Here is a 42,089-nt window from a genome sequence, read left to right on the forward strand (position 1 = left end):
TTGGCAAGGGTCGACACGAAACCGATCGCCCAGATACCCTTGCGCGGGTACTGGATCAGGCAGGCCTTTTCAAAGGTGCGCTCGGACTGGGCAAACACGGTTTCCGCGATCTGCTTGATCCCGGAATAGATCGACCGCACCACCGGGGTGCGTTCCACAAGGCTTTCGGCAAAGCGGATCAGCGACCGCCCGATCAGCCCCTTGGCGATCCAGCCCACGACAATGGTGAACACCAGAAAGAAGATCACCCCGACGCCGCGCAGGTTGATGCCGATATACTGTTCCGGGTTGAACCGTGCCGGCACCAGCGGCAGCACGAACCCATCGACCCATCCGAACATCGTCCAGATCAGCCAGATTGTCAGGCCGACAGGCATGATCACGACCAGCCCGGTCAGAAAACTGGACCGAAGGCTGGAAAAGATACCGGGCTTGCGCGGTTCTTGGTCGAAAGGGGTGGTCATGTCGGTCCAGTCATAAGGGTTGCCCGAAATCTAGGGGTTGCGGGGCGGCACTACAATGGGTGCGCCTGCGCATTGCTTGGTTATCCCGGCAAACTGTTCATTTCCCGGGCAATCGCAGCAGCCAGCCGGGCATTGTTCAGGACCAGCGCAATATTCGCGGCAAGCGACCGGCCCTCGGTCAGTTCGAAGATGCGCTGCAACAGGAAAGGCGTGACTGCCTTGCCGGCAATGCCCTGTGCCTCGGCCTCTGCCGTGGCTTGCGCGATGACTGGGGCCAGGTCCTCTGCCGGGATCTCGTCGGCTTCGGGGATCGGGTTGGCCACCAGTTGCCCGCCGGGCAGGCCAAGCGCCGCACGCATCTTGTGAGCGCGGGCGATCTCGGCCGCGCTGTCCATCCGCAGCGGCGCGGGCAATCCGCTGGCGCGCGACCAGAAGGCGGGCAGGTCGTCCTGACCCACGGCGATCACTGGCACGCCGTTGGTTTCCAGCACCTCCAGCGTCTTCGGCAGATCAAGAATGGCCTTGGCCCCAGCGGCAACCACGGTCACCGGGGTCTGCGCCAGTTCCGCAAGATCGGCGGAGATGTCGAAACTGGATTCGGCGCCCTTGTGCACGCCGCCGATGCCGCCGGTGGCAAAGACCGCGATCCCGGCCAGGTGCGCGGCGATCATCGTTGCGGCCACTGTGGTGGCCCCGGTCTGGCCCTGCGCCATGCAAACCGCCATGTCGGCGCGGCTGAGCTTGGCCACGTTTTTTGCCTGGGCAAGCGCCTGCAACTGGGCGTCTGTCAGCCCGACACACAACCGCCCGTCAAGCACCGCGATGGTTGCGGGTTCGGCGCCGTTCGTACGGATTTCGGCCTCGACCGTACGGGCCATGTCAAGGTTCTGCGGCCAGGGCATCCCGTGCGTGATGATCGTCGATTCCAGCGCAACGACAGGGCGGTCCTCAGCCAGCGCGGCAGCAACGGCGGGGGACAGGTGAACAAGGCTCATGAGGTGATGTCTCCGGATACGTAGGCTGCGGCGGCCGCGAGGGCGCGGGTCAGGGCGGTGGCACGGTCGGCGCCCTCCAGCTCGGCGTTCATATGCGCGGCCATGAACGTGTCGCCCGCGCCGGTCACCCGGGTGACCAGCACCCTTGGCGGATCGGCAGAGACAAGACCGTCGGCGGTGGCGTCACAGGTGGTGCGACCGCCATCCGTGACCAGTGCCCGCGCCGCACCGCGCTGGATCAGCCGTTCGGCGGCCTCGGGCGCGGTGTCGAACCGGGTCTGGCACAAGATGCCCGCCTCTTCGAGATTGACGTAAAGCGTGCCGCGGCGGGAGGTCAGGAATGGCAGCAGCCGTTCGGCCTTGCCCGGGCTGGCCGGGGCCACGCGCAGATCGGCGGCGGTAAAGGCCGGGTGGCCTGCGATCACCGAAAGCAGGGATTCGGTCAGGTTGCCGTCGAGCGCGATGGTGCCGCCGAACGGTGCTGTGTCCGAGCCAAGCGCGCCATTGATCAGCGGGCGCAGAATCTTGTCGCCCGCCGCTTCCAGCGAATGGGCATCGGCAATCGCGGCGATCAGCCCGTTGGCCCCTTCGACCGCCATGTACTGGTCGGTCGGCAGATCGTCGGACCGGTAGAGGTGCTCGGTGATCAGACCCAGCCTGTCGCATTGGGTCACAAGGTCGATGCCTTGCGCATCGCGGCCCACAGCCGAGAGAAGCGCGGGCTTGCGGCCCATGCGCGCCAGGGTCATCGCGATGTTCAGCGCCACGCCGCCGGGCAGGCGGGTGATCCGGCCGGGCACGTCGCTGCCCTTGTCCATCACGCTGGCAGAGCGCCCGATCACGTCCCACAGGACCGATCCGATGCAAAGGATGTCTGGTGTCATGCGTGCGCTCCTGAATTGATCGTGGCGTAGCGCAAGCCGGGGCAGGGGGCCAGCCCCCTCTTGGCCTGCGGCCAATTCACCCCCGGAGTATTTGGCGAAAGATGAAAGCGGCTAGTTTTTCTTCTTGGAGGATTTCTTCTTTTTCTTGTCTTTCTTCGCACCGGAGTCGTCGGCCTTTTTTGACGACTTGGTGGATTTGCCGGATTTCTTTTTGTCGTCGGCCCCCTTGGCCTTGGATTTTTTCTTTTTCGAAGCGTCCGCCTTGGCGGCGGGGTCCTTGGTTTTTTTCTTTTTCTTTTTGAGGGGCGGTGTTTCGGCCATGGCCGCCGGGGCCTCGAGACCAGGAGCGGCCGGGGCGCTTTCGTCAACGGCTTGGGCTGGCGGGGCTGCCAAGGCCGGGTCAAACGTGGCGGCACGTTCGTGGGCGGCCTCGTCTGCGATCTTGGCCTGCACCATGGCCTTCGCCGCCTGGTGAATCGCCGGAACCCGTCGCGCGCCAAGACCGCGCAGCGCCAGCAGCGCCTCTGGCGGGGCGGCGGCGACCTCTTCAGCGCTGCGCATGCCGGCGTCTTCCAGAAGTTGCGCCAGTGCGGGGCCCACGCCCCTGACGGTCTTGATCGGGATCATCTTTTCGTGTCCTTTCCGCTTCGGTCATTGTGCACTATGGCAGGCAAGCGGCCGCTGTCCAACGCAGATTTCAGGGGGTTGCGCCGGTGCGGCAATACCGCTATACGCGCGCCACTCAATCCGCTGGCGGGGTTGGGGCAGGCAGGGGAGACATCCCTGCAGGTCCACCGGTTGGGGTCATCCGACCCCGAGCATCCCGCCGAGGCAAGAAACCGGAAAGGAAAAAGACATGGCTCTTCCCGAGTTCACCATGCGTCAGCTGCTGGAAGCTGGCGTTCACTTTGGCCACCAGACGCAGCGCTGGAACCCCCGCATGGGCGAGTTCATCTATGGTGCACGCAACGGCATTCACATCATGGACCTGACGCAGACCGTCCCGATGCTGGACGCGGCGCTGAACGCGATCCGCGACACCGTTGCCAAAGGCGGCCGCGTGCTGTTCGTCGGCACCAAGCGTCAGGCCGCAGCGCCGATCGCAGAAGCTGCCGAGAAATGCGCACAGTATTACATGAACCACCGCTGGCTGGGCGGCACGCTGACCAACTGGCAGACCGTTTCGCAGTCGATCAACCGTCTGAAGGCGATCGACGAACGCCTGGACGGCGGCGCCGAAGGCCTGACCAAGAAAGAGCGCCTGAACATGGAACGCGACCAGGGCAAGCTGCAGGCTTCGCTGGGCGGGATTCGTGAAATGGGCGGCGTTCCCGACCTGCTGTTCGTCATTGACGTCAAGAAAGAAGCGCTGGCCGTGGCCGAAGCCAACAAGCTGGGCATCCCGGTTGTGGCGGTTGTCGACACCAACTGCTCGCCCGATGGTGTGGACTACATCATCCCCGGCAACGACGACGCCGCCCGCGCGATCTCGCTCTATTGCGATCTGGCCTCGCGTGCAGCCCTGGACGGCATGACTGCCCAGATGGGGGCCGCAGGGGTTGACCTTGGTGCGCTGGAAGACGCGCCGGTGGAAGAACTGCTGGCGGACGCACAGGGCTGATCCGGCCCGCGTCACGCAACTGTCATCGAAACATGAAAGGGGGCGCGGCATATGCCGCCCCCTGACCCTATTTGAAAGATGAGGAGAGCCACCATGGCGATCACTGCTGCACAGGTGAAAGAACTGCGCGAAATGACCGGCGCAGGCATGATGGATGCCAAGAAGGCGCTGGTTGAAACCGATGGCGACATGGACGCCGCCATTGACTGGCTGCGCACCAAGGGCCTGGCCAAGGCCGCAAAGAAATCCGGCCGGACCGCGGCAGAGGGCCTGGTGGCCGTCAAGGTCGCAGACGGCAAGGGCGTCGCTGTCGAGGTGAACTCGGAAACCGACTTTGTCGCCAAGAACGCCGACTTCCAGAAAATGGTTGCCGGAATCGCGGAAGCCGCGCTGACGGCGACCGACGTTGAAGCCCTGAAAGCGGCTGACATGGACGGCAAGTCCGTGGCCGACGTCATCACCGACAAGATCGCCACCATCGGCGAGAACATGTCGCTGCGTCGCATGGAAACCGTCGAAGGCGACGTTGTGGCATCTTACGTCCACAATGCGGCCGCGGAGGGCATGGGCCAGATCGGTGTTATCGTCGCCATGAAAGGCGGCGATGAAGGCTTTGCCAAGCAGGTCGCCATGCACGTGGCAGCGGCCAACCCGCAGGCTTTGAACGAAGCTTCGCTTGATCCGGCTGTGATCGAGAAAGAGCGTCAGGTCCAGATCGACATCGCTCGGGAATCGGGCAAGCCCGAAGCCGTGATCGAAAAGATGATCGTTGGCCGGATGAACAAGTTCCTGGCCGAAGTCACCCTGACCGGTCAGCAGTTCGTCATGGACACCGACAAGACCGTTGCACAAGCCGCAGCGGACAACGGCGCCGAAATCGTCGGGTTCATCCGCATGCAGGTGGGCGAAGGCATCGAGAAGGTCCAAGAAGACTTTGCTGCCGAAGTGGCCAAGGCTGCCCAGGGCTGATCGCAAGACCGATCGCTGAAAAAAAGTGACGGCGCCGTTCTGGGATGAACGGCGCCGTTCCTTGTTCTGACGTCCCCGAACGTGTTGGGGATGATCTGGGTCCGTCATCAAGGTGTGCCGGCTCGGGGGACGTTGAATTCGCCCCCCGAAACCGACCCCGGCTATCACCGGCGAAACGTCAGAGCCCTGAAATAACAGGGTATTGGCGCTTCGATGTTCCAAGGCCAAAGCCACCACTCACGGAACAAGGACACAGTGCCAATTTACCCAGGGTTAAGAAAGTCAGGTTTTCCCGACCTTTGGGAAAACACATGTTCACACTGGAAAAAGTGCCAAAAACACCACGAAACACGAAATTTATACCCAAAAAGGCGCAAATTCTGACGCGATTCAGGATCAATCAGACTTCGATTCGGAACATTTGATTCTGGAACGCCGCTTTCAGCACCGCTTGTGCGGTGGTTTCGACATTCAGCGCCTCACGCGCGAGGCGCAGGTGCTTTTCGACCGTTGCCTGGGTCAACCCCATGATCGCGGCGATATCCTGCATTGTCTTTCCATCACCCACCCATTCCAGCGCCTCGCGCTGGCGCTTGGTCAGCGATTGGTGCGGCGGCGTATAGGGCAGGGTGAGGATCTTGAGATGCACGATATTGTTCATCAGAACGATCAACTCGCCTTGCTTTTCCCAGATAGCATCGGCATCCGATTGCGACATCCCGGGTTTCGCAGTCAGCGCGATGGCGCCCTTGGCGCGCGACGAGACGGAGCGGAAACTGATCGTGTAGCCCGCAATGACACCCATCGACAGATTGAATTCCAACACCCGGCGCTCCGCGGGTGTCAGCGTACCGGTTTCCATCATTTCCCCCAGAACCCGCCAGCTACACCAACCATCGTTGTCCAGCGACCAGCGCACCATCGGCGCATGGTGATACAGCGCATCTCCGACGAACTTGTCGGTATAGGCCCGGTCGTGGTTCGTGAGCAGCAGAAAGTCGTTCGGATCGCCCAGCGAATGTTGCGTCAGGAAGCGGGTAAACCCGTACATGATCCGGTCAAACCCGAAACTCGCCATGTTCTTGCAGTGTATGTCCCAAAGCTCTTCGATCGAAGCGGCGTTGGTCAGCTCGATCAGCTCTTTCTTTTGCACCGGTGTCATTCGGAACCTTCAAGACGTTTGGTTTTGCGTCGGCCAGACGGGACTGGGAACCCGAAAACGTGGAATTTCCGTTGGCGGACAAGGGATAACGTGGTTTTCTATGGCCTGTTACCGCGCCTTCGTCTACCACTCTAGTATTAACATAATCCTGATTATGGGACTTATTCGTGGCGCCTTTCCCAAGCGCCTTCTTTAAAACTTCGATAAATCAGCGACTTATAGGCGGATGCGAAACTTGCGCGCACTGCCACCCCAACACAATAAAATTTTACCAATTGGTCTTTTTAGGCAGGCCTCCTCGCAATCGCACGGCCTGTCTGCGACATTTTGTCGTTTTCCGAACAGATCCCGCCGAAATGGCGCGGCAGCCTGTCACGAAAGCAAGCAGAGCCTGGACTTACATGGCACCAAAAGACCGCACCACCGCAGAGACCGAGCGCATGGTCGGCGCCCGCAGAGGGCGCGCCGCGCGCGGTCAACCGACATCGGGCCTGACCCGCGTTGTCCAAGTCGTCCAATTCTGAAGGTGTTCCATGTCCACAGCTCCAGTGTCCCGCCGCAGCGGCGGCCGCGCCGCACGTCATCTTGCCCGCAGCAACCCCCTAGAAGACCACTTGCGCCCTATCCGTCCGGGGATGTCCGGCGGCCTTTATCGCCCGCTGTCGGACGATGCCATTCAACGCATCCACCGGGGCGCGCTTGACGCGCTGTGGGAAATCGGTCTGGCAGACCCGCCCGAAAGCGGGATCGCCGCAATGACACAGGCCGGTGCGGTTCTGGGCGCGGACGGACGCCTGCGCTTTCCCCCTTCCCTGGTGGAAGACGCACTGGCGGCGGCCAACCGTGACGTGATCCTGCATGGCCGCGATCCAATCCATGACCTCGACCTCAGCGGAAACCGAGTGCATTACGGCACCGCTGGCGCCGCCGTGCATTTGGTTGATATCGACAGCGGCGATTACCGCGAAAGCACGTTGCAGGATCTCTATGACGCGGCGCGGATTGCCGATACGCTGGACAACATCCATTTCCTGCAACGGCCAATGGTCGCCCGTGACATCGAAGACCCGAGGGAAATGGACCTCAACACGCTTTACGCTTGCATCTCAGGTACGAAAAAACACGTCGGAACAAGTATTTCCGAGGCAGACTTCGTGCAAGACGCGATCGAGATTCTGCACATGGCCGCCGGTGGCGAAGCGGCGTGGCGCGCCCGCCCCTTCGCCTCGCTGTCGTGCTGCTTCGTCGTCCCGCCGATGAAATTCGCCACCGAAAGCTGCCAGGTGATGGAGGCCTGCATTCGCGGCGGCATGCCCATCTTGCTGCTCTCGGCCGGTCAGGCCGGTGCCACGGCCCCCGCCTCGATTGCCGGGGCCATCCTGCAAGCGGTGGCCGAATGCCTGGCTGGGCTGGTGTATGTTCACAGCCTGGCCCCCGGTCACCCGGCGATTTTCGGCACCTGGCCCTTCGTATCCGACCTGCGCACAGGCGCGATGTCGGGCGGCTCTGGCGAACAGGCGCTGCTGACTTCAGGCTGCGCCCAGATGCATCAGTTCTACGGCCTGCCGGGCGGCGCAGCGGCCGGCATCGCCGATGCTAAACTGCCTGATATGCAGGCGGGCTGGGAACAGATGTGTTCCAACGTCATGGCCGGGCTTTCTGGGCTCAACATGGTTTACGAGGCCGCGGGCATGCACGCATCTCTGCTGGGCTTTTGCCACGAAAGCCTGATCCTTGGCGACGACATCATCGGCCAAGCGCTGCGTTGCGTCCGCGGAATCGAGGTTGGCGAAGACGATCTGAGTCTTGATGTGATGCGCGCCACCTGTCTGGGCGGTCCCGGCCATTATCTGGGCGCCGGGGACACTTTGGGACGGATGCAACGCGACTATGCCTACCCGGCGCTCGCCGACCGTTCCAGTCCCAAGGAATGGGCGGAAAAAGGCCGTCCGGACCTTTTGGCCAACGCCAAGGCCCGCAAAGAGGCAATCCTTGCCACGCCGGCCCGCGCCCGGCTGGATCCGATCACCGCTCAGGCGATCCGCGAAAGGTTCCCGATCCACCTGCCATAAGCCTCTTACGGTTCTTGTGCTTTTCAAATACCTCGGGGGTGAATTGCCCCTGCGGGGCAAGAAGGGGGCAGCGCCCCCTGCCCGGTTTTTCGCAACGAAACCGCCTCCCATCGGTGCGCGCCTGCACAGAGCGCGCCGGCACAGAAAGGACCGACATGCCCTGGCTCACCCTCACCTTCGCGATCCTGGCCGAAACCATCGGCACCACCGCGCTTCAGGCCAGCCAACAGTTCACCCGACCGCTCCCGTCTCTGATCGTCGTCATCTCCTACGCCATCGCCTTCTACCTGCTGGCACTTGCGCTCAAGTCCATCCCGGTGGGCATCGCCTATGCCATCTGGTCGGGACTCGGAATTGTCTTTATCGCGCTGATCGGGTTTGTGGCCTTCAACCAACGGCTGGATCTGCCCGCGCTTCTGGGAATGGGGCTGATCCTTGCCGGAATCGTTGTGATCAACCTCTTTTCCCAGGCCGCGACGCATTAGCACTGGCCATTTGCTCGTCTACAGGCTAACCCGCCCGCAACTTCCCCAATGTGCAGGCGCAAGACATGGACCTTCGCAATATCGCGATCATTGCTCACGTTGACCACGGCAAAACCACGCTGGTCGACGAGCTTCTCAAACAATCCGGCGCGTTCCGCGAAAACCAGGCCGTGGCCGAACGGGCGATGGACAGCAATGACCTCGAACGCGAACGCGGGATCACCATTTTCGCCAAGCCGACCTCGGTCGAATGGAAAGGCACGCGGATCAACATCGTTGATACCCCCGGCCACGCCGATTTCGGCGGCGAGGTGGAGCGGATCCTGAGCATGGTCGACGGCGTGGTCCTGCTGGTCGATGCCGCCGAAGGCCCGATGCCGCAGACCAAGTTCGTGACCTCAAAAGCGCTGAAGCTGGGGCTGCGCCCGATCGTGGTGCTGAACAAGGTCGACAAGCCCGACGCCGAACCCGACCGCGCGCTGGACGAATGTTTTGACCTGTTCGCCAGCCTCGACGCGAACGAGGACCAGCTGGATTTCCCGCACATGTACGCCTCGGGCCGGAACGGCTGGTGCGATGCCGATCTCGACGGTCCGCGCAAGAACCTTGATGCGCTGTTCAACCTGATCGTGAACCATGTGCCGAAACCGCGGCAGCTGGCCCACCAGGACGAGGATTTCTCGATGCTGGCCACCACGCTGGGCGCCGACCCCTTCGTCGGGCGCTTGCTGACCGGCCGTGTCGAGACCGGCAAGCTCAAGGTCGGGGCGACCGTGCAGGCGCTGTCCCGCGTCGGCCAGAAGATCGAACAGTTCCGCGTGACCCGCATTCAGGCCTTCCGCGGCCTGTCCCAGCAGGACATCGAAGAAGCGATCGCAGGGGACATCGTATCGATTGCCGGCATGTCCAAGGCCACCGTGGCGGACACAATCTGTGCGCTGGCCATCGATACGCCGCTGGACGCCCAGCCCATCGACCCGCCGACGATCACCGTCACCTTCGGCATCAACGACAGCCCGCTGGCAGGCCGTGATGGCAAGAAGGTGCAAAGCCGTGTCATTCGTGAACGCTTGATGAAAGAGGCGGAATCGAACGTTGCCATCAAGGTCAAGGACACCCCCGGCGGCGAAGCCTTCGAAGTGTCGGGCCGCGGCGAACTTCAGATGGGCGTGCTGATCGAAAACATGCGCCGGGAAGGGTTCGAACTGTCGATTTCGCGCCCGCAGGTGATCATGCGAGAAGACGAGGGTCAGTTGATGGAGCCGGTCGAAGAAGCCACGATTGACGTGGACGACGACTATTCCGGCGCGGTGATCGAAAAACTGACCGGTGCCCGCAAGGGCGAACTGGTCGAAATGCGCCCCGCCGGTGCCGGCAAGACCCGGATCATCGCCCATGTGCCGTCGCGCGGGTTGATCGGCTATCACGGCGAATTCCTGACCGACACCCGGGGCACCGGCGTTCTGAACCGCGTGTTCCACGGCTGGACCAAGCACAAAGGCCCGATCCCGGGCCGTCGTGCCGGGGTTCTGATCTCGATGGAAAACGGCGAAGCCGTGGCCTATGCGCTGTGGAACCTGGAAGAGCGCGGCAAGATGTTCGTCGAGCCGCAGGACAAGATCTATACCGGTATGATCATCGGCGAACACTCGCGCGAAAACGACCTGGAAGTGAACCCGCTGAAGGGCAAGAAGCTGACCAACGTCCGCGCCTCGGGCACCGACGAAGCGGTTCGTCTGACGCCGATCACCCGGATGACGCTGGAACAGGCCATCGCCTATATCAACGACGACGAACTGGTCGAGGTTACGCCAAACGTCGTGCGTCTGCGCAAGCGGTATCTTGATCCGCACGAACGCAAGCGGATGTCCCGACAGCCCTGAAGGACCGAGGCACCCTGCCCCGGATCCCCGAAAACCCAAAGCGCCGTCGTCGCTGACGGCGCTTTTTTAGTTAACAGCCTGCAGACAAAGCGAAGCCCGGCCCCGCAAGATGCAGCGCCGGGGCGATATCCCGATGCGGACGGCCTGGATCAGTTGCAGGGGATCTGTTGCATCAGCAGGTATTCATCGGCAACTTTTTCGCGGTCTTCGCGATAGATCGCCGGGTATTCCACCAGCTCGATCCGGCCGTTGCGCTTAAGATACTTGCGTTCCGCCGCCTTGATCAGAACCTTGCTGACCTTGTATTTCGCCGGAACCTTGACCTGCTTGTAGCAGGCGATCAGCCGCTCGTGCCGCTCAACCGTCTGGGCCATGCCGGGCCCGGCCAAAGCCAGCAACACCATGCCCGATACCAATACCTTCCGCATCTTCTTCTCCGATCCATGCGTTCAGGTCCTCAGGATCGTTGACAATTCCGGCACAATTGCGGTGAAGCTGTGATGATCGTCGGGATTTCGCCCTGCAAGGATCAGCGCGGTGCGCCCGGACACAAAAAAGGCGCGGGAACCCGTCCCGCACCTTTTCTTGGCAGCTTGGCGTTGGCCCTGCTTACTTGCAGGCAGCCTTGCGGGCGATGTAGTGGCCCGGCGAAACCTGGTGCTCGCTTTCTTTGTACACGGCCGGATACCAGACTTTCACCATCTGGCCGTCCTTCCACTCCCACTCGGTGTGGGACGCCATGATCAGTTCCTTGGATTTCTTGTATTGTGCCGGCACCCAGATCTTGTCGTAGCAGGCCACCACTTTGCCTTCCCAGGCAAAGGCAGGGGCGGCAAGCGCAGACATGGCCACAACGGCGCCGACGAGCAAAGTTTTCATGATATTTCTCCCAGTCAAATTGCAGGTGATAAAAGTTTAGCCAAGAAATTCAAATTTGGGCGACAGGGATTCCTGACTTGTGCAGGTAAAACGCCTGAAAAAACACGAATTTACACGTTCAGGGGGAAATCTGTGGTCTCAATGCCATAGTATGGCCATATTTAGTGGTGTGCCGAGTTCGGGCAACTGTTTCGCAAGTCTCAACAAAACCGATCGCTAGCGAATTTGTTCCAGAATTAGAAACAGCCATTAACCAAGCTGCACGAATCGCTTTGCAAACGAAATGAAAAAATGTCGTGGCAGCGAAAGCTTGCCACGACACCTGATTCTGTTCGGCGGGAAGCTGCCGTCAGTCGTTCAGCTCGACAATCACCAGATCGCGTTCGCTTGCGCCACGGGCGAAATCCAGTGCCGCCTGGTATTCTGCACTGTGATAGCAAGCTTCGGCGGCTTCGACACTGGGAAAGCGCGCGACGACATTGCGCGGACGATCATTGCCTTCAAGCTGCACATAGCGCCCGCCGCGGGCGATGAATTCACCGCCGTGCAGGGCAATCGCGGGCCCCGCAAGTTCGGCATATTTGCCATAGGCCTCGGCGTTGGTCACGTTCACATGGGCAATCCACAGGGCAGAGGGCATCTGTCAGGCTCCTTCGATCAAGGTTTTCACCGCGGCAATCGCCGCATCCGCATTGTCGGCCGACGCGGCACCACCTTGCGCCATGTCCGGGCGGCCACCGCCCCCCTTGCCGCCAAGTTCGGTCACTGCGGCCTTGACCAGATCCGGGGCCTTGACCTTGTCGGTCAGATCCGCGGTCACGCCGGCGGCCACCGCCGCCTTGCCGCCGGTATCGGCGATCAGCAGCACGATGCCCGAGCCAAGCCGCGACTTGTGTTCGTCGATCAGCGCCGGCAGGTCTTTGCCACTGACACCCGACAGCACCTGCGCGGTGAACTTGATGCCTGCCACCTCTTCGGCTGCCGGCGCGCCCTGCCCTGCACCACCAGCCATGGCCAGTTCGCGACGCAGCTGGGCCACTTCGTTCTCCAGCTTCTTTCGCTCGTCCAGCAGCGCCTGAACACGGGCCGGCACCTCTGCCGCCTGCGCCTTCAATGCAAGAGCCGCCTGGGCCAGCGTCTGATCCTGACGCGACAGATAGGCAAACGCCTCTGCTCCGGTCAGTGCTTCGATCCGGCGGACACCCGCGCTGCTTGCGCTGTCACCCAGTGTCACGAACACGCCGATGTCGCCGGTCTGGCGCACATGGGTGCCACCACACAGTTCGATCGAATAGGTATTGCCGTCATTGCCCTTGCCAGAGCCGGTCTGAACCCCCATCGAAACGACACGCACCTCATCGCCGTATTTTTCACCGAACAGGGCCTGCGCCCCGATCTCCCGGGCGTCGTCCGGTGTCATGATCCGGGTTTCGACTGACGCATTCTGACGGATATAGCCGTTCACCTCGGCCTCGACCTGCCGAAGTTCCTCGGCGCTCAGGGCCTTGGCATGGCTGAAGTCAAACCGCAGACGATCCTGAGCATTGAGCGAGCCTCGCTGCGCGACATGATCGCCAAGCGCGCGACGCAACGCTTCGTGCAGCAAATGCGTAGCCGAATGGTTTGCACGGATCGCCGAGCGGCGAACGTGATCGACCTCCAGGGCCAACGCCTCGCCCTTGGCAAAGCAGCCATTCTTGATCGTCACGTTGTGCGCGATGATCTTGCCGCCCGCCATGCGCTGTGTATCGGTCACCTCGGCGATATTATCTTCGTTTTCCAAGCGGCGCAGCCATCCGGTGTCTCCCACCTGGCCACCGGATTCGCCGTAAAACGGCGTCTGGTTCACCACGATCCAGCCGCTGTCACCTGCGTCCAGCGCCTCGACCGGGGCACCGTCCTTGACCAGCGCAACGATCTGGCCTTCGGCGACCTCTGTGTCATACCCTAGGAATTCGCTTGCGCCATGGGCCTCGGCCAGATCGAACCAGACGGTCGCATCCGCCGCTTCGCCCGAGCCGGCCCAGGCAGCACGCGCCTTGGCTTTCTGTTCGGCCATCGCCGCATCAAAGCCTTCGGTATCGACACTGCGCCCCTTTTCACGCAGAGCATCCTGCGTCAGGTCCAGCGGAAACCCATAGGTGTCATACAGCTTGAAAGCCGCCTCGCCCGGCAGCGGCGCGTCCTCGGCCAGGTCGGCCAGTTCGTCGTCCAGCAATTTCAGCCCCCGATCCAGGGTCTGTTTGAACCGGGTTTCTTCCAGTTTCAGTGTCTCTTGGATCAGCGCCTGTGCCCGGCCCAACTCGCCGTAATGGCCGCCCATCACCCGAACCAGCGCCGGCACCAGTTTGTGCATGACCGGGTCCTTGGCGCCCAGCAGATGCGCATGGCGCATGGCGCGGCGCATGATCCGGCGCAGCACATAGCCGCGGCCTTCGTTCGATGGCATCACCCCATCGGCAATCAGGAAAGAGGTCGAGCGCAGGTGGTCCGCGATCACCCGGTGATGCACATTGCCCGGACCGTCTGGCGCGCCATCGGTCACATCCGCCGAGGCTTCGATCAGCGCGCGCATCAGGTCGGTGTCATAGTTGTCGTGCTTGCCCTGCAGCAGCGCGCCGATCCGTTCCAACCCCATGCCGGTGTCGATCGACTGCATGTCGAGTGCCCGCATCGAGCCGTCTTCGAACTGCTCGTTCTGCATGAAAACCACGTTCCAGATCTCGATGAACCGGTCGCCGTCCTCCTCGGCCGAGCCCGGCGGGCCGCCCCAGATGTGGTCGCCGTGGTCATAGAAAACCTCGGTACATGGGCCGCAGGGGCCTGTCGGGCCCATCTGCCAGAAGTTGTCAGAAGTGGCGATACGGATGATCCGGTCTTCGGGCACACCGACCTTCTTCCAGATCTCGAACGCCTCGTCATCGGTGTGATAGACGGTGGTCAGCAGCCGCGATTTGTCGATGCCGAACCCGTCGGTCAGAAGTTCCCAAGCATAGGGGATTGCTTCGGTTTTGAAATAGTCACCAAAGCTGAAATTCCCCAGCATTTCAAAGAACGTGTGGTGGCGCGCGGTATAGCCCACATTGTCCAGATCGTTGTGCTTGCCACCGGCCCGCACGCATTTCTGCGATGTGGTCGCACGGCTGTAGTCCCGCTTTTCAACGCCGGTGAACAGGTTCTTGAACTGCACCATGCCAGAGTTGGTGAACATCAGCGTCGGGTCGTTGCGCGGCACCAGCGGCGACGACGCCACGACCTGGTGGCCCTGCTTTTCAAAGTAGCTCAGGAAGGTGGAGCGGATATCGTTTAGGCTGGCCATCTCTTGCGTCGCTTTCCCGGATCGAACTGGTTGCGCCCATGTAAAGCCGGGGGCGCGCGGTGTCCACTGTTCGCAAGCCAAACCGCGCCGGGAAAGCAACAAATCCTGACCCAGCCACTGGTTCCGGTGCGCGCTGCGCTGCCGCCATGTGCGACCGGTACCGAAGAAAAAGGCGCCGGAGTGCGGCGCCTTCCGGGTCCTTGTTTTTCTGGCCTCAGCCTTCCATCACGTCGTCATCGCTGCCCGTCATGTCGAATTCCAACCCGTGCGCGGCGCGGATCTTGTCTTCGATCTCCAGCGCGATGCCGGTGTTTTCCCGCAGGTAATTCTTGGCGTTTTCCCGGCCCTGCCCGATGCGTTCATCGCCGTAGGAATACCAGGCCCCCGATTTTTCGACCACGCCTGCCTTGACGCCCAGGTCCAGCAATTCGCCCGTCTTGGAAATACCTTCGCCATACATGATGTCGAATTCGACCTGTTTGAACGGCGGTGCCACCTTGTTCTTGACGACTTTGACGCGGGTCTGGTTACCCACCACCTCGTCGCGGTCCTTGATCGTGCCGATACGACGGATATCCAGGCGCACGGAGCTGTAGAATTTCAGCGCGTTGCCACCAGTGGTGGTTTCCGGGCTGCCGAACATCACGCCGATTTTCATCCGAATCTGGTTGATGAAAACCACCATACAGTTGCTGCGTGAAATCGACCCGGTCAGCTTGCGCATGGCCTGGCTCATCAGGCGGGCCTGCACGCCGACATTGCTGTCGCCCATGTCACCTTCGAGCTCCGATTTCGGCGTCAGCGCTGCGACCGAATCGACCACGACCATGCTGACCGCGCCCGAGCGTACAAGCGTGTCGACGATTTCCAGCGCCTGTTCGCCGGTATCGGGTTGGCTGATCAGTAGTTCGTTCAGGTCGACACCCAGTTTCCTGGCATAGATCGGGTCCAGCGCATGTTCGGCATCGACAAAGGCACAAACGCCGCCTTTTTTCTGCTCTTCCGCGACGCAATGCAGCGTCAGCGTCGTTTTGCCGGAACTCTCCGGGCCGTAGATTTCGATGATCCGCCCTTTCGGCAGGCCACCGATCCCCAACGCGATATCCAATCCAAGCGAACCGGTCGATGTCGCCTCGATATCCTTGATCGGGTTGTCCCCGCCAAGTTTCATGATCGAACCCTTGCCGAATTGCCGTTCGATCTGCGCGAGCGCCGAATCGAGTGCTTTCTGCTTGTCCGCGTTGCGCTTGCTGTCCATCGATAAAAGATCTGCCGCTGCCATTGTTTCGATCCTTATTCCACACCCTATGCCGGGCGGCAATCGCTGCTTTTGTTCACGTCCTGTTCCGCATCAATGCGCACAAAAGTGGAACATATCAAGTAAAATCTTCACATCCCCAGGATTCCCCGCCACGGTTAACGGCAGGTTACCAAGAGCAGGAATCTCGCGGACGATGTTGATTTTCTGGAAAGAACGGCTGGTGATCCTCGCGGTTCCCAAGACTGGAACCTCCGCCTATGCCCGTGCGCTTGGGCCACGTGCCGACATCGTGGTGCGCGAACCGCCGGAACTGAAGCACGCGCCGCTGCGCCGCTATAACCGGTTCTTTCATCCGATGTTGGACAAGATGGGCGCGGGCCCCGTGGATATCATGGCGGTGGTCCGTCATCCGGTCGACTGGCTGGGAAGCTGGTATCGCTATCGGCAGCGTCCGTTTCTGGCGGGGAAGGACACGTCGACCGCGGGGCTGAGCTTTGATGCCTTTGTCGCTGACTATTGCCGGGGCGATCAACCCGCACATGCGCATGTCGGCAGCCAGTCCAGGTTCCTGGCACCCAAGCCCGATGGCGTGACCGTGACGCATCTGTTCCAGTACGAAGACCAGCCGCGCATTCTGTCCTTTCTCGTGCAGCGCCTTGGCCATGCCATTGACCTTGAACAAGAAAATGTCTCTCCGGCGGCCAGCTTGACACTGTCACAAGAGCTTGAGGACCGGCTGCGCCGCAAGTACGCCGCGGATTTCGACCTGTGGGAGCAAGCGGGCGCTACGCCACCTGAGCGCTGACGGTATCGGTCAGTTCGCTCAATGAAAACGGCTTGGGCAGGAACACCGCCCCGGGCACCACGTCTTCGCCGCGTTCAAAGACATCCTCGGCATAGCCCGACATGAACACCACGCGCACATCGGGCCGTGCCTCAAGCGCCTTGCGCACCCAGGCTGGCCCGTTCAACCCCGGCATGATCACGTCGCTGACGATAACGTCCACAACAAGGCCAGGGTCTTCCAGCGCCGACAACGCCTGTTCGCCACTTGCCGCTTCGATCACGGTGAAACCGCGCAAGCGCAAGGCGCGCGAGGCAAAAGCCCGGACCGGTGCTTCGTCCTCTGCCAGCAACACGACCCCGCCGCCGGGCCGGATGACCCGGGGCCGTTGGGGTGTTTCGACGGGCGGCGGCAACGCGACTGTTTTCGCGGCGTGCTGGGCGCGGAACATCAAGGTGAAGGTGCTGCCGCTGCCCGGAACGCTGTCAACGAACAGGAAGCCACCGGTTTGCTTGACGATCCCGTACACCGTCGACAAGCCCAACCCGGTGCCTTCGCCCGTGCGTTTGGTCGTGAAGAACGGTTCGAACACTTTTTCCAGACGGTCCGCCGGGATGCCAACGCCCTGATCGGTCACCGTCACCCGCACATAGTCGCCCGGCGGCACCGTCACACGGTCGCGGCGCCAGGCCTCGTCCAGCGTCAGGCATTCGGTGCGTACGGTGATTTCCCCGCCGCCCGGCATGGCGTCGCGGGCGTTGACGACAAGGTTCATCATTACCTGTTCCAATTGCCGCTTGTCGGCACGGATCTGCGACAACCCTGGATCGTGGTTCAGCGTCAACTTGATCTTTTCACCCACCAACCGGTTCAGCAGATGGGTCAGATCGGACAGCGTCGTGCGCAGGTCGAGCAACTCCGGATGCAGGTTCTGCTTGCGCGAAAACGCCAGCAGTTGGCTCACCAGCGCGGCCGCGCGGTTGGCGTTCTGGTTGATCTGGATAAGATCGGCATAGTCCGGATCGCCGCTGTCATGCCGCAAGAGCAACAGATCACAATGCCCTGAAATTGCGGTCAGAAGATTGTTGAAATCATGTGCTATGCCGCCCGCAAGCTGGCCGATCGCCTGCATCTTCTGGCTTTGCACGAACTGCGCTTCGAGCGATTTCAGCTCGGTCGCGTCGGTCAGAACCGCGACAAGTTGCGGGCCGTCGTCGGTGCGTATGCCCATGGTCGTGACCTGCACGAAGGTGTCTTCGTCCAGGCGCCCGACGCGCAGGAAATCCGAATGCCGCCCGGCACCGTCGGCGGCGACCTGTTCCAGCCAATCGTCGAAGGGACGGCCCAGCCCTTCCATGTAGGCCGACAGTGGCTGGCCCTCCATCGACTCGGTGGCCAGCAACTGACGTGCTTCGGCATTGGCCGACAGGATCGCACCGTCTGGCGACAACGTCAGGATCGGTACAGGCAGGCCGTTGAAGCCGGAAAGAACCGGCGCCGCCACCGGCTCGGGCGGCCTGGCCGGCAGCAGCACCATTTCCATCCGGCCAGCACCACCGTCCACCATGGCCACGCGAAAGCGGCGCGGGCCATCGGCGGTTTCAATGACACGGTCCTGGCCATCGGCAAACGGGTGTTCGCCTGCAATTTCCGTCAGCGACCGCAGCCGGTGCCCAATCACCTGCCGTGCCTGCGCATTCATATACAGCACCGCGCCGTGCCGCCCGATCATGAAGGTTGGTGCTGACAGTTCAGGGGTTGCAGCAGACGGTTCCGACTCCGGCTGATCCAGGCGCCACAACAGCCTGTGTGACCCGATCCGATGCAGCGAGATCCGTCCGGTCCCACCGGACAGAACAACCGCTTCTTCCGCGCGGCGTCCTTCCTCCAGCCGACGTCGCAAACGCAACACCAGCGCCCCGGGGTCGGCGATGACCAGGCCAAGCCCCCGGGTCAATCCATACCCCGGCCTCAGGTCAAGCTCTGCCGCGGCTGCACCGTTGACGGCCAACACCGCCCCATCCAAATCCGTCAATACCGCCACGGACCGGTCGGCGGTCATGAATTCCGTCACCGTGCGCAGCGCAGGTCCATCCCGGAACCTGCGCAGCAGAAAAACAAGGCCACGCAGCAACAAAAGCGCAAGCAAGGTCGCCGCTCCGGACGCCAGCAACACGGTTTGCGCCCCGGGATCGGCCACGAACGCCAGCGCCGCGATTGCCGTGGCGAGCGCCAGTATCCACCGATTGCCGGGGCGTTGCCCGCGCAGGGCTGAAAAATCGGCTTGGGTCGTCTGATCGGTCACGGTGGCCGCCTTCGCTCGCTGTCTTGCGGCAGATTGGTCCGGTGAATCCAAACAGAAGATTAACCGAAACAAAAAATCAACCCAAAGGAGAGTGAATTTTACCGACGGGTCAGCACGGCCAGATAGAAACCATCCCCCCAGTCGCCGGGCAACAACGTGGTTTCACGGCTCACCTGCCATTCCGGCGCGGTGCCCAGGAAACGTTCAGTCGCGCCCCGGTTTTCGGCCGTCAGCACAGAACAGGTGGCATAGGCCAACGCACCGCCGGGCGCGACCCGCCGTGCGGCGTCGGTCAGGATCGACAGTTGCACCGCCAGCAGGTCGTCCAGCGCAGCACGCGTCAGCCGCCACTTGCCTTCAGGCGCGCGGCGCCAGGTACCACTCCCCGAACACGGGGCGTCGCACAGAATCAAGTCATAGGGCCCTTCCGGCTGCGCCAGAACCGTCACCTCTGCCCCCGCGCGCGCGGCCCGGGCGGGCAGGTCCGCCATGCGGTGCGTGTCCACGTCCCAGGCCGCGACCGGGCCATTCACCGCCGCGGCAAGCCCCAGCGTTTTTCCGCCACCGCCCGCGCAATAGTCCAGCACCCGTGACCCCGGTGCCAGCGGTAGACCGGCAACGATCGCCTGGCTTGCCGCGTCCTGCAATTCGACCAACCCATCGCGGTAGGCCGCAGACTGCGCAACTTTCCGGGCGTTCTGGTCAACGCGCAGAGCCCCAGGCAGATCCGGGTGCGGCGTACAGGCGATCCCCTCCGCCGCGAGACTCGCAAGCGCCTGATCGGGCGTGGTTTTCAACGCATTGACCCGCAAAAATACTGGTGCCCTGCGGCGCATGGTCTCGCAATATGTTGGAAACATCTCGGCAAGGCTTTGCTGCAAATCCGGTACCAGCCATTCAGGCAGGTCCGCAGGCAACCCGTGTACCGCCATTGCCAGCCGTCCGCGTTCCGGTTCGGTCAGGGGGGCCGGGGCATGGCCCGCGCCGGTAAAGACCTCGTCGGGGGGGGTATCCGACATCCGCAAGAGCCCCAGCACCAGCGCCCGCCCGTCCGTGCCGCCGCCAAGCACGGCACAGCTTTGCCGCGCGCGCAGCACCGCGAACACGATATCGCGCACCGCCGCCCGATCCTTGGAGCCGGCATAACGCGCGCCCCGCGCCCAGCGGGTCAACGCCTGTTCCGCGGCCTGCCCACCCGCAATCTGGTCAAGAATGTCGATTGCGGCCTGGTGACGGGCGGCTGGGGTCATGGCGGGTCTCCTTTGTCATGTCCCTTGCACCGCGCGACGTCGCTGCGCAACCCGGCTCAGACCGCGCGGGTCGCCGCCACAGCGCGTTTCCATCCGGCATAGCGCTGCTCTCGTGCCGTCTCGCTCATCGTCGGAGTGAACGCGCGGTCCAGGGCCCAGCTGTCCCCGAAGCTATCGGGACCGGGATAAAGACAGGCGCGATACCCCGCCAGCCAGGCCGCCCCCAGCGCAGTCGTCTCCAGCACCTTGGGACGGTCAACCTGTGCCCCCAGGATGTCGCTCAGGAATTGCATCGCGTAATCGCTCGCACTCATCCCGCCATCGACACGCAGCGTCGCCTGTCCGTCACCGGTCCAGTCGGCGCGCATCGCTTCCCACAGGTCGCGGGTCTGGTAGCCGACGCTTTCCAGCGCAGCGCGCGCCATCTCGGCCGGGCCGGTGTTGCGGGTCAGGCCAAAGACTGCCCCGCGGCACTCTGCATCCCAATAAGGGGCGCCCAGCCCGGTAAAGGCCGGCACCAGCACCACGTCCTGCCCGGGGTCAGCCGCCTGTGCCATCGCCTGGGTTTCGGGCGCCGCGCCAATGATCTTCAGCCCGTCGCGCAGCCATTGCACCACGGCGCCGGCGACAAAGATCGACCCTTCCAGCGCATAGGTCACCCGCCCGTCCAGCTGGTAGGCGATGGTCGTCAGCAAACGGTTCTGCGAGCTGACCGGAAAGGTGCCGGTGTTCAACAGGGCGAAACACCCGGTACCATAGGTTGATTTCATCATGCCCGGCGCGAAACAGCCCTGCCCCAGCGTTGCCGCCTGCTGATCGCCCGCCACCCCCAGGATCGGGATGCGCCCTCCCAACAGGGTGGTTTCGCCAAAATCCGCCGCGCAATCACGGACCTCGGGCAGAAGTGACATCGGCACCCCCAGCAGATCGCACATCGTCCGGGACCAGCGCCCGCGCCGGATATCGTACAGCATGGTGCGCGCGGCGTTGGTGGCATCGGTCAGATGGGACGCGCCGCCGGTCAGGTTCCAGATCAACCAGGTGTCGACCGTACCAAAGGCCAGTTCCCCGGCCTCGGCCCGCGTCCGCGCGCCCGGAACGGTGTCCAGCAGCCAGCGCAGCTTGGTGCCGGAAAAATACGGATCCAGCAGCAGACCTGTACGTTCCGTCACCATCGCCTCGTGGCCTTCGGCCTTCAGCGCCTGGCACAAATCAGAGGTGCGCCGGTCCTGCCAGACGATGGCGTTGTGCAACGGCTCGCCCGTCGCCCGGTCCCACAGCAGCGTCGTTTCACGCTGGTTGGTGATGCCGATCCCGGCAACCTGCCCCGGTGCCACCCCGGCCTGCTCCAGCGCCGCCTTGCAGACCCGCAAAACGCTCTGCCAAAGGTCTGCGGGATCGTGTTCGACCCATCCACTTGCAGGATAGTACTGGGCAAATTCCTCTTGCGCGCTGGCAACCGGTGTTAACGACGCGTCAAATACGATCGCCCGGCTCGACGTCGTGCCCTGGTCAATTGCAAGTACAAAACTCATCGCGTCCCCTCCCTCTCGCTGTCAAAGACAAACCGATCCCTCAAGAAAGGTCAAACCTCCAGCCTGCCAGAGCCCGGTGGCGTGTCTTTTGCTTCAGAAATATCCCGAGAGTGTGAGAGCAGAGTTCCCACATGCGCCTTTGCCCCGCAAAGGCGCATCGGTCGGATCAGGCACAGCCCGATTCGACCCCATATTCGTCGATCTCAGCGCCGCCCCATCTTGGCGCAGTCCCGAAACACAGCTTACCCGATCCGGTAGTTCGGGCTCTCGCGTGTGATCTGCACGTCGTGCACATGGCTTTCGGTCAGCCCGGCACCGGTGATCTTCACGAACTGGCAGTTCCTCCGCATCTCGTCCACCGTGGCACAGCCGGTATAGCCCATAGCGGCGCGCAGCCCGCCCACCAGTTGATGAATCACCGCGCCCGCCGGCCCCTTGTAGGGCACCTGCCCCTCGATTCCCTCGGGCACCAGCTTGTCGCTGGCGGCATCCTTCTGGAAATACCGGTCGGCCGATCCGCGCGCCATCGCGCCCAGCGACCCCATCCCGCGATAGGATTTGAACGACCGGCCCTGGTACAGGATCACCTCGCCCGGTGCCTCATCGGTTCCGGCGATCATGCTGCCGACCATGGCACAGGATGCCCCAGCGGCAATGGCCTTGGCGAAGTCGCCCGAAAACTTGATGCCACCATCGGCAATCACCGGCACATCGCCCGAAGCCCCGGCACAATCCATGATCGCGGTCAGCTGTGGCACGCCCACGCCCGCCACCATCCGCGTGGTACAGATCGAGCCCGGCCCGATCCCCACCTTGACCGCGTCGGCCCCGGCGTCGATCAGCGCCCGCGCCGCCTCTGCGGTCGCGACGTTGCCCGCGATGATCTGCACCTCGTTCGACAGGGTCTTGGCGCGTTTCACGGCCTCCAGCACGCCGTCCGAGTGGCCATGCGCGGTATCGACCACGATGATATCGCATCCTGCATCGACCAGCGCCTCGCTGCGTTCAAACCCGGCGTCGCCAACGCTGGTCGCCGCCGCGACCCGCAGCCGCCCCAGTTTGTCCTTGCAGGCGGTCGGGTTCAGCACGGCTTGCTCGGTATCCTTCAGGGTCAGCAGGCCGGTCAGCTTGCCCCTGCCGTCATGCACCAGCAGCTTTTCGATCCGGCGCGCCCTCATCAGGCTCTTGGCCTCGTCCAGGTCGGCCGGTTCCGCCAGCATCGCCAGGTTGTCACAGGTCATCATCTCGCGCACCGGCATATCGTCGGACTGTGCGAACCGCATGTCCCGGTTGGTCAGGATGCCGACCACCAGCCCGCGGTCATCCACCACCGGGAAGCCGGTGAAGTTGTACCGCTCCACCAGCGCCTTGGCATCCGCCAGCGTCTGATCGGCGCGCAACGTCACCGGGTTATAGACGATGCCCGACTCGAAGCGTTTCACCCGCCGCACTTCGCGGGCCTGGTTTTCGATGTTCAGGTTCTTGTGAATGACCCCGATGCCGCCCGCCTGCGCCATGCAGATCGCCATCCGGCTTTCGGTGACCGTGTCCATTGCCGAACTCAACAACGGAATGTTCATCGAAATCGACCGTGTCACGCGGGTGCGCGTGTCCGCCGTGCTGGGCAGAACCGAGCTGGCCGCGGGAACGAGCAGAACATCGTCGAAGGTAAGCGCCTCGCGAATCTCCATGGGGGCATCCTTTCCAAGGGAGTCGTCGTTGGCGGCCCCCTATCTCATGGATCCGGTCCGGGGAAAACCCCCATTGCGCAGACGCGGCATTGCGCCCAAGCTGCGCCGAACCCGGCACGCACCGAAAGGAGACCGACAGCATGAGCGGACATGGATACGAACAGGGGCGCCTGAACCTGCCGTTCACCGGCATCTGCACCTTTGCAAAAGCACCGTATCAGCCCGACTGGGGCGCGATCGACGCCGACGCCGCCATCCTCGGCGCGCCGTTCGATGCAGGCACCCAGTGGCGGGCGGGGGCGCGGTTCGGCCCGCGCGGTGTGCGCGAAGCCAGCACGCTGTTTTCCTTCGGCCATGCCGGTGCCTACGACCACGAAGACGACGTGACCTACCTGCCGCAAAGCGTGAAACTGGCCGATATCGGCGATGCCGACATCATCCACACCGATACCGAGGCCAGCCATGCCAATATCGAGATCGGCGTGCGCTCGATCTTGGCCGCAGGCGCGCTGCCGGTGGTGATCGGCGGCGACCATTCGGTCAATATCCCCTGCATCCGCGCCTTCGACGACCAGGGCCCGATCCATATCCTGCAGATCGACGCCCATCTCGATTTCGTCGATGAACGCCACGGCGTGCGCCACGGCCACGGCAACCCGATGCGCCGCGCCGCGGAAAAGTCCTTTGTGACCGGTCTGACTCAGGTCGGTATCCGCAACGTCAGTTCCACCGCCCGCGAAGGCTATGCCAATGCCCGCGCCATGGGGTCCGACATCCTTTCGGTGCGTCAGGCCCGCGCGCTCGGCCCGCTGGCCACCGCCGCCCGCATCCCCGACGGCGCCAGGGTCTACATCACCATCGACATCGACGGCTTCTGCCCGTCGATCGCGCCGGGGACGGGCACGCCCAGCCATGGCGGCTTTCTTTACTACGAGGTCCTGGAACTGCTGCAATACGTCGCCCGCGAACACACCGTGGTCGGCATCGACCTGGTCGAGGTCGCCCCGGACTATGACCCCACCGGCACCACCTCGATCCTCGCGGCCCAGGTCCTGATGAACCTGCTGGGCTTTGTTTTTCATGCCCGCAGCCACTAAGCCTCCACTCTGCTGCAGGGCGCCGTCCCCTGTCTTCTTCTGGCCGGAAATATCCCGGGGGTGAATTTTCCCGGCACGGGAAAAGAGGGGGCAGCGCCCCCTCGCCCCCCGCCCGGTCCGCGCTCTGCCCGATCCCCGCAGCCTTCCGTGCCTTCACGCTCCCGTGACCCAACCGCTATACATGCTGCAACCGCAAACGACTCGCCGCTCCCGGAGACCTGCCATGCCCCTGCCCCTCAACGGTGTCACCGTCCTCGATCTGACCCATGTCCTTGCCGGCCCGTTCTGTTCCATGACGTTCGCGGATATGGGCGCGCGGGTGATCAAGGTCGAACGCCCCGGCGGCGGCGACGACACCCGCGCATTCCCGCCGTTCAAGGACGGCAAATCCGCCTATTTCGCCGCCATCAACCATGGCAAGAAATCCATCGCGCTCGACCTCAAGCTCGATGCCGACCGTGCGATTTTTGACCGATTGCTGGCGAAGTCCGATATCCTGCTGGAAAACTATCGCCCCGGGGTCATGGAACGGCTGGGCTATGGCTGGGACAGCCTGCATGCCCGTTTTCCCCGTCTGATCTATGGCGCCGTGTCCGGGTTCGGTCACACCGGACCGGATGCCAAGCGCCCGGCCTATGACATGGTTGTACAGGCCCGGGGCGGGGTGATGTCGATCACCGGCGAAAAGGACCGCGACCCGGTGCGCGTCGGCGCCTCGATCGGCGACATTGTTGCGGGCATGTTTCTGGCGCAGGGCGTTCTGACCGCACTCTATGACCGTGAACACACCGGCAAGGGCCACAAGATCGACGTCGCGATGCTGGACAGCCAACTGGCGATCCTCGAACACGCGGTGGCACTGACCACAGTGACCGGCAAGCCACCCGCTCCGTCGGGCGCGCGGCACCCGTCGATTACCCCGTTTGAAACCTTCCATGCCTCGGACGGGCTGTTCGTGATCGCGGCGGGCAATGACGTCTTGTTCGAGAAACTTTGCGTCGCGCTGCAACTGCCATTTGCCGAGGATGCCCGCTTTGCCACCAACCCGGCGCGCTGCGAAAACGCGCGTTTGCTGAAACGGCTGATCGAGGCGGTGACGCTGGAAAACACCCGCGCCTACTGGATTGCCAAGCTGACGGCCGCGGGCATTCCGACCGGCCCGATCCAGGATGTGGCGCAGGTGTTGAAAGACCCGCAGATTCTGGCGCGGAACATGGTTGTCGACGTGCTCGACCGCAACGGTCGGGCGGCGTACAAGGCCGCGGGCAACCCGATCAAGATGAGCGACGTACCGGATGCAACGACCCGTGCGCCGGCCCCCGATCTTGACGGCAACCGGGGCGAAATCCTGCGTTGGATCGATGAAGGCTGATCCCGACTTGGACCGGTCCGGTCTTTCCGCGCGTCCGGCGCAAGGCTGGTATGCCAAATCCGCAAGCCTTTGCCAAAACGGCGATCTTGGCAACCGGCCTTGGCAGGCGTAGGCATAGGATAAGATGACCCCCAAACGCCTGTTACTGACCGTCGCCATTCTTGCGCTCAGCAGCCTGTCCGGCCTGATCGCGCAATATCTGCATCTGCCAATGCCGTTCATGCTTGGCAGCCTGCTCAGCACCGGTCTGGTCATTTCGCTGGGCAAGAACGGCCCGTTTCGATCCTATACCTTCCCGATGCCGCTGCGCACCGGATTTGTGACACTGATCGGGGTGATGATCGGCACACAGGTCAACGCGGCCCTGTTGCAGCAGTTGGCCGGGTTGCCCCTGATGTTGCTGGCGCTGGCTCTGTTCGTGCTGTTCGCCCATGCCGGAAACGTGTTCATCTTTCACAAGATCGGCCGCCTCGACCGGCCAACGGCATTCTATGCCGGCACTCCGGGCGGGTTGATGGAAAGCATTGTCATGGGCGAGGCCGCAGGGGCCGATGTTCGCGTGGTGACCCTGCAACAATTCCTGCGGATCGTGATTGTCATCACGTTGGTGCCCACAGGTCTGTCGTTGTGGCTGGGAACACCCGTCGGCAGTGCCGCGGGACTTGCCCCAAGCGCGTCTGCCGGACACCAGTTCAGCGTGGTCTCGCTGGTGTTCATCTGCCTGGCAGGGGGCGCCGGGCTGGCCTTGGGCAAGCTTATCCACCTGCCCGCCGCGCAGCTGATCGGCCCGCTTCTGGTGTCGGCGGCGGTTTCGCTGACCGGATGGGTCGATTTGCACCTGCCGTTCTGGCTGATCGCGATGGCGCAGGTGGTGATCGGGACCGGCCTGGGTATGCGGTTTCGCGGGGTGACCGGGACGATGCTCAGACGCTCTGCGGGGCTGGCCACGGCCTCAGTCAGCTACATGCTGCTGCTGGGGTCGGCCCTGGCCTTCGGGCTCGAGGCGCTGATCGACATACCGTTCCTGCACCTTCTGATCAGCCTGTCGCCTGGCGGCGTAACGGAAATGTCGCTGATCGCGCTGTCGCTGGCGGCGAACCCCGCGCTTGTCAGCCTGAACCATGTTCTGCGGATCCTGATGACCGTTCTTGAAATGGGCGTGGCCGCGCGGTTCTTCGGACTGGCCCCGGCAAAGGTTCCCAACACCGCAAAAGGCTGAAAAATCAGCTCTCTGATGCCTTTTCTTCCAGGTCCAGCCACTCGTCTTCGGCCGCGGACAGCGCCTCTTGCCGCTCGGCCATCGCCTCGGTCGCCTTGCGAAACTTGACCGGCTCCCGGGTGAACAACTCCGGATCGGACAGGTAGTCCGTCAGCTTTGCGATCTCGGCCTCCAGCCGCTCGATCACGGCAGGTAACTCGTCCAGGCGGTGCTTTTCGGTAAAGCTCAACTTCGCCTTCTGAGGCTTCGCCTGTTGCTTTTGCTGCACCTCTTTAGGCGTTGGTTTCTTTATATTATCCTTGACGTCCAACTGGCTTTCCGCACGCAGCGCGCGATAGTCGGACCACCCCCCGGCATAGATCACGCCGCGACCGTCGCCTTCCATCGCGACGGTGGTCGTGGCCACCCGGTCCAGGAAGTCGCGGTCGTGGCTGATCAACAAAACGGTGCCGGGATAGTCGCCCAGCAGGTCCTGCAACAGGTCCAGCGTTTCGACATCCAGGTCATTGGTCGGTTCGTCCAGCACCAGCAGGTTGGATTCCCGCGCCATGATCCGCGCCAGCAACAGCCGCGCCTTTTCGCCCCCGGACAGCGACCGCACGGGGGCCCGCGCCTGTCGTTCGTCGAACAGGAAATCCTTCAGATAGGCGACCACGTGGCGCGGCTCTCCGCGAACCAGCACCTGGTCGGCCTTGCCAGAGACGCGCATGTCCTTGTCGCCGGTCAGCGAGTCCCACAGCGTCATGTCGGGGTCAAGCTGCGCCCGGGTCTGGTCGAACACCGCCGGAACAAGGTTGGTGCCCAGCGTGACAGTGCCCGAATCCGGTTCAAGTTCGCCCGTCAACATCTTGATCAGGGTGGTTTTTCCGACACCATTCGGCCCGACAAAGGCAATCCGGTCGCCGCGCATCACGGTCAGGTTGAAATCGCGCACGATGGTCTTGCCGTCAAAGGCCTTGGTCACGCCCTTGGCCTCGATCACCTTCTTGCCGGAGGTCGGGCCAGAGGCCAGTTCCATCGCCGCCGTGCCCTGGCGCCGGATCATCGACGCGCGTTCGCTGCGCAGGTCCCCCAGTGCACGCACTCGGCCCATGTTGCGCTTGCGCCGTGCGGAAATACCTTCGACGGCCCACCGCGCCTCGGCCTTGATCTTGCGATCCAGCTTGTGGCGGGCGCTGTCTTCCTCGTCCCAGGTTTTTTCGCGCCAGTCCTCGAAAGCGGCAAACCCCTTGTCCTGCCGCCGCACCTGACCGCGGTCGACCCAAAGCGTCGCGCGGGTCAGTTCGGTCAGGAACCGCCGGTCGTGGCTGATCAGGACATAGGCCTTGCGGGTGCTGCGCAGTTCGTCCTCAAGCCAGCCGATCGCCTCGATATCCAGGTGGTTCGTGGGTTCGTCCAGCAGCATCAGGTCCGGGTCCGACGCCATCAGCCGCGCCAGCGCCGCGCGTCGCCGTTCGCCGCCGCTGGCGGTCTCGACGGGCCGGGCCGGGTCGAATTTCAGCCCCTCGCCCGCGCGTTCGACGCGGTACATTTCGCCCGGTTCCAACCCCTGTGCCGCATAGTCGCCAAGCGTTGCGAAACCGCTCAGGTCCGGATCCTGTTCCATGTAGCCGACGGTGATGCCCGGCGGCACGGTGCGGCTGCCCTTGTCGGGTTCGACAAGGCCGGCCATGACCTTCATCAGGGTGGATTTTCCCGATCCGTTGCGCCCGACCAGTGCCACGCGGTCGCCCGGCTGGATGTTCAGCGACAGGGCGTCGAATACCGGGTTGCCGCCGAAGGTCAGGGAGATGTCAGAAAGTTGCAGAAGAGGTACCTGTGCCATGCCGCACCGCTAGGCGGCGGCGCGGGCGGCGTCAAGGGGCGCTACAATCCCGCGACCCATTCGGCAAGCCGCGCGACGGTGGCATCGGTCTGCCCCGGCGACAGGATATCACCGGCGATGACGTGACGATCATCGGCGTCGCCAACCCGCACCTGCAAGAGCGTGACCGGCCCGCCCCAGTTCGCCGCGACCGCCAGGGTTTCGGTGTGATCGACAACAGGATCCTCCGGGTCGAACAGGAACAGCGCGGGCACCGTGGCCCCGGCAGGATCCATCTGCCGCGCGGCACGCACGGATTGCGCCATCGGCAGCAGCGCGACCGTGGGATAGCTGGTGGTCCAGGATTGCAGCTGTTCGGGGGTCCGGGCTTCGAAACCGCGGGTCTTGCCGGCCACCAGCGGCCCCCACCAACGCACACCCGGCCAGGTCAGGATCTGTGCGGCGGGGTTCTTGACCTTGAAATTTGGTGAAATCATCGCGACCCCGGCAACGCGCTGCATCATCTCTGGATTTGCCGCGGCCAGCGCCGAAAGCGTTGCCCCGGTCGATGTCGACAGCACGATCACCCGGTCGCCGGTGGCGCGGCCGATCGCAAGTGCCTCGGCCACGTCCTGCATCCAGTCGTTGACCGTGGGCCCGGCCATCGCGTCACCGGTGCGGCCATGCCCCGCCAGCCGCGTAAAAAAGAGGTTGGCCCCAAGCTTTGCCGCAAGCCTGTCGGGCACCGGCCGGATTTCTGCCGAGCTGGCGGAAAAACCATGGATATAGACAAGGGAGATCGGGGTTTTCATCCCGGGCGCATTGGCCCAGATCATCTGCTTTTCCTGGCCGGGGCGGATATCGGCAAACCGCGCCTCGCGCCCGGCAAGGTAGGTGTCGACACCGCCTGACAGCAGTCCGTCGTCAAACCTTGCGTTCAGATCGACGGGTTCGCGCGGCGCAAACGCCCACATCGCCGCGATCCCGGCCAGCAAGATGATCAGGCCGCGCCCGATCCACGTCAAAACAGCACGCATGCCACTCTCCGCATTTGTCACGCATCAGCCTAGCCCGCCGTTGCGCCCGCACAAAGCATGACGTTGCAGCCGGTGACGCCGTCAGGCGGGCGAGACCTGATCAATCGCGGCTTCGATCAGGGCCAGGCTGGCGGGATCGGAAAAGCGGTGATCGACGCCTTTGACCAAGGTCATTTGCAGATCCGGGCTGTCGATATGATCGAACAGGCGCAGCAGCGTGTCCGTGCTGACGGCGGTGTCGGCGCTGCCCTGCAACAGGCGCACCGGGAAGGGCATGGGCAGCGGCGAACGCAGCACCAGGTGGCTGCGCCCGTCCTCGATCAAGCGTCGGGTGACGATATAGGGATCGCCGTAGTCCGACGGCAGGGCCACCTGCCCATCATTCAGGAGGGTGGCGCGCTGGCTTTCGTCGAAGCTGGCCCAGAACCCGTCTTCGGTAAAATCTGGCGCGGAGGCGATGCCGACAAACCCTGCGACACGACCAAGCCTCTGCGTCATCATCGACGCGATCCACCCACCCATCGACGACCCGACGAGGATCACAGGCCCATCGGTCAGGGCCTCGAGAACCGCCTGCGCATCGTCGGCCCAGTCGCCGATGCACCCTGCCTCGAATCGGCCGCCAGAGCGCCCGTGACCGGAATAGTCGAAGCGCAGGAAGGCGCGGCCCCGGCTCCGGGCCCAGGCTTCGAGGTGGACCGCCTTGGTGCCGTCCATGTCGGATTTGTACCCGGACAGAAAGACAACCGTCGGGCCGGTTCCGGGGGTTGCAACATAGGCCAAGCGACGGCCCTGCGGGCTGTCCAGAAAGGCGGGCTGGGTCATGGGCGATCCTTTTTCGCCCCAACATAACCGGCGCGGAGCGGATGCCAAGGGTCTGGGGGCTTTGCCCCCTCTGCCGCCTGCGCCGGCATTCACCCCCAGAGTATTTGCCGGAAAGATGAAAGGGGCGGTGTCAGACCGCGACGGCGCGCAGGGCGCGCTTGCGGGCGGGGGGAATCGCGCCGATTTCGACGCCGGTGAACACATGCAGCGTGTTCATGTCGCGGTCGACGACGGCGTGGTCGCTGACCCATCCCCCCATTGCCAGGTAGGTCCGCAACAACGGTGGCATCCCCGACAGCGCCTTTTTCGCGTCGGGCTTGCGGCGCAGCCGGGCCGCAAAGCGGAAGACGTCGGGCGCTTTCACCCGAGGCAACCAGCGCTTTGGTGCCAGATGACGGGCCTTCAGCATGGCGAAAGCATCGAGGTGGGCCTGGGCATCGGTGCCCGCGAAAGAGGCGCATCCGAACAGCAACTCGACGCCGTTGACATCGACATAGGTTGTCATCGCGCCCCAGGCGATGCGCAGGATGTCGGGATCCCTGCGACCGGGGGCGATGCAGAAACGGCCCAGTTCAACCATCGGCCCGGGAAAGGATTCGAGCGCGGAGAGTTCGTAATACTGCGCCGAATAGCTGCGCCCGATCTGTCCGCCCCCGTCCAGCGGCAGGAAGCGGAAACACGCGACCAAGTCGCCACTGGCGATCTCTTCGATCAGCATGTGGTCGCAGGCGGCATCGAAGCGGTCGGCATCGCGCCCCGCCACGCCGTGGAACGCCAGGTGGCGCAGCGCCTGGGCGCGGGCCAGGTCGTCTTCGTTGACCGCCAGGCGGCTGCGGAATTTAGGGGAACGATTGAGCATGTGGCCGGTCCTTTGCACTGGCGGCAGATCAACCATGTGAGCATGACCGACGTGTGACGCAAGCCCGCTCAGCCGTCGCCTCCCAGCAACTGGCCAGCGTTCAGGCCGCCGATGTTGCCAAAGAGCTTGCGGATGAAGCTGATGTCGCCATCACCCGACCGGGTGATCCGGCGTGCCAGCGGCACCACCTTTCCGTCTTGCAGGCCATAGGTTTCGATATTCTCGACCACGCCATTGTTGTCGAAGGTGATCGCCACCACGGTCCGGTCGACGACCTTCTGAGCCTGCCAGGCAAAGGTGCTCATGTCCGTGCGGATATAGTAATACCCGCTTTCGTTCAGCACGCCAGAAGTGCTGGGCACGCCAACCAGGTCTTCGACCGTGGCACGGGTGTCGACGCCGGGAACGATTTGTTGAAGGTCCTCTTCCGAAGGGACATAGCCATGGGTCCGTTCCAGCGGGGTACAGGCCGCACCGACCGCAAGGACCGCGCCCAGAACCGTCATCCGGACCGCCTTCGAAGAAATACCTGACATCCCGCCCCTCTTGCCTTGCACCGCATCGGCTTTTATCCCGCTTACAGAAGGAACGTCGTCCATTCAAGTCAGGGAAACCCAACGCTTTGACAAACAAGCACAGCTCTGCCCCTCGTAAGCTGCGAACCGCCGGCCTGTCACAGGGGCATCCGACGCCTTTCCTGCTGGCGCCCGAGCCGGAAGAGCGCAAATCCATCGCGCAGGATCTTGGGCTGGGCGCACTGCGCAAGCTGCGTTTCGACGGGGCGGTGCATCCCGAGGGCCACGATGGCTGGCGCTTGCAGGCCAAGCTGGGCGCAACGGTTGTGCAACCGTGCGTGGTGACGCTGGTGCCGGTGACAACGCGGATCGACGTGCCGGTGGTGCGGGTCTATTCGCGCGACGCCGACACCCCGGCCGAGGGCAGCGAGATCGAGATGCCCGAGGATGACACGCTGGAGCCGTTGACCGAGGTGATCGACCTTGGCGCGGTGATGATCGAGGCGCTGGCCCTGAACCTGCCGGATTTTCCGCGCGCCGACGGGGCAGCACTGGACGAATCCGACACCGAAGACCCGGCCGAAGACCCCTTCGAGGAAGAAGAAAACCGCCCCTTCGCCGCATTGCAGGCCCTGCGCGACAAGATGGACGGCGGCGAAGACTGAAAACGCGCAACAAAAGACTTGCGCATTGGCAATTCTTGCGTATTTTCGCGCCTTCATGACGAATAGAGGGTTGTGTGGCCCCGGGCTTAACGCGTATGAGGCCGCACAATCTGTAACACGGGCGGCCGGGCCGTCCCTCACGCGCAATCGAGGTTGAGACATGGCGGTCCAACAGAACAAAGTTTCCAAATCGCGCCGCAACATGCGCCGCGCACATGACGCACTGACGGCGGCAAACCCGAACGAGTGCACCAACTGCGGCGAGCTGAAGCGCCCGCACCATGTCTGCCCGTCCTGCGGTCATTATGCCGACCGTGAGGTGGTTGCCATGGCCGACGAGATCGACCTGGAAGACGACGCGGCTTAAACCAGTCACCGGGCCCGGCGCATGTCCGCAGAGCAACAAAGCGAAACGGGTGCACAGGGCTCGATTGTCCTGTCGGTCGACGCAATGGGCGGCGACCGTGGCCCGGCGGCTGTTGTCGCCGGGATCGCAAAGGCAGCGCAGAAAAACCCGAATCTTCGCTTTCTCTTGCATGGTCCGAAAGACGAGCTTGAACAGCTTGTTTCGCGCCGCAAAGGTCTGAGCGCAGTCACAGAGATCCGCAACGCGGACGGGATTGTCCACATGGAGGACAAGCCCAGCCACATCATGCGGCATGGCGACAACACCTCGATGTGGTCCGCCATCGAAGCCGTGCGCAACAAAGAGGCCACGGTGGTGGTGTCCTGCGGAAATACCGGCGCGCTGATGCTGCTGTCGATGCTGCGGCTCAAGAAATTGCCGGGCGTGAACCGTCCGGCCATCGCGATTCTGTGGCCCTCGCGCAACCCTCAGGGGTTCAACGTGATGCTGGACGTGGGCGCGGACATTCGCGCCGACGCCCGCGACCTGTTGCAATACGCGCTGATGGGCGTGTCCTATGCCCGCAACGGCCTGTCCCTGCCCCGCCCCCGCGTCGGCCTGCTGAACGTCGGTGTCGAGGAGCACAAGGGCCGGACCGAGTTGAAAGAGGCGCATGAGCTGATCGCCAACCATGCCAGCGACGCGAACTGCGACTTTGTCGGATTCGTTGAAGGCAGCGACATTCCGGGCAACCGCTGCGACGTGATCGTCACCGACGGGTTCACCGGAAATATCGCGCTGAAAACCGGGGAAGGCACGGCAAAACTGATCGGCGATCTTCTGCGCGAGGCGTTTTCCTATTCGCCGTTGTCGCGCCTGGCATCCTTGCTGGCTCTGACCTCGCTGACCCGATTGAAAAAACGCATCGACCCGCGCCGCGTGAACGGCGGTGTGTTCCTGGGTCTGAACGGCACGGTGGTGAAATCCCATGGATCGGCTGATCCGACCGGCGTCGCGGCGGCGGTGAAACTGGCCTATGACCTGGCGCAATCCGGTTTCAGCGAGAAACTGGCCGCACGGGTTGCATCTGCCGTCACGCCGGACCACGATGCGGATGAAACCGGGCAGACGAACGGAACCACAAAATGACACTTCGCGCCGCGGTGATTGGCGTCGGGCACTACTTGCCTGACAGGGTCGTCCCGAACTCGGACTTCGAAAAAACACTCGACACGTCGGATGAATGGATCCGCGCGCGTTCGGGGATCGAACGCCGCCACTTTGCGGCCGAAGGTCAGACCACTTCTGATCTGGCCACCCGTGCCGCGCGCAATGCGCTGAGCGATGCCGGTCTGGTGCCGGACGACATCGACGCGATCATTGTCGCCACCTCGACCGCGGACCTGACCTTTCCCTCGGCTGCCACGATGGTTCAGTGCGAATTGGGCATGACCCGCGGCTTTGCCTTTGACGTGCAGGCGGTCTGTGCCGGGTTCATCTATGCCCTGTCCACCGCCAACGCCCTGATCCTGTCGGGCCAGGCCAGGCGTGTGATGGTCATTGGCGCGGAAACCTTCAGCCGGATCATGGACTGGACCGACCGCAGCACCTGCGTGCTGTTCGGCGACGGCGCCGGCGCACTGATCCTTGAGGCGCAGGATGGCGCCGGCACCAGCGAAGACCGGGGGATCCTGTCTGTCGACCTGCATTCCGACGGGCGCCACAAGGAAATCCTCTACGTCGACGGCGGCGTCAGCACCCAGACCACCGGCTACCTGCGGATGCAGGGGCGCGAGGTCTTCCGCCACGCGGTGGAAAAGCTGGCAGCGACGGCAACCGCAGCGATGGACAGGGCTGGGATCACGCCAGACCAGGTGGATTGGATCGTGCCACACCAGGCCAATATCCGAATCATTACCGGCACCGCGAAGAAACTGGGTCTCGACATGGATCACGTGGTGGTCACCGTGCAAGATCACGGCAACACCTCTGCTGCCTCGATTCCGCTGGCGCTGTCCGTGGGCAAGGAACGCGGCCAGATCAAACCCGGCGACCTGATCGTAACCGAGGCGATCGGCGGCGGTCTGGCCTGGGGCGCCGTGGTACTGCGCTGGTAAAGGCATTTTCTGCGCCGCAACAGCCGCCGCAAGGCCTGCTGGCAAGCCGTTGATATTGACTCTGAAATTTCCCGCGTCCTATCCTGCCCCAAATGGGAGAGACTGGTATGACTGACAAGACGCTGACGCGGATGGACCTGAGCGAGGCAGTTTTCCGTGAAATGGGCCTGTCCCGCAACGAAAGCGCCGACCTGGTCGAGGCGGTTCTGACCCATATCTCTGACGCGCTGGTCACGGGCGAACAGGTCAAGATCTCGTCTTTCGGCACCTTCTCGGTCCGGGAAAAGGCCGCGCGCGTGGGCCGCAACCCCAAGACCGGGGAAGAGGTGCCGATCCAGCCGCGCCGGGTGCTGACCTTCCGTCCCTCGCACCTGATGAAAGAGCGCGTCGCAGCCGGCAACAAGCGCTGAGGCCGATCCCATGAGCAAGTCCAGAGACGCCTTCCGCACCATCTCAGAGGTCGCGGACTGGCTGGACACGCCGGCGCATGTGCTGCGTTTCTGGGAAAGCAAGTTCACCCAGGTCAAGCCTGTCAAACGCGCTGGGGGGCGCCGCTACTATCGCCCGGCCGATATGGAATTGCTGGGTGGAATCAAGCAATTGCTGCACGAAGATGGCATGACCATCAAAGGCGTGCAAAAGGTGCTGCGCGAAAAGGGTGTCAAACATGTCGCCGCGCTTTGCGCCCGTCCGGTCGACGAAGATGGCAGCGCAGAAAGTGCCGCCCCGCTTGCGGTAGAGGACGTCCCCGAGGCAGGCTTTATCGATGTGCCCGAACCCGACACAATCGTGCCGTTCCCGCCGCAATGGGCGGAACCCGCCTCTGACACCGGCACGCCCGAGGCTCGGACGGCGGAGACCGTCGAAGCGGAGGCCGCTGAAACGGCAGCGGAGCACGCGGATGGTGAAGAAAAGGCCGAGCCTGCGCAGCCTGAAACGGATGAGACACCGCTTGCAGATGCGGCATTTGCCGCGCTGGACCCCCAGGCGGATCTGTCACCCGGTTTCGACTGGTCCCGCCCCGCAGCCGAACACCCCGTCGAGGCCGCGCCGGTTGAAGCCCAGGCAGAGGACGGCGTGACGATGACTGAAGTTCACGCCCCGGACAGCCCACCCCCGTGGCCCATGTCAGAGGATGACAGCCCCGCCGTTCCGGCGACCGATTGGCCTGCCGATCCCGACGATCCCGCGAGTGACGCCACTGACGAACCGGTCGCAGACGACACGATTGCCGCGCCCGTGCACGCGGCCCAGCAAACGCCCGCTGAGCCGGAGGATGAAGCGCCAAAGCCCGCCGCCTGGCCAGCCGGCGAAAGCGATGCCCCAGCCGCATGGTCCGAAGACTGGCCTGTCGATCCCGACGATCCGGTGCCCCCGGCGGCCGACAGTCCCGAGGTGTCCTGGCCCGCTGCCCAAAGCGATAGCCCCCCGGTCGCCGCGACCGAATGGCCCGATGATCCGGATGCGCTGACAGAGCCGCCCGCGGTGACGCCTGACGCAGAGCCTGTCTTTGCCAGCGAGCCCGAAGGGACCCCTGCGGAACAGCCGGACTTCGGCGATGAGATGCCGGATTTCCTGCGCAGCGTGTTCGACGAACCGCTAACCGAAGCAATGGTCGAAGCACCCACCGATCAGCGCGAAACCCCGCCAGACCTGCCGTCGTTCCTGCAAGCGGCATCAGAGCCCTTGGTGCGGGTGCCGGATGACCCGGACCCTGACAGCTTGACGGCGGCGCCCGGCCCGCTGTCACAGCTTGTACAGATGACCGGACTTACCGCGGCGCAGGCCCGCATGTTGCCAGGCATCGTGACACAGCTGGAACAGCTTTGCGCCCGGCGCGGTTTGTAACGGGACGGCGAAAAATACCTGTGAAAGGGGCTTGCCCTCGCGCGCCATTCGGGTAGAACCGCGTCACCAAGTCGGGCTATAGCGCAGCCTGGTAGCGCGTCCGTCTGGGGGACGGAAGGTCGCAGGTTCGAGTCCTGCTAGCCCGACCAAATTCTCCCATAGTGTGATTTCAAGCGCCTGCGGCGACATTCGTCCGGGTGCTTTTTTCGTTGCCTTTGCCTGCGGTTGGCGGGGAAAGGGGGCGCTGCCCCCTCTTGTCCGCAAGCGGCCAATTCACCCCTGGGATATTTTCCGCCAGAAGATGCACAGGGCCGCGTCTCAGGCAGCCTCCGCGTCTTCGGATTGCTGGCGGGCCCAAAGCTGTGCATAGCGCCCGGCCTTGGCCAGAAGTGCGTCGTGGGTGCCTTGCTCGACCACTTTGCCCTTTTCCAGAACAACGATCCGGTCGGCATCGGCGATTGTGGACAGGCGATGCGCAATGGTGATGACCGTGCGGCCCTGTCCCGCACGTTTCAGCGCGTCCTGGATCGATGCCTCGGTTTCGGTGTCAAGCGCGCTGGTGGCTTCGTCGAGCAGCAGGATCGGCGGGTTCTTCAGCAAGGTGCGGGCGATGCCGACGCGTTGCTTTTCGCCGCCCGAAAGCTTCAGCCCCCGTTCGCCCACCATCGTGTCATAGCCTTCGGGTAGCGACAGGATGAAATCATGGATCTGCGCGGCCCGTGCGGCTTCTTCGATCTGTTCCTGGGTGGCGCCGGCGCGGCCATAGGCGATGTTATAGCGGATGGTGTCGTTGAACAGCACCGTGTCCTGAGGCACCACGCCGATGGCGTCGTGCAAGCTTTCCTGGGTGATGTCGCGCACATCCTGCCCGTCGATCCGCAAGGCCCCACCCTGCACATCGTAGAAGCGGAACAGCAGCCGCCCGATGGTGGATTTCCCGGACCCCGACGGGCCGACCAGCGCCACATTTTGACCGGCAGGCACGGTCACCGACACGCCTTTGAGGATGGGGCGTGCTGTGTCATAGCCGAAGGCCACGTTGTCGAGTTCCACCACACCACCAGTGACCTTCAGGTCAGGGGCGCCAGGTTTGTCCGTTACCTCTGCCGGTTGATCCAGAAGGTCGAACATTTCACCCATGTCGACAAGGCTTTGGCGAATCTCGCGATAGACCGTACCAAGGAAGTTCAGCGGCATGGTGATCTGGATCATGTAGGCGTTGACCATGACGAAATCGCCCACGGTCAGCGTCCCGTTTTGCACACCGAGCGCCGCCATCACCATCACGATCACCAATCCGGTGGTAATCAGGAAGGACTGGCCAAAGTTCAGAAACGCCAGCGATGTTGCAGTCTTGACCGCCGCATCTTCGTAGCCTTCCATCGCCTGGTCGTAGCGCGCCGCTTCGCGCCCCTCTGCCCCGAAATACTTGACGGTTTCGAAGTTGAGCAAGCTGTCGATGGCCTTTTGATTGGCATCGGTGTCCTGCTGGTTCATCTGGCGCCGCAGTTTCACCCGCCATTCGGTGACGGCAAAGGTGAACTTGACATAGGCGGCGATCACCACCGCGACAACGGCGACATACCAGCCATCCAGCGCAATCCACAGGAACACCGCGACCAGCCCCAGTTCCAGGATCAACGGAATGATGTTGAACAGCATGAAACGCAGCAGGAAATCGACGCCTTTCACCCCGCGCTCGATGATCCGACTCAAACCGCCGGTCTTGCGGGTGATGTGATAGCGCATCGACAGGCGGTGAATATGGCTGAAGGTTTGCAGCGCCAGTTGCCGCAGGGCACGTTGACCGACCTTGGCAAAGACCGCGTCGCGCAATTGCTGGAACCCGACGCTCATCAGGCGCGCCATGCCATAGGCGATGGTCAGACCGACGGCACCCAGCAGCAGGTCGGACACCTGGCCGCCCAGGGCATCGACGGCTTGCTTGTAAAGCAGCGGCGTGCCGACTGCGATCAGCTTGGACACCAGCAGCAAGGACATGGCGATGACCACCCGCTGCTTCACCCAGGTCTGCCCCTCTGGCCAAAGATACGGCCCGACGCGCCGGATGATCGCCCATCCGTTGGTGGGGCCTTCGGTCGTGGTGGTGGGGCGTGGTCCGCGCATCGCGGGTCTCCTTCTCGGGGCAGGCAGGCCTGGGTCGGCGGACCCGTCAGCGCTTGCAATATTTCAACGGCTCTTGAATAATCATCTGATGGAACAGAGTCGAGTCCTCGCCGCGCTTTCCGCGCTGGCCCACGATACCCGCCTGGAAATCGTCCGCTTGCTGTCGTCGCGGGGCGGCGAAGGCATGTGCGCTGGGGGCATCGCCCGGCACCTCGGGCTGTCGGCGTCGGCGCTGTCATTCCACCTGTCGGCGCTGGACAGTGCCGGGCTGGTGCAGGTCAATCGCGAAGGGCGCAACATGCGCTACCGGCTGAACCACGCCGAACTGGGCGGGGTCTTTGCCTATGTGCTGTCGGATTGCTGCGGCAACCACCCCGAGATCCGGGGGCGGTGCCTTGGCGGCGGGTGTGAGCCCGCCCCTCAGGATCATTCCGGAATGTCGAACACCTGTCCGGGGTAAATCAGGTCCGGATCGCGGATGCGGTCGCGGTTGGCCTCGAACAGCTTCACGTAAAGCGTGCCTTCGCCGTAACGATCGCGCGCAATCGCCCAAAGCGTGTTGCCGGGCTGAACCGTAACGGCACGCACCGGCGCGGCATCATCGGGATCGGGCGATGCGGCGGCGGTCAGCAGTTGCGGATCCTCGCGTTTGAACGGGCTTTCCACGCGCGAGATCACCTTGCCATCAGCGGCGACCTGGTCGACGCGCAGCGTATACACACCGGTATCGACCTGTGGCAACTCCGCCCGCCAGCTGCCATCAGAAGCCACGCGCGAATTGGTGATCGGCGTGTTGTCCAGATAGACGCGCAGGAACGCGGCCCCTGCCCCACGGCCCGAAAGCGCAACGTCGCCTTCATCGTCATAGGTGATCGCGTCCAGCGCAAGATCGGTGGTGACATCCGGCGCACTGGTCTGCAACACGCGCACGCCATCCTTGTTTGACAAAATCACCGCGGGTGCAGCAGGGGCAGGTTCCGGTGCGGCGGCCACGCTTGGCGTGGACACCAACGGCGATGCAGGCGCGGGCTCGGGACGCGTGGGTTCCGGTGTGGCGGTTGCAACGACCGCTGGCTTGGCCACCAGGGCCGCCTCTGCCACGGCTTCGGGCTGTGGCGCTGGGTCTGCGGGGGGTTCGGGCGTTTCCGCGGCCACAACCGGCTCGGGCTGCTGTGCGTCGGCGGGGCGTTCGGCTACGGCTTCGGGTGCAGGCGTGGGCGCCGGCTCTGCCAAGGGTTCCACCGGGGCCTCCGCCACGGGTTCGGCAGCCATCTCTGCCACCGGTTCGGGTGCCGGTGCTGCGGCGGCCTCGGCAATCGGGGCGTCGGTCGGTTGGGCTGGTTCGGTCACAGGCTTTGTCACGGGCGCGGGTGCGGACTCGGCCACCGGCTCGACTGGCGGTTCGGGTTGGGCCACGGCCTCGGGTGTCAGCGCGGCAACCTGCTCTTCCGGCGTGGGGGCAAGGATGACCTCATCTTCGGAATCGACAGTTTCGTCACCTGCAAACATCCGCAGTGTCAGGATGCGCGGCTTGTCCGAGGTGCCAAGGTCCAGCATCGACACAAACCGGCCACCGGTGTCGGTTTCGGCACGCGCCTGTTCCATCCCGTCCAACAGCACGGCCACTTCGGCCCCGGAAATCGCCACCCCGGCGATAAGGGCGGAGCCGGTTGGCTCGACCCGAACCACGTCGAACCGGGGCGGAACGGGCGACAGGGCGACCTGTGGATCCTCGACAACGACGCTGGGTGGGTTCGGCTCAGGGGCTTCGACCTTCGCCACCGGCTGCGGTTCGGGCGCAGGGGCGGGCAGTGCAGCCCCGGTCACATTGGGAGCAGGCGCGAGGACGCCAGAGAAATAGACGCCGGCAGCGACGGCGACCACGGCGGCACCCCCGATGACAACGCTTCCTGCGCCGCCAGAAAAGGCAAATTTACTCATCGTTCATCCTTCCGTCCTGGCCCCAACGGCCAAATCCCCCGACGGCCCGCAGTCTTGCGGTTGAGCGTATATAGCAACCCCGGTATCACCGGTCAAAACAGCATGGTAGTCTAGGGTCGGAGTGTCACGAAAATGAAATCCATATGTGTCTATTGCGGCGCACGTAACGGCAACGATCCGGCCTATGCCGAACAGGCAGAAGCCTTGGGCTATGCCATTGCCGATGCGGGCTGGCGCCTTGTCTATGGGGCCGGCGACGTCGGGCTGATGGGCGTGGTCGCGCGCGCGGCTCAGGCGGCGGGCGGCGAAACCTTTGGTGTGATCCCCCAGCATCTGCTGGAATGGGAGGTCGGCAAGACCGATCTGACCCGGTTCATCGTCACCGAGACGATGCATGAGCGCAAGAAGGTCATGGTGATGAACGCCGATGCGATCGTCGTACTGCCGGGCGGTGCCGGGTCGCTGGACGAATTCTTCGAAGTGCTGACCTGGCGCCAATTGGGGCTGCACAAGAAACCCATCCTTCTGCTGAACGCCGAAGGGTACTGGAACCCGCTGGTGGCCTTGCTGGCTCACGTGATTGACCAGGGTTTTGCCGCCGAAACGCTGGCGGACTACGTGCAGGCCCTGCCCGACACACCGTCGGTCATGGCCGCCTTGCACCGCGGCTTGTCATGATGCGCTAGTGGATTGAATCCAACATTTGGAACCCTCGATTTCTTGCGGCGATGATGTCGTTGGGGTCTGCCCGCCAAACG

The 42,089-nt window shown here is 63.4% G+C and carries 38 protein-coding genes and 1 tRNA gene (1 of these 39 only partly in view); 18 read left to right on the forward strand and 21 right to left on the reverse strand.

What is annotated here, in order from left to right:
- The 4 genes from VK792_RS12560 to VK792_RS12575 all read right to left on the reverse strand — a co-directional run.
- A protein-coding gene (locus VK792_RS12560) for a DUF502 domain-containing protein (protein ID WP_326297855.1) crosses the window boundary here: on the reverse strand, window positions 1–464 show its 5' portion. It extends 232 nt beyond the left edge of the window; only the first 464 of its 696 coding nucleotides appear in the window; it begins with the start codon at window positions 462–464; its stop codon lies beyond the left edge, outside the window.
- Window positions 465–544: 80 nt separating this feature from the next.
- Window positions 545–1,459 (reverse strand): pseudouridine-5'-phosphate glycosidase, encoded by a 915-nt coding sequence (locus VK792_RS12565; RefSeq protein WP_326297856.1) that lies wholly within the window; start codon window positions 1,457–1,459, stop codon window positions 545–547.
- A complete protein-coding gene (locus VK792_RS12570) occupies window positions 1,456–2,343 on the reverse strand; it encodes a PfkB family carbohydrate kinase (protein WP_326297857.1) in 888 nt (295 codons plus the stop codon). Before VK792_RS12570 ends, VK792_RS12565 begins: the two co-directional genes overlap by 4 nt.
- Window positions 2,344–2,454: 111 nt before the next feature.
- A complete protein-coding gene (locus VK792_RS12575; protein WP_326297858.1) occupies window positions 2,455–2,970 on the reverse strand; it encodes a helix-hairpin-helix domain-containing protein in 516 nt (171 codons plus the stop codon).
- A 229-nt stretch (window positions 2,971–3,199) separates the two neighbouring features.
- Between VK792_RS12575 and rpsB the strand changes: the two genes are divergently transcribed.
- A complete protein-coding gene (gene rpsB / locus VK792_RS12580) occupies window positions 3,200–3,964 on the forward strand; it encodes a 30S ribosomal protein S2 (RefSeq protein WP_326297859.1) in 765 nt (254 codons plus the stop codon).
- Between the two features lie 93 nt (window positions 3,965–4,057).
- On the forward strand, window positions 4,058–4,933 hold the full coding sequence (gene tsf / locus VK792_RS12585; RefSeq protein WP_326297860.1) for a translation elongation factor Ts: 876 nt from the start codon (window positions 4,058–4,060) through the stop codon (window positions 4,931–4,933).
- A 400-nt stretch (window positions 4,934–5,333) separates the two neighbouring features.
- Here the strand turns inward: tsf and VK792_RS12590 are convergent, their stop codons facing one another.
- Window positions 5,334–6,095 carry a LuxR family transcriptional regulator gene (locus VK792_RS12590; protein ID WP_326297861.1) on the reverse strand — a complete coding sequence of 254 codons (762 nt, stop codon included), beginning with the start codon at window positions 6,093–6,095 and terminating at the stop codon, window positions 5,334–5,336.
- 533 nt (window positions 6,096–6,628) lie between these two features.
- Here VK792_RS12590 and VK792_RS12595 point away from each other — a divergent pair.
- From VK792_RS12595 to typA, 3 genes are all read left to right on the forward strand, one after another.
- Window positions 6,629–8,167: a trimethylamine methyltransferase family protein gene (locus VK792_RS12595; protein ID WP_326297862.1), complete on the forward strand. Its 1,539-nt coding sequence runs from the start codon at window positions 6,629–6,631 to the stop codon at window positions 8,165–8,167.
- 155 nt (window positions 8,168–8,322) lie between these two features.
- Window positions 8,323–8,652, forward strand: coding sequence for a DMT family transporter (locus VK792_RS12600; protein ID WP_326297863.1), 330 nt, complete (start codon window positions 8,323–8,325; stop codon window positions 8,650–8,652).
- Between the two features lie 65 nt (window positions 8,653–8,717).
- Window positions 8,718–10,535, forward strand: a complete 1,818-nt coding sequence (gene typA, locus VK792_RS12605; protein WP_326297864.1) for a translational GTPase TypA — start codon at window positions 8,718–8,720, stop codon at window positions 10,533–10,535.
- Window positions 10,536–10,684: 149 nt separating this feature from the next.
- On the opposite strand, the gene VK792_RS12610 is transcribed toward typA, so the two are convergent.
- The 5 genes from VK792_RS12610 to recA all read right to left on the reverse strand — a co-directional run bounded on the left by VK792_RS12610 (window position 10,685) and on the right by recA (window position 16,015).
- The gene (locus VK792_RS12610) at window positions 10,685–10,963 is read right to left on the reverse strand and encodes a hypothetical protein (protein ID WP_326297865.1); all 279 of its coding nucleotides are present in this window, start codon (window positions 10,961–10,963) and stop codon (window positions 10,685–10,687) included.
- A gap of 181 nt (window positions 10,964–11,144) precedes the next feature.
- Window positions 11,145–11,414, reverse strand: coding sequence for a hypothetical protein (locus tag VK792_RS12615; protein ID WP_326297866.1), 270 nt, complete (start codon window positions 11,412–11,414; stop codon window positions 11,145–11,147).
- 349 nt (window positions 11,415–11,763) lie between these two features.
- Complete coding sequence (locus tag VK792_RS12620; RefSeq protein WP_326297867.1) at window positions 11,764–12,054, reverse strand: DUF1330 domain-containing protein; 291 nt, start codon at window positions 12,052–12,054, stop codon at window positions 11,764–11,766.
- A 3-nt stretch (window positions 12,055–12,057) separates the two neighbouring features.
- The gene (alaS, locus tag VK792_RS12625; protein WP_326297868.1) at window positions 12,058–14,733 is read right to left on the reverse strand and encodes an alanine--tRNA ligase; all 2,676 of its coding nucleotides are present in this window, start codon (window positions 14,731–14,733) and stop codon (window positions 12,058–12,060) included.
- Between the two features lie 214 nt (window positions 14,734–14,947).
- A complete protein-coding gene (gene recA, locus VK792_RS12630; RefSeq protein WP_326297869.1) occupies window positions 14,948–16,015 on the reverse strand; it encodes a recombinase RecA in 1,068 nt (355 codons plus the stop codon).
- A 172-nt stretch (window positions 16,016–16,187) separates the two neighbouring features.
- Here recA and VK792_RS12635 point away from each other — a divergent pair, with 172 nt between their 5' ends.
- The gene (locus VK792_RS12635) at window positions 16,188–16,799 is read left to right on the forward strand and encodes a gamma-glutamyl kinase (protein WP_326297870.1); all 612 of its coding nucleotides are present in this window, start codon (window positions 16,188–16,190) and stop codon (window positions 16,797–16,799) included.
- On the opposite strand, the gene VK792_RS12640 is transcribed toward VK792_RS12635, so the two are convergent.
- The 4 genes from VK792_RS12640 to guaB all read right to left on the reverse strand — a co-directional run bounded on the left by VK792_RS12640 (window position 16,780) and on the right by guaB (window position 23,559).
- On the reverse strand, window positions 16,780–19,083 hold the full coding sequence (locus VK792_RS12640; RefSeq protein ID WP_326297871.1) for an ATP-binding response regulator: 2,304 nt from the start codon (window positions 19,081–19,083) through the stop codon (window positions 16,780–16,782). The genes VK792_RS12635 and VK792_RS12640 overlap by 20 nt on opposite strands.
- 98 nt (window positions 19,084–19,181) lie before the next feature.
- Window positions 19,182–20,333 carry an RsmB/NOP family class I SAM-dependent RNA methyltransferase gene (locus tag VK792_RS12645; protein WP_326297872.1) on the reverse strand — a complete coding sequence of 384 codons (1,152 nt, stop codon included), beginning with the start codon at window positions 20,331–20,333 and terminating at the stop codon, window positions 19,182–19,184.
- A gap of 56 nt (window positions 20,334–20,389) precedes the next feature.
- Window positions 20,390–21,868 carry a glycerol kinase GlpK gene (glpK, locus tag VK792_RS12650; protein ID WP_326297873.1) on the reverse strand — a complete coding sequence of 493 codons (1,479 nt, stop codon included), beginning with the start codon at window positions 21,866–21,868 and terminating at the stop codon, window positions 20,390–20,392.
- Window positions 21,869–22,110: 242 nt separating this feature from the next.
- Window positions 22,111–23,559: an IMP dehydrogenase gene (guaB, locus tag VK792_RS12655; RefSeq protein ID WP_326297874.1), complete on the reverse strand. Its 1,449-nt coding sequence runs from the start codon at window positions 23,557–23,559 to the stop codon at window positions 22,111–22,113.
- Window positions 23,560–23,699: 140 nt separating this feature from the next.
- Here guaB and speB point away from each other — a divergent pair, with 140 nt between their 5' ends.
- From speB to VK792_RS12670, 3 genes are all read left to right on the forward strand, one after another.
- On the forward strand, window positions 23,700–24,656 hold the full coding sequence (speB, locus tag VK792_RS12660) for an agmatinase (RefSeq protein ID WP_326297875.1): 957 nt from the start codon (window positions 23,700–23,702) through the stop codon (window positions 24,654–24,656).
- A 223-nt stretch (window positions 24,657–24,879) separates the two neighbouring features.
- The gene (locus tag VK792_RS12665) at window positions 24,880–26,028 is read left to right on the forward strand and encodes a CaiB/BaiF CoA transferase family protein (protein WP_326297876.1); all 1,149 of its coding nucleotides are present in this window, start codon (window positions 24,880–24,882) and stop codon (window positions 26,026–26,028) included.
- 124 nt (window positions 26,029–26,152) lie between these two features.
- Window positions 26,153–27,247, forward strand: coding sequence for an AbrB family transcriptional regulator (locus tag VK792_RS12670; RefSeq protein ID WP_326297877.1), 1,095 nt, complete (start codon window positions 26,153–26,155; stop codon window positions 27,245–27,247).
- A 4-nt stretch (window positions 27,248–27,251) separates the two neighbouring features.
- On the opposite strand, the gene VK792_RS12675 is transcribed toward VK792_RS12670, so the two are convergent.
- The 5 genes from VK792_RS12675 to VK792_RS12695 form a co-directional block, all read right to left on the reverse strand.
- Window positions 27,252–29,072 carry an ABC-F family ATP-binding cassette domain-containing protein gene (locus VK792_RS12675; protein WP_326297878.1) on the reverse strand — a complete coding sequence of 607 codons (1,821 nt, stop codon included), beginning with the start codon at window positions 29,070–29,072 and terminating at the stop codon, window positions 27,252–27,254.
- Between the two features lie 41 nt (window positions 29,073–29,113).
- Window positions 29,114–30,088 (reverse strand): alpha/beta hydrolase, encoded by a 975-nt coding sequence (locus VK792_RS12680; RefSeq protein WP_326297879.1) that lies wholly within the window; start codon window positions 30,086–30,088, stop codon window positions 29,114–29,116.
- A gap of 81 nt (window positions 30,089–30,169) precedes the next feature.
- Window positions 30,170–30,913, reverse strand: a complete 744-nt coding sequence (locus tag VK792_RS12685; protein ID WP_326297880.1) for an alpha/beta fold hydrolase — start codon at window positions 30,911–30,913, stop codon at window positions 30,170–30,172.
- A 130-nt stretch (window positions 30,914–31,043) separates the two neighbouring features.
- On the reverse strand, window positions 31,044–31,772 hold the full coding sequence (locus tag VK792_RS12690; protein WP_326297881.1) for a GNAT family N-acetyltransferase: 729 nt from the start codon (window positions 31,770–31,772) through the stop codon (window positions 31,044–31,046).
- Between the two features lie 68 nt (window positions 31,773–31,840).
- Complete coding sequence (locus VK792_RS12695) at window positions 31,841–32,308, reverse strand: outer membrane protein assembly factor BamE (RefSeq protein ID WP_326297882.1); 468 nt, start codon at window positions 32,306–32,308, stop codon at window positions 31,841–31,843.
- Between the two features lie 86 nt (window positions 32,309–32,394).
- Here VK792_RS12695 and VK792_RS12700 point away from each other — a divergent pair, with 86 nt between their 5' ends.
- The 7 genes from VK792_RS12700 to VK792_RS12730 all read left to right on the forward strand — a co-directional run bounded on the left by VK792_RS12700 (window position 32,395) and on the right by VK792_RS12730 (window position 37,412).
- Window positions 32,395–32,952 carry a YceD family protein gene (locus tag VK792_RS12700; protein WP_326297883.1) on the forward strand — a complete coding sequence of 186 codons (558 nt, stop codon included), beginning with the start codon at window positions 32,395–32,397 and terminating at the stop codon, window positions 32,950–32,952.
- A 160-nt stretch (window positions 32,953–33,112) separates the two neighbouring features.
- The gene (gene rpmF / locus VK792_RS12705) at window positions 33,113–33,319 is read left to right on the forward strand and encodes a 50S ribosomal protein L32 (protein WP_326297884.1); all 207 of its coding nucleotides are present in this window, start codon (window positions 33,113–33,115) and stop codon (window positions 33,317–33,319) included.
- Window positions 33,320–33,340: 21 nt separating this feature from the next.
- Window positions 33,341–34,447 (forward strand): phosphate acyltransferase PlsX, encoded by a 1,107-nt coding sequence (plsX, locus tag VK792_RS12710; protein WP_326297885.1) that lies wholly within the window; start codon window positions 33,341–33,343, stop codon window positions 34,445–34,447.
- Entirely contained in the window at window positions 34,444–35,415 is a 972-nt protein-coding gene (locus VK792_RS12715) for a beta-ketoacyl-ACP synthase III (RefSeq protein ID WP_326297886.1), read from the forward strand. The genes plsX and VK792_RS12715 overlap by 4 nt, the downstream gene beginning before the upstream one ends.
- A 107-nt stretch (window positions 35,416–35,522) precedes the next feature.
- Window positions 35,523–35,825: an integration host factor subunit alpha gene (gene ihfA, locus VK792_RS12720; RefSeq protein WP_326297887.1), complete on the forward strand. Its 303-nt coding sequence runs from the start codon at window positions 35,523–35,525 to the stop codon at window positions 35,823–35,825.
- 10 nt (window positions 35,826–35,835) lie between these two features.
- Window positions 35,836–37,263, forward strand: a complete 1,428-nt coding sequence (locus VK792_RS12725; RefSeq protein ID WP_326297888.1) for a MerR family transcriptional regulator — start codon at window positions 35,836–35,838, stop codon at window positions 37,261–37,263.
- A 72-nt stretch (window positions 37,264–37,335) separates the two neighbouring features.
- Window positions 37,336–37,412, forward strand: a tRNA-Pro gene (locus VK792_RS12730).
- Window positions 37,413–37,581: 169 nt separating this feature from the next.
- Here the strand turns inward: VK792_RS12730 and VK792_RS12735 are convergent.
- A complete protein-coding gene (locus VK792_RS12735) occupies window positions 37,582–39,390 on the reverse strand; it encodes an ABCB family ABC transporter ATP-binding protein/permease (protein WP_326297889.1) in 1,809 nt (602 codons plus the stop codon).
- A gap of 88 nt (window positions 39,391–39,478) precedes the next feature.
- Here VK792_RS12735 and VK792_RS12740 point away from each other — a divergent pair, with 88 nt between their 5' ends.
- Entirely contained in the window at window positions 39,479–39,850 is a 372-nt protein-coding gene (locus VK792_RS12740) for an ArsR/SmtB family transcription factor (protein ID WP_326297890.1), read from the forward strand.
- Here VK792_RS12740 and VK792_RS12745 read toward each other — a convergent pair.
- Entirely contained in the window at window positions 39,817–41,331 is a 1,515-nt protein-coding gene (locus VK792_RS12745; protein ID WP_326297891.1) for a LysM peptidoglycan-binding domain-containing protein, read from the reverse strand. The genes VK792_RS12740 and VK792_RS12745 overlap by 34 nt on opposite strands.
- 132 nt (window positions 41,332–41,463) lie before the next feature.
- On the opposite strand from VK792_RS12745, the gene VK792_RS12750 reads away from it, so the two are divergent.
- Window positions 41,464–42,009: an LOG family protein gene (locus VK792_RS12750; protein WP_326297892.1), complete on the forward strand. Its 546-nt coding sequence runs from the start codon at window positions 41,464–41,466 to the stop codon at window positions 42,007–42,009.
- Window positions 42,010–42,089 lie beyond the last annotated feature (80 nt).

This window comes from Mesobacterium hydrothermale (assembly GCF_035818635.1).
GTDB classification, from domain to species: domain Bacteria; phylum Pseudomonadota; class Alphaproteobacteria; order Rhodobacterales; family Rhodobacteraceae; genus Mesobacterium_A; species Mesobacterium_A hydrothermale.

Bases quoted from the DNA above. Each gene is read 5' to 3' on its own strand.
- VK792_RS12565 (WP_326297856.1), bottom strand. From the start codon at position 1,459: ATGAGCCTTGTTCACCTGTCCCCCGCCGTTGCTGCCGCGCTGGCTGAG.
- VK792_RS12570 (WP_326297857.1), bottom strand. From the start codon at position 2,343: ATGACACCAGACATCCTTTGCATCGGATCGGTCCTGTGGGACGTGATC.
- VK792_RS12575 (WP_326297858.1), bottom strand. From the start codon at position 2,970: ATGATCCCGATCAAGACCGTCAGGGGCGTGGGCCCCGCACTGGCGCAA.
- rpsB (WP_326297859.1), top strand. From the start codon at position 3,200: ATGGCTCTTCCCGAGTTCACCATGCGTCAGCTGCTGGAAGCTGGCGTT.
- tsf (WP_326297860.1), top strand. From the start codon at position 4,058: ATGGCGATCACTGCTGCACAGGTGAAAGAACTGCGCGAAATGACCGGC.
- VK792_RS12590 (WP_326297861.1), bottom strand. From the start codon at position 6,095: ATGACACCGGTGCAAAAGAAAGAGCTGATCGAGCTGACCAACGCCGCT.
- VK792_RS12595 (WP_326297862.1), top strand. From the start codon at position 6,629: ATGTCCACAGCTCCAGTGTCCCGCCGCAGCGGCGGCCGCGCCGCACGT.
- VK792_RS12600 (WP_326297863.1), top strand. From the start codon at position 8,323: ATGCCCTGGCTCACCCTCACCTTCGCGATCCTGGCCGAAACCATCGGC.
- typA (WP_326297864.1), top strand. From the start codon at position 8,718: ATGGACCTTCGCAATATCGCGATCATTGCTCACGTTGACCACGGCAAA.
- VK792_RS12610 (WP_326297865.1), bottom strand. From the start codon at position 10,963: ATGCGGAAGGTATTGGTATCGGGCATGGTGTTGCTGGCTTTGGCCGGG.
- VK792_RS12615 (WP_326297866.1), bottom strand. From the start codon at position 11,414: ATGAAAACTTTGCTCGTCGGCGCCGTTGTGGCCATGTCTGCGCTTGCC.
- VK792_RS12620 (WP_326297867.1), bottom strand. From the start codon at position 12,054: ATGCCCTCTGCCCTGTGGATTGCCCATGTGAACGTGACCAACGCCGAG.
- alaS (WP_326297868.1), bottom strand. From the start codon at position 14,733: ATGGCCAGCCTAAACGATATCCGCTCCACCTTCCTGAGCTACTTTGAA.
- recA (WP_326297869.1), bottom strand. From the start codon at position 16,015: ATGGCAGCGGCAGATCTTTTATCGATGGACAGCAAGCGCAACGCGGAC.
- VK792_RS12635 (WP_326297870.1), top strand. From the start codon at position 16,188: ATGTTGATTTTCTGGAAAGAACGGCTGGTGATCCTCGCGGTTCCCAAG.
- VK792_RS12645 (WP_326297872.1), bottom strand. From the start codon at position 20,333: ATGACCCCAGCCGCCCGTCACCAGGCCGCAATCGACATTCTTGACCAG.
- glpK (WP_326297873.1), bottom strand. From the start codon at position 21,868: ATGAGTTTTGTACTTGCAATTGACCAGGGCACGACGTCGAGCCGGGCG.
- guaB (WP_326297874.1), bottom strand. From the start codon at position 23,559: ATGGAGATTCGCGAGGCGCTTACCTTCGACGATGTTCTGCTCGTTCCC.
- speB (WP_326297875.1), top strand. From the start codon at position 23,700: ATGAGCGGACATGGATACGAACAGGGGCGCCTGAACCTGCCGTTCACC.
- VK792_RS12665 (WP_326297876.1), top strand. From the start codon at position 24,880: ATGCCCCTGCCCCTCAACGGTGTCACCGTCCTCGATCTGACCCATGTC.
- VK792_RS12670 (WP_326297877.1), top strand. From the start codon at position 26,153: ATGACCCCCAAACGCCTGTTACTGACCGTCGCCATTCTTGCGCTCAGC.
- VK792_RS12675 (WP_326297878.1), bottom strand. From the start codon at position 29,072: ATGGCACAGGTACCTCTTCTGCAACTTTCTGACATCTCCCTGACCTTC.
- VK792_RS12680 (WP_326297879.1), bottom strand. From the start codon at position 30,088: ATGCGTGCTGTTTTGACGTGGATCGGGCGCGGCCTGATCATCTTGCTG.
- VK792_RS12685 (WP_326297880.1), bottom strand. From the start codon at position 30,913: ATGACCCAGCCCGCCTTTCTGGACAGCCCGCAGGGCCGTCGCTTGGCC.
- VK792_RS12690 (WP_326297881.1), bottom strand. From the start codon at position 31,772: ATGCTCAATCGTTCCCCTAAATTCCGCAGCCGCCTGGCGGTCAACGAA.
- VK792_RS12695 (WP_326297882.1), bottom strand. From the start codon at position 32,308: ATGTCAGGTATTTCTTCGAAGGCGGTCCGGATGACGGTTCTGGGCGCG.
- rpmF (WP_326297884.1), top strand. From the start codon at position 33,113: ATGGCGGTCCAACAGAACAAAGTTTCCAAATCGCGCCGCAACATGCGC.
- plsX (WP_326297885.1), top strand. From the start codon at position 33,341: ATGTCCGCAGAGCAACAAAGCGAAACGGGTGCACAGGGCTCGATTGTC.
- VK792_RS12715 (WP_326297886.1), top strand. From the start codon at position 34,444: ATGACACTTCGCGCCGCGGTGATTGGCGTCGGGCACTACTTGCCTGAC.
- ihfA (WP_326297887.1), top strand. From the start codon at position 35,523: ATGACTGACAAGACGCTGACGCGGATGGACCTGAGCGAGGCAGTTTTC.
- VK792_RS12725 (WP_326297888.1), top strand. From the start codon at position 35,836: ATGAGCAAGTCCAGAGACGCCTTCCGCACCATCTCAGAGGTCGCGGAC.
- VK792_RS12735 (WP_326297889.1), bottom strand. From the start codon at position 39,390: ATGCGCGGACCACGCCCCACCACCACGACCGAAGGCCCCACCAACGGA.
- VK792_RS12740 (WP_326297890.1), top strand. From the start codon at position 39,479: ATGGAACAGAGTCGAGTCCTCGCCGCGCTTTCCGCGCTGGCCCACGAT.
- VK792_RS12745 (WP_326297891.1), bottom strand. From the start codon at position 41,331: ATGAGTAAATTTGCCTTTTCTGGCGGCGCAGGAAGCGTTGTCATCGGG.
- VK792_RS12750 (WP_326297892.1), top strand. From the start codon at position 41,464: ATGAAATCCATATGTGTCTATTGCGGCGCACGTAACGGCAACGATCCG.